We start from the raw sequence: 57,671 nt of genomic DNA on the forward strand, positions 1-57,671 counted from the left end.
GAAAACGTGCGCGTGTTCTTTAAATGTAGAAGATGTGCCGGTAAAGCTATCGTTAAAGAAATTCCAGAGAATGATGCCGGCCAGGTAAAATAATATTGGTGGAATAGAACCGGTGGAAATGCCAACCAGTTTATTGAAAACGAGCAGGTACGTTACTAACGTTAACGTTGGCTGAAACAGGATCCAGAGGGGCCCCAGAACTGTTTGCTGATAGTTAAGCAGAAAATGCCGCCGTACCAATCCCGCCAGTAAATGCCGGTATGCCCATAATTCTTTCAGGCTGTGGTTCCAGAAACTGGTTTTATTACCAATTTCCCAATCCCAGCTGTTTACAGCCTTTGCCATATTTCGGAAGTTAGAAGTTTTTTAGAGTAGCTTGATACTGCATGTACCTTGCTACAGATTTATGGTTTGCCCAAAAGGCGCATTACTGATTGAACAGTGCTAAATAAATAGTAAAGGGCATATCCGGGAGGATGAAGCATTAAGCATTGCTTTTATTGCGCCCTTTATTTGCTGGTAGATATATAATAAAACCAATATTTAGACTTTACTCCTGGTTTAGCTTCGGGTTTGGAGCCGGGTGATTTGCGCTGGCAGCTAAGGGCAGGTTTTGTTTGTGTAAAATTGTATAATTGATTCATAAACACAATCTTATAATTTGGTTTTTTACGGATTTGCGGAAAATGTTACTGATTTGTGGCCTTGTTTTTGCGTGTTGGGGAAACTATGATTTTCAGCAACATGGTCAAATTCGTAACTTCATCTGTGAACCGCCTGTTTTTCAGGGTATTGGTTTCGATTTTTCTAGGGAAGGAGGTGTCCTTCGAGCGCAAATAATCCGGGATTTTTCAAGTTTACGTAGTGTTTTCACTCATTTTATTGGTATGTTGCCTTATTTTTCATCGAATATTACAAAACTATTCCCGAGCGGGAGGATGTTAATAAGGTGTAATTGATTTTTTAATTATTTTAATTTTTATGAAGAACAAATTTTTGCCATTATTGTCTCTGGCTTTTGTAGGCGCCCTGGCGGTTTCCTGCGAAAAGAAGGAAGTTGAAGAGACGGCACCAACCACCACTTCAGCCCTTAACTCTGCAAGATCAGCTAACTTATTATATGAAGAAGACATGGAAGGCTCCAAGATTTTTTCAACGGCGCATGCTATTGAAAATAACGGCACCAGCTGGACTTTGTCTGCAGTAACCAATCCGGTTTACCAGGGTGCCAAATCGGCTCGTTTCGAGATCCAGAAAGGTCAGACCCTGGTAGGATCTTCCAAGCGTGTACGTTCGGAGGTTACCATTATTAAAGGTACCGAGTACCCGAATTTCCCGAAAGATGTATGGTATTCATATTCTATTCTTTTCCCGGCTAAGGGTTTTGAATACGATGACACCCGCGATTGCATTAACCAATGGTACGAAGACGGTAGCGACGAAACCACCATTCGTGCCCAGAAAGACAAAGCGTTCTTAGAAGTAACGCCGGCCGATGGTTCATCTACTTTGATGAAATATGACTTGTTCGGTACCAGCTCAAGCACGAAATCCGTGGATGGCTTTAACAACATCCCGAAAGATAAATGGTCGCAGTTCGTGTTCCACTTCATTCACTCGAAAGGTTCCGATGGCCTGATCGAGGTTTGGAGAGATGGTGTGAAGATCCACACGATCAAAGGCCGGAACATGCACCTGGAATTACCAAAATGGAAAATTGGTTTATATAAGTCTTCGTTCCTGGATGAAAGTTCGTCAAGAAGCTCACGCGTGGTTTACTTCGATAACGTACGAGTGGGTAACTCAAGCGCTACCTTAGCTGAAATGATCGGTTCCGGTGCACCAGCTCCGACCCCGACACCGACTCCAGATCCAACGCCGACTCCTACGCCAGATCCGACTCCTACGCCAGATCCAACGCCGACACCAACTCCAGATCCGACGCCAACGCCGACTCCTGGTTCAGGTGTAGTAAGCTATACGCTGGTGAACTCGTCTACTGATAAAGATATTATGACGATCACTAACGGTGCGGTAATTAATCGTAAGACATTGGGTGTTAAGAAGTTCAATATTCGTGCGAATACTGCTACTACATCCAGCACGGTCGTTAAATTTACCCTGACAGGTGCGGAGAGCGATTCTCGTATTGATGATGCATTGCCATATGCTTTAGCTGGTGATGATAGAAAAGGTGACTATTATTCATGGGAACCAAAAGCTGGTAGCTACCGCTTAGAGGCCAACACTTATTCTGGCACTAAAAAGAAAATGGGTTCAGCAACAGCAACTCCTTACGTGATCAACTTCACTATTCAGTAATTAAAACTGAAGTGATCTAAATAAATAGAATAACTGGAAAAGGCAGCTAATTTTTAGCTGCCTTTTTTTGTGCCCGGAATTTTAAGTAACAGCGAAGTGAAGCTAAGCACTTTTTCGGCCGAAAACCATACCGTTTTATTTTACTCTGTCTGTTTTGATTAAACGTTATGGTTTCGACAGGGAAAAGTGAGATGGTAAATCATTACAATAAGTTATCGCAGCTAACTGAAATCGGAGATTTGACTTTTAGGTTTGAAATCAAAAATGTACTGATTGCAATAGGGAGAGCTATCGGGTTAAGCTTTCAATTCTGCTTTGAGGAATAGCGTGGAAAATGAACACTGGTTATTTGCTGCGAAAATTGATGTTGATCCAGATTTTGCATTTGGATGCATGCAGTGCTTTTTAATAATTGGCTATGTGGTTTTCGGCTATCTTAATTTGTTAAAGAAATTTACCAATGGGTTGTTTTCCAGCCCGGTGCCGGTTACCGGCGGTGTTATTATAGTATCGCCTTTCATTTCAGCTAAAGTTGCATTAGTGTTACCAACTCTTACGTTATCAAAGTAAACCACGCGTGAATCCCGGGTTGAACTCTTATCCAGGAACGAAGACTTATACAGACCAATTTTCCATTTCGGTAATTCCAGGTGCATGTTCCGGCCTTTGATCGTGTGGATCTTCACGCCATCTCTCCAAACCTCGATCAGACCATCGGAACCTTTCGAGTGGATGAAGTGGAACACGAACTGCGACCATTTATCTTTCGGGATATTATTAAAGCCGTCAATCGATTTGGTGCTGGAAGTAGTACCGAACAAATCGTATTTCATCAGAATGGCGGTGCTGTCTTCTGGCGTAACTTCCAGAAATGCTTTGTCTTTCTGAGCACGAATGGTGGTTTCGTCGCTCCCGTCTTCATACCATTGGTTAATGCAATCGCGGGTGTCATCGTACTCAAAACCTGTTGCTGGAAATAAGATCGCGTACGAATACCAAATGTCGCGGGGAAAGTTCGGGTATTTGGTGCCTTTGATAATGGTTACTTCGGAGCGTATCCGTTTGGAGTTAGGCGTTATTGGTTGGTCTTTCCGGATCTCGAAACGAGCTGCTTTGGTGCCCTGGAAAACCGGGTTGCTCACCGCAGACAAGGTCCAGCTGGTTTCGCAGTTCTCAATACTATGGGCCGTTGAAAAAAGGTCGGAGCCTTCCATGTCTTCTTCATATAATAAATTTGCTGACCTTGCATTGCTGGCTGTTGCAGTGATCGGGCCGGTGTTTTCCACTTCCTTCTTTTCGCAGGAAACCATAAAGAGGCCAAAGAAAATTAAAAGGGCACCTAAAATGGTGAGAGACAATAAAAACGTTAATCTGTTCGCCTTCATAAAAATGATCAGCTAAGTATTGGTTGGCGGTAGAAACAGTAATTCATATTTCTAATCAGCCTTATCTGGCAACTGTTGTTTGAAAGCAATTCCTGGATCCGGTACTACGGTTTGAATCTGTTCGCTAACAGTTACTCCATAAATTATTGATCTCACGCTTCGGTAATAAAACTGAAAGGTGAAAATAAGAACTCTAAAATGCAGCTTTAGTCAGGCTGCTTTTTTTTACCCGGAATTTTAAGGATTGCAGGTGTGGAGGTGGCACTTTTTCAGACGAAAACCATAGCGTTTTGTTGGCTGCAACCTGATATAGTTGAGTTAAAAAATAGTAAAGGGCATATCCTAGAGGACGAAGCGTTTAACGCTGCTTTTTTGCGACTTGAATACTCAGTCAGATATATAATAAAACCAATATTTAGGCTTTGACTTTTGGCTTAGCTCCGGGTTAGCGACAAGCTGGTTTACGCAGGCTGCTAAGGACAGGCGTTGTTTGTGTAAAATTGTATAATTGATTCATAAACACAATCTTATAATTTGGTTTTTTACGGATTTGCGGAAAATGTTACTGATTTGTGGCCTTGTTTTTGCGTGTTGGGGAAACTATGATTTTCAGCAACATGGTCAAATTCGTAACTTCATCTGTGAACCGCCTGTTTTTCAGGGTATTGGTTTCGATTTTTCTAGGGAAGGAGGTGTCCTTCGAGCGCAAATAATCCGGGATTTTTCAAGTCTACGTAGTGTTTTCACTCATTTTATTGGTATGTTGCCTTATTTTTCATCGAATATTACAAAACTATTCCCGATCGGGAGGATGTTAATAGGGTGTAATTGATTTTTTAATTATTTTAATTTTTATGAAGAACAGATTTCTGCCGTTATTGTCACTAGCCTTCGTAGGCGCACTAGCAGTATCCTGCGAAAAGAAAGAAGTAGAAGAGACGGCACCAACCACCACTTCAGCCCTTAATTCTGCAAGATCAGCTAACTTATTATATGAAGAAGACATGGAAGGCTCCAAGATTTTTTCAACGGCTCACGCCATTGAAAACAATGCTACCAGCTGGACCTTGTCTGCAGTAACCAATCCGGTTTACCAGGGTGCCAAATCGGCTCGTTTCGAGATCCAGAAAGGTCAGACTCTGGTAGGAAGTGGTAAAAAAGTTCGCTCGGAGGTTACCATTATTAAAGGTACCGAGTATCCGAACTTCCCGAAAGATATCTGGTATTCTTACTCGATTCTCTTCCCGGCTAAGGGTTTTGAATACGATGACACCCGCGATTGTATCAACCAGTGGTACGAAGACGGTAGCGATGAAACCACCATTCGTGCCCAGAAAGATAAAGCGTTCTTAGAAGTAACGCCAGCCGATGGTTCATCTACTTTGATGAAATATGACTTGTTCGGTACTACTTCCAGCACCAAATCGATTGACGGCTTTAATAATATCCCGAAAGATAAATGGTCACAGTTCGTGTTCCACTTCATCCACTCGAAAGGTTCGGATGGTCTGATCGAGGTTTGGAGAGATGGCGTGAAGATCCACACGATCAAAGGCCGGAACATGCACCTGGAATTACCGAAATGGAAAATTGGTCTGTATAAAGCTTCGTTCCTGGATGGAAGTTCGTCAAGAAGCTCACGCGTGGTTTACTTCGATAACGTACGAGTAGGTAACACAAGCGCTACCTTAGCTGAAATGATCGGTTCTGGTGTAACAGCTCCGACACCAACACCAACTCCTGAGCCAACGCCAACCCCGGAACCAACTCCGACTCCGACTCCGACACCAACTCCTGAGCCGACTCCAACGCCAACGCCTACTCCAACTACCGGAGTAATTAGCTATACGCTGGTGAACTCGTCTACTGATAAAGATATTATGACGCTTACCAACGGTGCGGTAATTAACCGTAAAACATTGGGTGTTTCTAAATTCAATATCCGGGCGAATGCCGTTTCAGGTAGCAAAGTTGTGAAGTTTGTGTTAACTGGTGCTGATTCTAAAACAAGAATCGATGACGTTGTTCCTTATGCCTTGTTTGGTGATGACAGAAATGGCGACTATAATAACTGGTCAGCTCCAGCAGGTAGCTACCGTCTGGAAGCCAATACATATTCTGGTACAAAGGATAAAATTGGTTCTGCAACCGGAACTCCTTACGTGATCAACTTCACTATTCAGTAACTAAAACTGAAGTGATCTAAATAAATAAATAGAATAATCTTGAAAAGGTAGCTGATTTTTAGCTGCCTTTTTTTTGTGCCCGGAATTTTAGGATCGGCAAAATGAAGCTCGGCACTTTTTCGGCCGAAAACCATACCGTTTTGTTTTTATTCTAACTGAAGTTAGGCCGTTGTAAATTAAAGTTGACTTTTCAGGCCTAAGACCATAGCGTTTTTCAGAAATTTGAAAACATTTCTGCGCGCTTTTAATTATTGGTTATGTATGTGTGTATTCGTAGCTTTCAGCTTGAATACGCTGGTAATTCAACTATAAAGAAGCAGAAAAATGGTTTCCTTCCGGTCTTTAGGTTTTATAGCGTTGCTGGGTTCGCTTGCGGTATCTACCAAACCTGGTACTTCAGCCCATAAAAATGTTCCGACATTAAAATGTGCCGGAACCAGCCAACTGGGGAAAAATGCCCTTTTGTTTACTGAAGATGTAGAAAGTCCGAAACCTTTTGCAACTGTGCATAACCTGGAAACCGGAACGGAATATGGTTTGACCTTTGTGGATTCGCCCGTATTTCAGGGTAAAAAAGCTGCTCGTTTTGAATTGCGGAAAACCGATCCGTTGGTAAAAGGCGGTAAGCGCGCTGAAGCGGTAATTATGCCGGCGGCAGAAAATAAAGACCGTTGGTACGCCTTTGCCGTTTACTTTCCAGCAGACGATTATCCGTACGATTCGCAGCAGGAAGTTATCAGCCAATGGCGGCAGCGGCCCGATTACCATTTAGGTGAAGATGCCGGAAGCCCTGCTACAGCTTTACGGGTTAAAAGAGATCGTTTTCTGCTGGATGTTGGTTTTACCGCAAAGCAGGTAGCCGACGAAGTAGATGATGAAACCCGTAAAAAAATGGATCTGGGTCCGGTTACCAAAAACGCCTGGCACGAATTCGTTTTTCATTTTATCCACTCTTACCAGGAAGACGGTTTGATAGAAGTGTGGCACAATGGCGAAAAAGTGCTGACCCACAAAGGCGGTAACATTTACAACAATGTGTCTTATCCGAAATGGAAGATCGGACTTTATAAGGCTTCTTTTAAAAACGGCAAATCTCAGGTAGATAAACGCGTGATATATTTCGATAATATCAGGGTAGGAAACGAACATGCAACCTTTGCAGATATGTCGCCGGCTACCGGTTTTGGTAAAGATGAGCGTTAAAGTGAGGTAATGCTTTCAAAAATTACTGCCAGTTAACAGCTTTTTAGTGGGTGTTTTTTAGGACGGCCGATTTTACAGTCAGGCATCTTGTTTAGCGGAAAAACGCTATGGTTCTGGCTGAAAAAAGTAGCAGGTTTTTATTCTGAAAGCATTACCAATTTTTTATTTAGTTTACTAGAAGGCACTGCTGTGCACTTTCTTGCTAAAAATGGTCAGGAAAATAATTTTAAGATCGAGCCGAAGCGTCCAGTTTTCCTGGTACCACAGGTCATGCGCCGTACGTTGGGTTCTTTGTTCTTCAGTATCGGTTGGGCCGCGCCAGCCGTTTACCTGCGCCCAGCCTGTAATACCCGGTTTAAAATAGTGGCGCAGCATATAGTTGTTTACACTTTCCTGTAATTGCTGGTTCAGGAAGCTGCGGTGCGGCCGCGGCCCAACCACGCTCATTTCTCCATAAAGCACGTTAATAAATTGCGGTAATTCATCGAGGCTGTATTTGCGCAGGAATTTGCCGATCTTCGTAATGCGGGCATCGTCTTTCTGCGTAGATAAACTACCGCCGGTGGCAGCATCGTTTTCACGCATACTTCTGAATTTATACACCTTGAACGGGCGTCCGCCGCGGCCTATGCGGGTTGGGCAATAGAAAACCGGGCCTGTTGAATCAAGTTTTATCAGGAGCGCGATCAGTAAAAATACCGGAGAAAGGAACAACAGTACGCCAGCCGAAAAGATCTTGTCGAAGGTGTTTTTCAGGAAGAAAGCAGAGCGTTCGTCGAGTGGCAACTGCCGTACATTTATGGCATCTATGTGAGCATACTGGGTGGCTTTGTAATTTTTGCCGAACAGGTTTCCGTAATCCGGAATATAGGTTACGCGTACGCCGTGGTAATCTGCAGCGCCAATAATGCTCCGGATCTTTTTAGAGGTTTTTACCGGTAAAGCGATCACAATTTCATCTACCGGATTGTCTTTCAGATACTGATGAATGTTCTTCAGATCGCCAACTACCTTATTTTGCGGAACATGGCAAGGCTCTTTTTTACAGTTTATAAAACCTTTGATCTGATAACCTTCGTTTTCGCGCTCAGAGAAATGTTTTTCTACATTTTCAGCCACATCCCCTACGCCTGCAATAAGCGTGTATTTAACGTTCGCTTCTTTATTTTTTAAAGTATTCAGCACGGTTATGATCAGAAAATTGATGGTAATGCTTAGCAATGGAAAACCGATCACGAAAGCTGCTATTTCATTTTTGTCGGGCGATGGAATTCGGAACAAGATGAAGATCATGAACACCAGGGTCAGCAAAATGAAATATGCTTTAAGGTAATTGAAAACCCGGAGCCCGAAATCGTGATCTAAATGCAAGTTATATAGCTTGCGCCAGTGCCCGATCAGGAACCACAGAATGAAGAAACCAGGCAAAATGGTCCACTCAGTTTGCGAGTTTACATTATCGCTGAAGAAGTAAATTGAAATAAAAGAAGAAAGGATGAACGTAAATACATCTCCGCCAATATAAAGGGTTGGAAGATTACGGTGTATTGTTTTGAACATAGTTTTAAGAGCTTAAGTGCGAAAGTTTTATTTTGTTAGTGATGCCGGCTTACAAGTGCCAGCTTTGGTGTAGTAGAGAGTTATAGAAAAGCGCTTGATTAGATTTTACCGGTTTTATTTGAAATATTTTGCTATTGATATTCTTTTATATAGAATATATATAATTATTTAAGGCGAATTTGAGGCTTGAAATGTGCAGTTTTTAAAAAGTAATAAATGCCAAAACGCAGCTTCGCCACCTGAAAACCACCTCTGTATGATTTAAAGTTTAAGTATTATTAAATTGTTAAGATTTAATAGAAATATTATGGAATTGTTAATTCATTATATGGTTAAAATTATAAATAGTTACATTTTATTTAGCCTTTCGTGCTAAAATTGTAATAAATATGGTTTGGGTGTGAAAAATACGGGTGAGTGTTTTTGTTTAATCAGGTCAGTGGATTTATTATAGAAGTTAACGCCTGGTAAAGCTGCGTTGTTGGAAGGGGAAAAGGACAAAAAATCTGTGTTTAATTTGCAGGAAACCGCATATTGAAATCATTTTCTTAAACAAAAATTGCCGTAAGCGGTTGAGTACCTCCGGCAATTTTTGTTTAAGAAAACGGTATTAAAACTTAAGCTAAAAGTCAACCGAAATGCATTGGCAAACATGCATTGGCCTTTTCATTATCGTGCACCGCTTAATATTGATACATTCGTTCAACACTTTACGACAGGTTTGCTGCTTTTGAACACTCATAGCTTCCGAAGATTGTAAAAACCTTTCTCTGGTCTTCCTGTTTCCGGTTACTTTGAAAATACCGCATCGTTATTTTCTGTTTTGTCAGTAAAACTGCGGCCATGATGAAAATATATACTTTCATCATGGCCGTTTCAGTTACCAGCAAAGGCCTTCATAATTTGGAAGTTCTTCCAGTTTATTTACCCGTACCAGATCTATGATAGCATGCTTTTCTTTAAGAACATCGGAATAGGCCGTAGAATCGAAGTTCCTGTGGTTAATAATTACCACCTCGGCTTCTTTTATAGCAGCTTCCAGGTCGTTAACAATAAGATCTGATAAATGCGGCAGGCGTTCATTTATAAAAGCCTTATTCGCGCCGATCAATTTTGATAAACGAACATTTTCATCAAATATCTTAATGTTATAGCCTTTCCCGATCAGCACTTCCGCAAGATCTACGGAAGGGCTGTAACGCAGGTCATCGGTGCCTTCTTTAAAGCTTAAGCCCACAAAACATACTTTCTTTTTACCTGTTTCTGCCACCAGTTCAAAAGCAGTTTTTTTCTGGTGTTCGTTCGAGGCCTCGATACAGGCTAACACCGGCGTCTGCACATAATGGTCGTGGCCAAGCGTAACCAATCCTTTCAGATCTTTGGGCAGGCAGGAGCCACCGTAAGCAAAACCAGGTTTAAAATATGCCGGCGAAATATTCAGATTTGTGTCTTTGCAGAACAGCTCCATTACTTTGTGCGAATCTATATCCATGGATTTGCATATATTTCCTATTTCGTTCGCAAAGGTAATTTTGAGCGCGTGGTAAGAGTTGTTGATATACTTGATGATCTCAGCGATCTTGATATCGGTGATCTCTATCGGCGCGTCCAGGTTTCTGTATAAAGAGGCTACCTTTTCCAGGGCTTCAGGGTGGTCGCCGCCAATTACGGTTACCGATGGATGGTAGTAGTCTTTTACTGCTGAACCTTCCCGTAAGAATTCCGGGTTAGACACCACCGAAAAGTCTTGGCCGCGTTTTTTACCGGAAAATTCTTCCACGATCTCACCGTATTTTTGGTTGGTGCCCGGTAATACAGTGCTTCTGATAACGATTGTGTGAAAGCTGTCTTTCGTTTTTAAGGCTTCGCCAATCTGTTCAGCCGTTTTGTAAATGAAAGACAAATTAAGATGGCCATACGGGGAAGAAGGAGTACCCACGCAGATTATACTGAGGTCAGTTTCCCGCACAGCTTCTTCAGCATTTAAAGTCGCTTTTATTTTCCCTGCTTCAAAACCAGATTTTATGATGTTGTCTATATCCTTTTCAAGTATAGTTGGCTTGCCGCGGTTAATAAGATCTACTTTAAATTCACTTACATCAACACCAATTACCTCATGTCCATTCTTAGTAAGGCATCCTAAACTAACGCATCCTACGTAGCCCAGGCCAAAAATTGATATTTTCATTGTCTTAGCGTTTATATTTGTTTATCTGTTCTTTCATAAATACAACCATATCGTCCCAGTTTTCCAGCAGACGATTTCTGACTGTTAATTGCGCCTGTTCCTGAAATGCCGCATCTATAGTGGTATTGATAAAAGGAACAGCAGTTTTGCCGGGCAGGTGTGATAGTATGCCCTGTTTCATAAGTAGCTCGTTGGCTTTCATTTGCCTGATTCCGCAGTAAACGCTTGGCACACCGAGCATGGCACCTTCTCTTGCCATGCTATCGCCGGAAGAAATTACAAGTTTGGAGTAGTAGATAAGCGAGTGGATGTCTCCAACGGGCTCTTCCAGAATGGTCCAGTGTTGGGGGAACTTTGCGGTTAGGCTTTTATCTTCTAAGCTAAGTACAACTTTCGTGTTTGTATTTATTTCTTTTGAAAAACCGCAGATAATGGCATCTTCCTGGTTGTAATAATTGAAGGATTTATTACTCACCTCTCTGATGAACACATAGTTGTATGGCGTCAGATTATATTTCTCGAGTATGGCTTTGTCTGGTTTAAACCTTCTGGGGCTCAGATAACTCCACTCTTTCAGGCAATTAAAGGTCGATACCTTGGAAGTTTCCTTCACAATAGGCGGAAAAAACAGCTGGCTGGAAAGCTTCGCGTTTATTTTGTTAATGCTTCCGCGTTCCGGATCATCGTAAAACTGAATGATGGGCAGCTTTGAGATTCTGCTGGCTAAAGCCAATGGAATACTGCTTGCTGTTACACAAATATTGTACTTATGCTCTCTGATCATTTTAAGGAACACCAGCGTTCTTTTTATGTTGCCGTTCCAAAGAATAGACCATTTGGTGCCTTTGCTGCTGCCTACCGGTATGGTTTTAAAACCGGCATATTCCGAAGCAATAATTTTAGGCAGTTTTCCCCGGTCCAGGTAGCAAATGGTTACGTCCCAGTTTTCATCCTGTAGTTCCTTCGATAATCCTTTAAACAGATTTAACTGTGCCGGATGCTTGATATCGATCAGGATCTTTTTATCAGTTATACTTTTCATGTCCGTTAAACTTTTCATATCCGTTAAACTTGTGGTACAGTAACCAGGCTTTAGCTGGCAAATGGCGTAGGAGAAGCAATTATATTGTTAGAGGCATGTTGTTTTAAAGCAGTATTGTAAACCTCTATTACCCGGTTGGCAATGGTATCGGCGTCAAGCCCCAGTTCCCTTATTCTTAATTCGCCGCTTGTTCTTGCGGTTTTTTCTGAGAATTCCAGGGCTTGTCTTAGTTTATCTGCGAAATCGTCTGCATTGAAAGAAGATAAATAACAACCCGGCGTATTGCCCATAACCCATTTTACATCTCCCATATCTGTGGAAACGATGGGGCAGTTGCAGGCCATAGCTTCTTTAACCACATTAGGTGAGCCTTCCATCAGCGAGGTAAGCGCAAGTACATCAGCAGTATTCAGGTATTTAGGGATCTCTGTGTGCGAAACCGGATACGGGTTGATCAGTTCTACATTCGGTAACCCTAATTTGGAAACGGCCTGTTCTGCAAGTTTAAAGTTTTTCCGGACGTTGGTTTTGCTGCCCAGAAACAAAACGTGTTTTTTGCTTGGATCCAGGCCCAGATCTACTTTGGTATATGTAGAGTCTGGCTTGAATTTATCTTTGTTTATGCCATTCGGAATGATGTACGATTTTTGCTTCAGGTACACGTAATCTTCTATGTTCTGCGATTTGGAAATAATGGCTTTTGTGAAAGGCTGGATCAGGTAGGTGAGCAGGGTATTGGCGCGGCTTTTTAATTGCACTTTGTTTATCCCGATGTATTCGCCATATGCATCGCTGCCCATCAGGGAAAGGATAACCGGTGTGCGGCCTGCAGCCATTACCGCGGTCCAGCCGGAATGCGTAAAATGCGCGTGAATCAGGTCATAAGGGTTGTTTTTCAGGTGCTGGCGGAGTTGCTGACTCGCTTTGAAATAACCCCGCAGACCTTTGCCTACGATAGGAAAATAATCTACTTCAATGCCCGCTTTTTTCAGCGATTCGCCCTGCGCTTTTATAAACGGAACGACTTCGAAACCTTTGGTATTACCGCTGCATACAAACAGCACTTTTATGTTTTTCTGAAGCGCATTACCAGGCAGATTCTGGTAGCCGGATACTGCACTTTTTGAGGTCTGGAACATAGCGTTTTATAGTTTAGGAGTTAGAACTTAGTTCAGGGAAACCGGAATTGTTCTGAGGGTTGTTTCGGGTTCTGGTTCGGCCAGGCTGGTAGCTTTGCCGAACTTAATAGTGCTGAGTAAAAGCATGAGCAACGGGGCAAACGTGAGCGTGCCTATAAAGCGCCCCGGTATGAGCACAATAACGAACATGAACAGGAGCGGATAGAACAATTTCCGGTTTGGGCTGGGGATCTGCAGGTTATTCCGCAGGAAATAATGGACGAAGAACAACGCGAAAAACAAAACCCCGATCAGGCCGGTGCTGAAAAATATCATGTTGATATCGGAGTGAATCGGGCGTTCGCGGCCGAAGTATTTGGCGCCAAAACTATAGGTATCGAAGAATTTCACACCGAAAAACATTTCGAAAACATTGGCCTTCCGCTCATGATAATCCATGATGTAAAGGGTTTCGAGGTAGCGGCCTTCTTCCTGGTAAGTATCCAGGTGCTGAATGCGGTCACGTTTTTCGAGTTGGGCGCTCAGGCGTTCTTCATAAAGCGGATAACTTAAAATCAGGCCGCCTACCACAATGAACATGAATGTTACCATTTTAAAAATCAGTTTCGGGTTCAGCAGCGTGTAAATAAAGATGGCACCCAGCAACATACCGATTGCCGTGCGGCGGGTATTCAGAATCAGGATGCTCATGTTGATCAAGATCAAAGCCAGATCGCTGAGTTTTACCACCAATGAGGAATTCGGATTGGAAAGCAGGTAATGTACGCTCAGAAAAACTACGATCGGCACCACATACATGCGCGAGGTAATGAGAAAACCGGTGGAAAAAGATTCGGTGTAGTAGCCGCCTATGCCCATGATGTTCACTATAACGATGTAAATCGGGATGGTGTAAAGCAGGAGCCGGTTATAAGGTTCGAGTTCTTTTAAAAAATCGATGGAACTGCTAAGATGTTTTCCGATCGGGATCATGATCAGGGTTATCATTACAGATAAGAAAGATCGGGTAGAAACCAGCATGTCGCCGGAATTGATTACCCAGAGCAGCATTAAATAAAGCACCAACGCCACAAAAATGGCATCCGATTTTTTCAGGGCCTGGTATTTGAAAACGTAAATGAGGGTAAGGCTGAGAGGCACGATGTAGCGGATCGCGGCGTAGATCTTATTGTCTTCATAAAAACCATCGAACATATCGAAGAAGACGAAATAAGGGATCAAGGCGAAAACAAACGTTCTGGAATCGTAGAGGAACAGAACGATAAGCAGAATTACGAGGCCAAGTAATATCATATCGGTAAAGTTTAATTGTTAGAAGGAAGTACAGGAGCCAGGAGTTTTAAGAACAATTCGCCGTTCTGGTAAGGGCTTTGTTCGGTAGAGAGCGTATGTTTTTCGAGGCAATCTGCGTGCTGGAACAATCCGTGCAGATATGCATTGTATTTCTTCATTTCGGCCAGCCTTTTTTCAGGTGTCATCCGGTCGAAGCGGCTGCGGTTGGTGCTGCGGTTCTCAATTCGGCCGGCGGCTGTTTCTACATCTAGGTCGAAGTAAAAAAGATAGTCGGTTTTAAAATAGAATTCCTTTAGTTCGGTTTGAAGTTGCTGCATGGCATCGGTTTTAAAGATCGTAGCTGACCAGAGTTCCTGGATCATCCATTGGTCGAGCAGCACCAGGTCTACTTTTCTGGTTTTTATCATCTGATCAAGCGCTGCCTGAAACACTGACAGCCGCAGAAAACGATAAACCGAATTGAGGCTGTATATTTTATAGCGGGCTAGAATGGTAGTGTATTTTATCAGGGTGAAAGCCTTCATAAACAGGGTGTTGCAGAAAAGCTGAAGTTTTTGCCGGCGCCCCAGGTTTCTGAAATACGTTTTCAGATCTTCTGACTGGCAAACATGCAGTCCTTTAGCTTGCAGCATTTCCGTGAAACAGTTACAACTGGTAGTTTTACCCACGCCCGGTGATCCTACAAATTCCACGATGGTGGTTTTTCGTTGGCTGCGGGTTGGTTGAGAAGTAGTTGTTTCTGTAAATGTTTTCACCATTATTGCTGGGTTTAAGCTTCAGAGTTTCGTTTTAGTAAGCCATGTTTTATCTGTTATTCAGGTGTTTATGAGTGGCCCCGGGGAAAAAGGTTTGTGTGAAACAGGTTCCCGGGAAGGCAACTGTTGCCTGGTAACTGGCATTCTTTTAGCAACTAAATCCTGGTAAAAATTGCGGAGTAATCTTTTTAGAAAAATTAACCGGATCACGAGTTTTATGCCCGCATTGGGCAGACGGTTCAGCAGAAATAAGATGCGCCATTTTCTTACAGAAAGCCGGGTGTAACAGAAATCGGTTTCTATTTTCAGGCTTTTGAGCCGGTTAAAACCCAGCGCGTAACGAATACCGGCTTTTAAAGCTTTACCGGCTATTAGTTCGTTCCGGTAAAAATCGCCGTCGGCATAGAGTTCCAGCCAGTATTCCCGGCAACTGTCTGTTTTATCGAAGCGTTGGGATAAACCGCTAAATTTTTTATTATAAGTTACCAGCGGTTTTGGAGTATAAGCTACCGGGAATTCGCGGGCGATGCTGGCGCAGAAAAAGTTGTCTTCGCCGCTTATCATGCCTTCCGGAAAGCCTTTCGTTTTTTCGAAAACGACCGGGTTTACCACCGTGGCCGATAACCGGGTAATGTGGTGAGTCCACTCGCTACGGAAATAATCTTCTACAATTCCTTCCTTCATAGAGCCGCCTTCTACAAAAGACCGGTGATTTTCTAAAACGGTATGGGCAGCGCCGTAAAAACCGCAACCCGGATAGTTGCCGATCAGCCTGCACATTTCGGCCAGGTAATTGGGCTCCCACAGATCATCCGCATCCAGAAAAGCAAAGTATTGGCCTTTGGCACGTTTTATTCCGTGGTTACGCGCGGCCGAAACACCGGCATTTTTCTGGCGGAAAACCTGCAGCCGGTAATCGTTAAAGATCCCAACAATGGTGGCACTTTCGTCGGTAGAGCCATCGTCTATTACCAGCAATTCATAATCCGGAAAAGTCTGGTGCAGTACCGAGTGCAGGGTATTGGCAATATGCTCCTGCTTGTTGTATAGCGGTATCACGATGCTGAAGAAGGGTCTGGCGGCGCTCACGGAAGTAGGGTTTAAGTCAGAAAGTTTAGTATAATGATTGCGTATTCGGGTAGATCAGATTAGGAGTGCTGACTTTTTAAGCTCAAAAGCATAGCGTTTTTTAAGGGTAATTTTCCCAGATATTCTGTTTCACGGTGGTTAGCACCTGTTGCAGTGGCTGAGTGGCATCTATGGTTATGGTTTTGCAGGTTTTTCCGAACTGAAGTTTTTTAATGCCTGCTATTTTGGTTTCAAGTTTTTCCAGCGAAGTTTCGCCGGGTTTGCGCGCTTCTACCACTTCGGCAGCGGCAATCAGCTTAATAATGGCATCGGGCGGTGTGTTTTCGGCGCGGGCGTAAATACTGGCTTCGTATTTGGCAAGGGCTTTAAAAAGAGCGTTTCCCGATTTGATCAGGTGGTGAAGCAGCGGTCCGTCGTTGTAACCCATTAGCTGGTTTTGCGGGAAACGGTCGCAGATCACGAGCATGCCTTTAGCGCGAGCTTTTTGCATGCGTTTCAGGTTGTTGCTTTTTTCGGTGGCTACCAGCAACGCCTCCAGGCACTTATAGATATTTGCCATTAAGCCACTTTTTTTGCCCGAAACCATAGCGTTTTCAGCCTTTTTTTCTGCTGCGGAAGGCTTTGCTTTTTTGAAAGCCTGCAATACTTTTCTGGGAAGGGAAATTCTGCCATCGCCACGGCCGTAATAAATGCGGTACACATCCAGTTTCTGCCGGAAGGTTGCTTGTAAATTAGCCGTAACCGTAGATTTTCCGGAACCGTCGGCGCCAATTACGGCCACAACCATGCCGCCGCGCGGATTGATGCGTTGCGCCAGAATAGGCTGGTTTAAAAGCCGGGCCAGTTTGCGGGAAACTTTTACGGTTACTTCGCGGTACCAGCGCAAGGCTAAAGCTTTGAGAGGCGAATGCAAACGGTTATTCCGGAATTCTTCCCTGATCAGGGCGGCCAGTTTCAGTAATTCACGGCGGTTAAATGGGCCGGTAATAAATTGATATATCGGTTCGTAATTGCGGAAAATGCTTTTCAGAATTATTTCGATGTCTTTGTTTTTTGCCTGTTTGCGGAGCCATTCGTATTCTACCTGCGTGTTGCCGGTATATTTTACTTTATTGAAAAAGTACATCATTCCCTGGTCGCGGTGGCGGAGTTTCAGAGCTTCGCGGATGTAGAGTAAGATGAGTTCAAAGGCCGGGCTGCTGCAATAAATACCGAATGCTTCGTTGAAATAGCGGGTTTCGAGGATCTTATTTTCAAAATTCAACTGGTAGCCTTTCAGGTACATTTCGCCCATGGTAAGCCGGAAATGCGCATGCACGTGAATTACTTTGCCCGATTCAAGATCTAGGCCCAGGAAATCTTCGATGTCTTTATATTCTTTCTGGCTGATGGAATGAAAGCGTTTGAAACCGAGCGCGTGCAGCGTTTCAATGGTCTTTTCTTTCTGATCTGCATCGAAGAGCACATCAAGATCGGTGTCGCCGGTCATGGAAGCCGCTAGATGTTCGTTACTTTTCCAGTGGCAGTAGTTTATGTCGTTTTCGTGCCAGGCAGCCAGCAGGTTTTTTATTAGCGTGAGGGTGGCTACCGGGGTGATTGTCAATTGGTCCATGCGCTTGGGGTCGGAAGTTTTTTGAATCGTTTCAGGAGCAGTTTGTTCAATAATTCTCTCTGGTCATCGCGGATGAAAAGTGCCGGGAATTGCCAGATGGTAAGTGCTGAAAGCAGGCCGAGGCCCAGAACGGTAAGCAAAAGCGTAAGAAAACCCGAACCAAAATACATCCGGTTCAAAGTTGATAAGGCGTAGGTTATGGTGCCGGTAAGTAAACCCAGGCTCAGGCCCGGAAAATGGGCTTTCAGAATATCGAACCAGGTAGTGGTGGTGAGCTGAATGCTTAAATGAGCCATCATCAGGAAGTTTAAGACCAATGCGCCGGCCACACCCACCGCTACACCCGGTAAACCCCAGAACTGGCCAATGTAAGAGCCTGTAACTACAAACAGCGCGTATAAAAACTGCCGCCAGGCCCGGCGGTAAACTGCACCCGTAGCGCGTGCCAGCGAATCGCTCATTTTATAACTCATCCGGAAAAGCAGGCTGCAGGCCAGGATCTGGAAAGGGATAATTACTGCATTCCATTTCGGGCCGAGCAAAAGCTGCACAATTTCCGGCGCTAAGATCATGAATATCATGCTTACCGGAATGGCTACCAATGCAATGCTGCTTACGCCGGTTAAATACGCTTTGCCAAGCCGGGCTTTATCGTCCTGCACTTTGGCCATAGCCGGGAATAAAGATTTATCTAAGGCGTTGCCGAAAAGGCTGGCCGGCATAACCATGAACTGGTAAGCGCGACCGTAAAGACCCAACGCACCGGCGCCCAGCATCCGCCCGATCACGAGATTATCGCCTTGCACAGCCAGAAAATTGCCTAAACGGGCTAAAGTCATGCCGCCGCCAAAACTGATGAGTTCTTTAAAAGCTGCTTTTTCAAAGCCTGGTTTCTTCGGGAATGGCTGAATAATAACTACTAGCAGCGCGTGCAATACGGCCTGGGAAATTAAAGCGGCAGCCAATGCCCACATGCCCCAGCCTTGATAAGCCAGCGTAATACCTACCGCACCGTAGCCAAAAGCATAAGAAGCAACTTCTACGGCGGCAATGGTTTTAAAATTCATGTTGCGTTGCATTAAAGCCTGGCCAACCAACGTAAGAGAATCTACCAGGAAAATGAGCGAAACCAGGCGCAGCACGGGAGCCAAGCCCTGCATCCGGAAAAATTCTGACAGAAGCGGGGAAGTTAACGTGAGCAGACCGGCAAAGAAAAGCCCCATGCAAATAGATAAGGTAAGGCCGGTAGTAAGGTGGCGGTTTTCTAATTCTTTGCGTTGCACAATGGCAGGGCCAACGCCCATTTGCGAAAACATTTTCGAAAAGTCTACTGCAATAACGGCCATGCCCACGATCCCGAAATCTTTAGGCGAGATCAGGCGGGCCAGAATTGCCAGCACACCAATCTTTAAACCCATCTGAATGCCGCTGCCCGTAATCATCCAGAGAAAACCGGAGAGGGTGCGTTCAGTTAGTTTTTTTTCAGGATTCATGGGAAGGGGCTAGGTGAGGTTGAAGATCGGTTAATGACTTTTTCAGCTCAAAAGCATAGCGTTTTTGCTGCTGCTTTTAAATTTTTAAGCGGCCGTTTCCGGCGTTGCTTCAGATTGGCTTTGGATCTGGGCGGCGTTGGCAGGAAGGCTGGTCAGGGTTACCTGCATGTTGGGAATGAGCTGCGCGGCCCCGTCTATCTGGTAAGGAATTTCTGCGGTAGAAGTGGTTTGCGCCGGTGAGTAATAAGCCTTGAACCAATCGGTGAATTTTTTAAGACCGTCCTGAATGGTGGTGTCGGGTTTGTAGTTGAAATGCTGGAGCAGATCGTCTACGTTGGCCCAGGTTGCTACCACATCGCCGGCCTGAATTCCCTGCATTTCCAGCAAGGCTTTTTTGCCCAGGTTCTTCTCAATTTCAGAAATAAAACTCATGAGCTCTACCGGGTTGTTGTTGCCTATGTTGTAAATGCAATAAGGGGCGGTGGAACGGGAAGGATCGGGTTCCTGGGCATTCCAGTCGGCGCAGGGCTCGGCGGGTTTGTCCATTACGTTTACAATGCCGTTCACAATATCGTCTATGTAAGTAAAGTCGCGCTGCATTTTGCCTTCGTTAAAAACCTTGATCGGCTTGTTGTTCGAAATGTCTTCGGCAAAGCTGTAATAGGCCATGTCGGGGCGGCCCCACGGACCGTAAACCGTGAAAAAACGGAGCCCGGAAGTTGGAATGCGGTATAAATGGCTGTAAGTATGCGCCATTAATTCGTTGGCTTTTTTGCTGGCAGCGTAAAGCGAAACCGGGTGTTCGGTATTGTGTTTTACAGAGAAAGGCATTTTTTCATTCAGGCCATAAACGCTGGAAGAACTGGCGTAAACCAAATGCTTAATCTGGTGGTGACGGCTGGCTTCCAGAATGTTCAGAAAGCTTACCAGGTTACTCTGCGCGTAGCAATCAGGGTTGGTGATGGAATAACGTACGCCGGCCTGCGCGGCCAAATGCACAATTACGTCGAAGTTTTCGCGGTCGCAGAGCTCCATGAGTTCTTTTTTATCTTCCAGATTCATCCGGATGAAGCGGTAAGCGGCGTGTTTCTGGCTTTGTACTTCGCGGTTCCAGGCTATTTCTGCTTCCGGAATTCCGCTTTCAGTAAGGCGCGCAAACTTCAGTTTTATGTCGTAATAATCGTTTATGTTGTCTACACCAACTACTTCGTCGCCGCGGGAAAGAAGTTTTTCTGCAAAATGAAAACCAACAAAGCCAGCAGTTCCTGTAACTAATATTTTCATCGTTTCGGGTTTTTAGAGGTTTACTTTTTATGCCGCCAGCCATAGCGTTTTGGCAGTAAGTTGGTAGTTCAGGTTTTCGACTTTTTCAGGCCTAAACCCTAGCGTTTTTACTTTGGAGCAAGGGCCTTAAGCGGCAACTGGCTCCAGGCAGGTTTTATTCAGTTCTACATAAAGCATGCAGCCCAAAGATGGAAGCGCAACTCTAACGGTCTGGTTTTTAACGGCAACCACCGTTCCCTGCTTTTCCATAAGTGGCCCGCTGGTTACCCGCACCGGATCGTTAATATTGAGGTCGGCGGCTTTGAGTTTTACATCGGAATATTCTCTTAGAAAATGGCGGATAATGGTAATTTCGCTTTCGCGGATGATGGCCGGTTTGTCTTGCCAGGTTACATAGTGCAGAATACCATCGAGGCGTTTTAAAGCCGGAAGCTGCTTTTCGGTAACTTTTACAAACACATAAGAGTTGAATAGCGGCTCATACACTACTTTTTTGCGGTCGCTCCACTGGCGTACTACCCGGTTAAGCGGACAGTAATTCTGAATGCTGTGCAGCGATAGCAGGTCGGCTACTTTTTTTTCCCACCGGGGTTTGGTGTAAACGGCGTACCAATTCTCTTTCATAGTCTGGAAGTTTAGAGGGTTTAAATAGCAAAAGGGCAGGGCTTCGCCTTCCTGGGTTACAAACAATAAAAAAGGTATTTGCTGAAGGCTTTATCTGATCTGACGGGGTTGCTAAAAGAAACTAAAGCGAATTCAAAAATCTGATTTTCAGAAGATTGGCTTGCGCTTTAGTCTCAGTTTGTCAGGCGATAAGTATGAGTGAAGGAATATGGCAAGGGCCGGTTTTTTATGCCGGAACCCTACCGTTTTTAATTTGTGCTTTTTAAAATGCCATTGGCAGAAAGCCCTGGCGCTATACCTGCGGATCCAGATCTGGCGCGGTATTGCTGGTGTTGTAATTTATGAGCTTTTTCAGGTTCACGTTCAGGGTTTCGTTATTAGCAACCTCTTTGCGCTGGAATTTAGCGGTGTTTTTGTAGCCGTAAATGTTGCCGTAACCGTAGCCGTAGTCGCCTTTAATAAAGCCCCGGGCTTTTACTCCGGTAAACACAATGCCCAGATTGCTTACAGCTTTTAATTTGTGGTTCTGGTTCAGGTGTTTGATCTTGCTTTTCGGGGTGAACGCGTGGCGCATTACAAACAAGGTAGCATCGCAGTATTCGGCAAGCAGATAAGCGTCTGAAATCAGTTCTACCGGTGGCGTGTCGATAATGATATAATCGAAGGTTTTTTCGAGATAGGCGAAGAAGATCTCCAGTTTACCGTTCAGCAGCAACTCGGTATGGTCTCCAACAGAAGTTCCGGCCGGAATAATGCTCAGGTTGCTGAATTCGGTTTCGTACACAATGGCTTGCGGATCAATGTCTTCGGTCAGGAATTCGGTGATGCCGGTTTGTTTGTAGCAGTTGAACAATTGGGAGGCGTTCGGGCTTCTTAAGTCGAAATCGATGAGGGCCACTTTTTTGCCGGAAGAAGCCAGGCTGTAGGCCAGGTTGCTGCTTACAAAGCTTTTTCCTTCGCCGGCAATGCTGGAGGTTACCATTATTTTCTTCCGGTTAAAGGAGCGGCCGAACAAGCCCATGGTAGCGCGCATCTGGCGGAATTGCTCGATCACGTAAACTTCGGTTGGCTCGGTAAATAATGCGTTCTTCTTGCGTTTTACATCCGATAATTCAGAAATGATCGGAATGGTGGTGTTGTCTTCAATATCGGAGCGGAAAAGCACTTTGCTGGTAAGTTGCTCTTTGGCCGTTACAAAACCAATACCTAAAGCCAGCGAAAGAAAGATTGCTACTGCATAAACCTGAATGGGCTTTGGATTAACCGGCAACACCGATGACTGCGCCATATCTACCACGCGGCTGGAATTAGCAGTTGGAGCATGCGCCAGGGCCGTTTCTTCTCTTTTCTGCAGCAGGAAGCTGTATGCGTTATTCTTGATCGTCATTTCGCGGCCGATCTCCAGCAAAGCCCGCTCTTTTTGCGGAATGGTCTGCAAGGCACTGCGGTATTTAATGTTGGTTGCTAGCAGGTCGGCACGGCTGGCAAGCAGGTTTTCGCGCTGATTACGAATGTTTTCCAGAATGCTTGGCCGGGCCTTATTAATTTCATCCAGGGTGGCAAGCAGCATCGGGTTGTTTTCGGCGGTGGTTTTGCTTAATGCCTGGTATTTCAATTCTGCTTCGTAAAGCTTCTGCAGCAATTGCGATAATACCGGCTCGCTTACACCAAGTGTAGATGGCACCGTGCTAACTGTATTCCGTTTCGAAACTACGTAGGCTTCCACGTTTTTCAGTACCGCCAGTTTCATGTTGATGTCGGTCAGTTTCCGGTCGTTATCGCCTACGTTTTGCAGGTAAAGTTTGCCTTGTTCGTCCAGGTTTACTACGCCTTCCGACGATTTAAATTGCTCAACTTCATCTTCAACTGCAGAGAGGTCGCTTTCTACCACTTTTATGCGATCTTCTATAAAGTTCATGGTTTTGGCAGCCAGTTCGTTCCGATCGGCTATGGCTACGTCATTATACACTTGGATCAGGTAGTTCAGAACATCTTCGCCGCGCTGTGGTACCTCATCTTGCAGGGCAAGGTTTATAACGGTAGAAAGTTTGCTGGAAGGCTCTACAGTCAGGTTCGCGAGTAATTCGCTGGCTACGCGGCGCGGATTTACAATGGCAAAGTAGAGTGGTCCGCCGGGCACGCCAGATCTGGCCGGGTTTTCGGTGAAAAGCATTTCCCCGTAAGGTGTAGTAACCCATTCATTTAAGTCATAACCAGTGCTTCCTATCACAACCTGGTTTTTGTCTTTGTTGTAGCGGAAATCGATCTGCGGGTTTTCGGTAGCTTTTTCGGGGTTGCGAAGAATGATCCTTACCGGTGAAGTAGTGTAAGCTGAAGTTGCTTTGAATTGGCCTTTTTCGTAAACCGGAGCGTACAGTTTCAGGCTATCAACTACTTTTTTCATCAGGATCCGGCTCTGGATCACTTTCATTTCGTTGTCTACCAGTTTGCTGGAAGTAAAGCCGTCTATTTCTTCCATCATTTTAGGGTCGTTTATCCCTTTTTTCTCATCCTTTATAAGGAGCGTAGCGCTTATCTGGTAGCTTGGGGAAGCATAATATTTCAGGAAAGCCCAGGCAGCGCCGCCGGCAAACATGAGCAGCACTAGAAATAATGGCCAGTAAGGCAGAAAGCGGAAAGTTAATGCAGAGAATAAATTTTCCTCGGATCTCGGTTTTTCTTTATTTATGGATAGCATAACTTTAAAATTTAGCGGGTTAAACGATCTACACTTATTACAGCCAGGGAAAGCGCACTCAGGATAACCGGTAACCATTGCCGGGTTGCGCTCGCATTCGCGATTTTGGTTTTGTTAGGCTCGACATAGATAATGTCGTTGGATTTGAGGTAGTAGTAGGGCGAAGTAAAGATCTGGTTGGAGGTAAGATCGATGCGGTTGAGTTTCTTTTTACCGTCTTCTTCCCGGATGAGCAGAATGTTGTCGCGGCTGCCGTAAATGGTCAGGTCGCCGGCCAGGCCAAGTGCTTCGAGCAGCGTTATCTTTTCGTTTGGCACGGTAAGCACGGCTGGGTTAGCAACTTCGCCCAGAACCGAAACTTTGTAGTTCATGTACCGGATATCGACGATCGGATCTTTGAGCAATTTCCGTTTCACAATTTCGGTTCTGATAACCTCCTGCAAAGCTTTTTTACTCATACCGGCTGCCTGAATACTGCCAAGGTAGGGGAATTTGATGTTGCCTTCTGTATCTACGAGGTAACCGGCAGCGTTGGAAATGTTGTTGGTTGCGCTCGTAGGGCGAACAGAATTACTGTTGAGAGAATTAAATACTTCAGATGCTTCCGGGTTTAAACTCGTGACGGAAATACTTAACAGGTCATTGCTTTGAATTACGGGCTCCAGGCTTTCAAGCTGGGCCGTAAACTCGGCTTTGTTGATGTCGTTGAAATAGATTGCCTTTTTAGAACTGGTACAGGCAGAAATGAGGAGAAAGGTAAGGCCCACAGCTAGGGAGCCTAGTTTTTTTAAGCTTTTCATACGTATCGGAGGTTTAGAGTGGTGGCTTGGTAGTCTGTTTATGCTTTATGGGTATTAAATTATAATGCATAAACAAAGTGCAATTATTTATTAATTTACTTCAATACGTTTGCGTAGGTTGCTGAGTTGTTGAAATGCAGCTCTAAGTTGAGAACGGGGTATGTTTCGTGGTAAATGGATACTTTTCGTAAGGCAGAATTCTAAAATAACTTAAAATCATCCTGTAAAATGTGGTGATATTTTGGTTTATGAAGTTGGATTTTTTGAGATGTTTGTGGTTTTACTTTTTTAGTGTTAAAGCATAGCGTTTTTTTTTCGCCATCTCGACGCAAGGAGAGATCTCATCAAGTTTGTAGAAGCGTTTGTTATTGACTTTTTTACTTGAAAAGGATACCGTTTTCATAGCCAACTTTTAATCCTTAACTCATAACTTTTAACTTTTATAGTTAGCTTTCGCCCTCTTCTGCCGGGCGGGCAGCGTTTCTGCGTTCGCGTCTCACCCTTTCCTAGCCGCAGGCGGCTTTTCTGACGAAACCGGAAAGTGCGGAGGCCGCTCTCACAGAAACTGGTATGGCTTTCCTCCGTAGTCAGCTTTCTTTTTAGTTTAGTTGTTTTGATAGCGTGGTTTTCGGACGACGCTGCGCTGGCGAAATGTGTGAAATGTGGTTTGTGAAAACGCAGTTCTGAGGAATACTTCTGTGAATCCTGTTTAGGTTAGTAGGGCCCGATAAATAAGTAGAATTACTGATATGGGGATACAGTTGGCTGGGAATAATAGAAATCCTGGAAATCGTAAAAGCGGCGGGAGTTTTCGTAGAATTTGATGTTGTTGAAACTGTCGCCTTCGGGAATGCGCGGGTACCAGGCTAGCAGTAATTGAATGGTATTAAAGCCCATATATTCGTTGCGGAAACGGATGCCTACGCCGTAAGCCTGGTATGGTTTGTCTTTGAAAGGGGAAATATCGTCGGTGCGGGATAGCCAGGCGAGGTCGGCAAAAACAACGCCGGCAAGCCGGAAACCTACAAAAGAAATGGGCGTGAAAAGATTGCTTTCCATATTTAAAGTAAACCGGTTCTGGCCTACCAGCGTGCCCGAACGGAAACCGCGCAAACCTTCGTAATTATTCACGCGCAGCACTTCACCGGGTTCGCGGTTTAAGCCATAGGTCATGCGGTTCCAGACAAAATTGCGGATCAGCCAGCCATTCAGATTATAGAGTTTAGTGAAATATAGAATGTTGGTATTTATAACGCCCTGCGTTCTTTTGCCTTCCTGCAGAAACGTGCCGAATTCGCCGCTGGCATATAAGTAACCGAAATTCAGGTTGTATTTTCCGAAATCGTTCCTGATGCCAATATATTGCCGGATGCGGGTGGTGGCATATTCGTAACCCAGCGTGAGCGTCATTAAATTTCCGGCCGGAATATCTTCGGTGCGGCCAAAACCAAACAGATATTTGTCTTTGTAATACTTCCGGTAGCTGTAACCAATACTAGCTAAATAAAGCGTGGTGTTTAAGTAAGCATCTTCAATGGGCGTTTTCGTGAAATTAATATTGCTGATGCGCGCGCCCACAATTAACCGGCCCGGATTTTCATAGCCTAAATTATAGGTTTTCAATTTGAAAGAACGGGCCAGCCAGGCATCTTTCGCGTTGAAGCGCAGATCCTGGGTACTGTCGCGGGTAAAGGTGCGGTTCTTGAACCAATTTACTGTAAGGCCGCCGGCATATTTGGTGGTAGGCGTATAAAAATAGCGGTTGAAAGTAATGCCGCGCTGATCGTTACGGTAATCGTTTAAATAATTAAGCTGGGCAGAAATATAAGAGCGGTAAATGTTTTCTACCAGATAACTACCCTGGTATTGCCACGACTGCGGCAGATCGTCTATTCCGAGCCAGATCTTATTGCGGAACTGGTGGCCGAGCCCTAAAATATTAACATCGCGGAGGCCAATTACAGCCATGGTTTTAGAAGCATTGTAACCAAACGAACCACCAATACTAAAAACGTCGCGGGTGGAAACAATAATATCTACGCTGTCGGCGGTTGTGGTTGCTTCGTTCACGCGAATGCGGGCATCCAGAATGTGGTCGGTTTGGCGCAGTAAACGTTCCGATTCTATAATGGCCTGCGGTTCCAATGGTTTGCCTTTCCGGAACAATAATTTATTGCGTACGCGGCCGCGGTGGGTTTTTATGTGCAGATAATTGCCGCTTTTTTCCAGAATATTATCGGGTACAGCGGTAGTATCGGTAAGCGAATAACCGAAAGGATCGAGGGTTTGTATATCGATGCGGCGCACAATTTTATAATCGTGCTGCGAAAACTGGTAGTTGATCAGTTCCGGGTCAAGGCCGTTATCGGTTGGTTTTTTCCGGTTGAAATTAAAAAGCTTACTCACCGCCCGGGCAGGTAAACTCTTGCGCTTCGAATATTCCTGCAAACCTTTCACGATCCGGTCTGAAGTGGTGCCTTTTCTAGTTGTATCGGCGGGAATAGTATCGGTTTTGGCCGGCGCTTGCGCGCGCGCGCTTACAGGTTGCAGCAAAACTACAACCGGCAAAACAAGAACAAGAACCCAACGAAGAATAAAAGGCATTTCAGGAAATTGAACCAACCGGTAAATTACAAACGTACGCCGCAAATCAAAAATGCCAATTTAATTCAGATATATATCAGTTTTTCTTAACGCCATTTTCAAGGTTCGGGTTTTTCGCCCAAAATTCCTACCGTTTTTTTAGCAAACCAAATTTTGTTAAGGCCAATTTTAAGAATAAACTAAAATAATTAGCTTTAAATGCTTGTATAATTAGTAAAACGTTCGTAAAATTACATCATGAACGAACGGATTCAGGAAAAGCTAAAAATATTAGCCGATGCGGCCAAGTACGATGTTTCCTGCTCGAGCAGCGGAGGCAAACGTAAGAACAGCAACAAAGGCTTAGGTAATGCCGAAGGAATGGGTATTTGCCACAGCTATACTGAAGATGGCCGTTGCGTTTCTTTATTGAAAATTCTGCTTACCAACTTCTGCATTTACGATTGTGCCTACTGCGTGACCCGCAAAAGCAACGATATTAAACGCGCCGCCTTTACCGTGGAAGAAGTGGTAGACCTGACCATTAATTTCTACCGCCGCAATTATATAGAAGGCTTATTCCTGAGTTCGGGTATTTTCAAGAATGCCGATTATACCATGGAACGCTTGGTTAGAATTGCCAAAAAACTCCGCACCGAGCATAAATTCAACGGCTACATTCACCTGAAAACCATTCCCGGTGCTTCGGAAGAACTAATAAAAGAAGCTGGTTTGTATGCCGATCGCCTGAGCGTGAACATTGAGCTGCCTTCGGAAATGAGCTTGCAAACGTTGGCTCCGGAAAAGAATTACGCCGAAATTTTAACGCCGATGGGCCATATTTCGGGGCAGTTGCAGCAAAGCAAAGAAGAGAAAAAGTTGTTTAAAAGTGCGCCTGCGTTTGCGCCGGCCGGCCAGAGCACGCAGCTCATTATAGGTGCTTCTAAAGAAAATGACCAGCAAATTCTTACACTTTCCAGCAATTTATATAGGAGCTATAACTTAAAACGGGTTTATTATTCCGGCTACGTGCCGGTGAGCGAAGGCAGCCGCTTGCCTTCGCTCGTAAACCCGCCTATTATCCGCGAAAACCGCGTTTACCAAGCCGATTGGCTTATGCGTTTTTACGGCTTCCAGGTAAACGAAATTGTAGACGATCAGCACCCCGACCTCGACTTGGAAATTGATCCGAAACTAGCCTGGGGCCTGCGCAACCTCGGCGTTTTCCCGATAGAAATAAATACCGCCGATTACGAACTGATCTTACGCGTGCCGGGCATCGGGGTGAAATCGGCGAAGAAAATTGTGGCTGCCCGCCGCTTTGCCCCTTTACGCCTGGAACATCTGCAGAAGTTCGGGGTGGTTTTAAAACGGGCGCGCTACTTCATTACCTGCAAAGGTCAAAGTCCAGAAAGCAAAGATTTAACTGCCGAAACCATCCGCCGCCGCATTCTTTTCGGTGAAGGCTCGGTTCGGAATTCCCTGGTAAAACAGCAGCTTTCTTTGTTCGCTATGGCTAGTTAAAACGATATGCTTTTAGCCTGAAAAAATCGAAAGCAAGCCGCAAAACGATATCAGATTTAATAAAAAAACTTAAAGAATAATTTTTTCAGAAACATAGTTAAACCTTTAAAACTGAAAACGCTATGAAAAATTCCGCAAAAGTTAACCCGGTTTCCTGCCGTTGCAAACTAAGCAAACTGGTACTGCACTTAAAACAAATGAACGGTTTAATCTCGGTGCCGGCGCCCAAAGGTAACGGCCGCATCAACCTGCGCGCCGCCGAAGCCGTGTTCGTGCAATATATTTAACCCGGAATGCATTTCTATACCTACGACGGCAGTTTTGAAGGCTTGCTTTCGGTTATTTTTGAGGTGTATGAGCACAAAGCCTGGCCCGATAAAATTGAAAAACAGGGCCAGGAGCAACCAGGCATTTTCGCACTTACCCATCACGTTTTAACCGACGAAACCAAAGCCAGCCGCGTGTGGAAAGGTCTCCAGAATAAACTTTCCGAAAGCGCCTGCAACGATCTGTACAAAGCTTATTTGTGGGAACAGCCAGGCTTTGAAATGCTTATTTTCCGGTACGTAGAGTTGGTTTTTGCAAGCAAGGTAAACATCGAAGAGAATTTTGCCGAAGATTGCGTGCGCCAGATCAGTCATATCAGCCGACAGATCTTTCGTGAAAAGCACCGCATGGAAGCCTTTATCCGCTTTCAGAAAACTGCCGACGGCCTTTTTTACGCCACCATTTCGCCCGATTTTAACGTGCTGCCGCTTTTAAAAGAGCATTTCCAGAAACGCTACGCCGATCAGCCTTGGCTTATTTACGACGTGAAACGCCGCTACGGCCTGCATTACGATCTTGAAAATGCTGATTTCATCTACCTGGAAGAAGCGAACATTCATGCCAAAACCGGTGCCTTGCCGGCCAATATTTTGTCAGAAAAAGAACCGCTTTACGAAACACTCTGGCAAACTTATTTTCACCACGTGAATATTCCGGAGCGCAACAACAAAAAACTGCACCTGCGCCACATGCCCGTACGCTACTGGAAATACCTCACCGAAAAGCAACCCAGAACCCGATAATTTTGTTGTTCAAAGAGAAGATTGCTTCCAAAAATGGTAGGCTTTTAACCCTAAAAACCCGCAGCGCTGCAACAGGAATTTAAAATTTAAGAAGGATATATAATGGATGAAGTGAAATTAGCCAGGCTCTGCTTTTACCTAAGTTTAATTTTAGAAGAAGCTGAAAACGAACAAAACACCAGATAAAAGGAAACCCCAAAAGCCGTATAAAGCAGCATTTGGGGTTTTATTATTTATGATCAGCAATTAGCAATGCAAGGTAGGTAGAAGCTGGTCCAAAAGTTTGAAAAGTTCCTGGTTGCCGTTCTGATGGTAGTTTTGCAGGTTCACCTTGAAACTATTAACGTCGTAAAGAAAAGCCCGCAAATTATCTGGGGTAATTTCTTCGAAATGGCGGCCATAACCCAGTTTTTCTACATAAGCCGCATTCATAAACTGCTCAAACTGGTTTTCCAGCGGAACAGAACAAATGGGTTTATGCAGATAAATGGCCTCGCTGATCAAAGAAAAACCGCCGTTGGTAATTACCGCTTTTGCGCTACTCAGATCATCTATAAATCCCTGCTCGCTGAATGCTTTTAGTTGTACATTGCCGTGCGTTTCCGTTTTATTGAACCCATACACCCGGAATGTTTCCAGTGGTAATTCCTGCAACGTGCTTACAAGGTTCTTCTGCGAAGTGGAAGATTGATAAACCAATACGTGCGGGCCATTTGTTGCGGTAGCTTTCAGAATTGCATCGCGCATAATGGGGGCAACCAGCGTAGTTTGTTCCTTTTCTAAAAGCGCCGGGAAGAAAGAGGTGATGAGGTAATGCTGGCAGCGCGGTACTTTTGCCTGCACAATCCGCTTCCCGATCTGAAAGTTCTGTTTTTGCTTTTCCGGAATTTTAATATCGAGCTTTCCGCGGCTCATGATCTGCATATTATCGATGCTGATTATAGGCAGGTTGTGGTGTTTGGCAAAGAAATAACTAAACGATTCGAAATCGGAAATGACCAGCTCCGGTTCAAAGCCTTCCGCAATTTTCCGGTATTTGGCGAAATTGGTTTTTAGATTTTCCGGCGCGGTTTTCAGCGTATTGGTAAATGTTTTCAGTTTCGAAACCGCCGCATTTCTATACGCCAGGTGGAAGCCTTTTATTTCGTGTACCCGCTCCGGGAAACTCTGGTTCAGCAACGCAAATGCCCGCGAACTGGAAACTACCTGCACATCGTGGCCTTTCTGTAAAAGATAGCGGATAATTACCTGGCTGCGGGTTGCGTGGCCCAAGCCTTCGCCGGGAACGCCGTAAAGTATTTTCATAGTGGCGGATTCTTTATTTCTGAGCAGGAATTTACGAAAAAATGGTAGGTTTTCAGCCTTTAAAACTTGTAGTCTTTATACGTTTTGGTAAATTCAGAAACCTGAATTGCCGGATTTACCTGCAGGTTGTGGTACTCGTATTGTTCGAATAAACCTTTCTCGTCGTAAACTTTAATTACCACCGGCAAACCGTTCTTTTTATCTAAAAGCATCCAGATCTTCTTCGCATAATCCGTCGGGATCTTTATTTTCTGCCCGGCTTTTATATCGGTATAATCATCCAGACCCGGGTTTTTTTCCAGGATCATATATTCACTTATTCTGAATTTCGCCGCAATATTGAGCACATTTTCGTTCGGGCCAACGGTATGTTCAACGTAACTGAAATTCGGGTTTTCGAGCGTAAGCTGGTAGCAATTTAAACCGTTCCAGTTTATGGGTTCGCCTGTTTTAAGCATGTTTCCGGATTGCTTACCATATTTTTTCAGCATGTAATCTGTAATAGCCAGTATCTGGCTGAAGCCCATTTCATGAATGGTATGGTGCTGCCCGCTACGCATGGTATTACTGTTCGGGTTCAGATTGATCGTGGTCCAGGGGAAGCTGCTGGGCCGGATAAAAGCTTCGTTATTATTTTGGCCCGAAACGAATAGCACTTCCATGCCGGGGTTAGGCGATTGATATTTCAGGTAAACTTTAAACGGTTTTTGCTGCAGTTTTACACTTGCCTTTTCGCTAATTAGTTTCCCCGCAATGCGTTCCTGTTTCTGTAAGGTGAATTTTAAAGTCTGAACATCTTTGCCCGCCTGCAGCATTTCGTTTACCAACTGCCCGGCCGTTGGCGTAGCCGCTTGAAAAGAGAACGAACATACAAGTGCCAGCAAAGAACACAGGAACAGGAAGCACTTTTTCATAGGTAAACCCTAGCATTTTTAAATTATTTGCCCTTATCTATCGGATTTTTCAAGCCTTTATCGAGCTTCGCAATCGTTTCCAGTACGCGCTTTTCGCGGGTTTCTTCGCGTTTGGCTCCGGTTACCCAAGTCACATATTCTTTCTGGTTTGTAAAAGAAAGCTTCTCGAAAAATACAAAAGCCTCTTTGTTCTCCGCTAAAGCCTGCGCCAGGTCTTCCGGCAAATTTACAACCCGGTTTACCGTATCGATATAAGGCTTTTCAGGCTTTATCACCGTCTCAATGGAAGTGTCACGCAAAGCTCGCCGTACTTTCGTGGGTTTATCGCCTGCCAGCCTGAAACTGAAAGCCGACCATTTTTCATCGAGCGAGATCAGATTCAGGTATTGCCACTCTTCCGGCGAAACGCTGTCCCAACCTTTGTCGCGTGTCAGATCGGATTGGATCTTAGAAGCGCCTTTCGGGTAAGCTGCCCAAACAATGCCATTCGGCGCGAGTACGTTTTTCACCACCGGCATCAGTTTATCTAAAGTCGCTTTATCGGGTGCGAAAAACAAGACCAGATCTGCCTGCCTTTCCGGAATAATAGAAACGGTATGGTTTTGGGCAAAAAAAGTCTGCCATTCAGCGCTCGCATTCAGCAATAAAATTTGCTGACCGAGCTGCAAACGCATTTTTTTCAGAAGAGCATTATCTGGCATATCCGTTCAAATTGAAAAAAAATTGAGGCTGAAATTCAATTTTTGAAAAGGTAAGATAGTTATTTTTTCGGCACGAAAGCCCGCACCAGTTCATCTTTGTAAACTTCCCGGTAAAGCGAATCGGCAATTGTTTCCGGGAATTTCTTCTGAAGCTCGATCACCACGTAATCGTATTTTTCGGTTTTGTCCGTCACCACATTATCGATCTGGACTTTCTTGCCAAAGCGCGCATACTCGTATTCCAGGAAAAGCTGGTAAAATGGTTCTTCCACGTAAACTTTCTTTGCATTACTTTGCTGAATTTGCATTACCAGCGCCGGGAAATTATAATACGGCTGCGGATAATCTTTCAGAAAAAACTCCGCTGCCGAAACCTGAAAACCGGCAAAAATCAGCGCGCCAAAAAACATAGCAACTGCACGCAATTGAAGGTTACGAACCAGGAATTTCAGCAGAAAACCAATTACCAAAGCAGCACCTAGGTAATCGAAAAAGCTTTTAAAAAACAGTACCCGTGGTGGCGGCAAAAGTAGCTGCGCGCGCATGAAGCCATAAACCACCACACTCGCCGCCAAAGCGAAGCCGATCAGCCAGTTACTTTGTTTCGGTAAATATTTTTTCAGCCAAGGCCGGTTCCGGAAAAGGAAAAGCAAGAGCAACGCGCTCATGGAGAAATAGAAAAACAGAATACCACCGCCAAATTTCCCGCCCATTAAAAAACCTTGTCCTTCGCGCAGGTATAGCGGCAGTTGCTCCGAAAATTGTTCCGGCGTTAGCTGCCGTAGATACTTATTTCCGAAAAGAGCATCGAATCCGCTTACCAGCAACAAAGGCGCGTACAAAATTAACGTGCCAGCCAAGGCCGTAAATCCGGCCAGCACCATTTTCGGGATTTGTTGCCACTTCTTTTGCAAAAGAATATAAATACCCGCCACAAAAACGCAAACTGCAAACGGATACAAAAAAGTTGGCACGGTATAAAAACCTAAAGCCGAAAGCATGCTGAAGATCGTCCAGTAAAATGCTTTTCCGGTTTGTAGCGCCCGAATAATGCTTCCAAAAGCCAGAACCGCCAGCAAAGTGAGTAAAATGTAACCACGGCCTTGGGTAGCCAGAAACAACGTAAAACAGCCAAACCCAAACAAGCCCGCTGCCAGGTAAGCCGTGGTAAAGTCAGAAAAGCGTTTGATGAACAGGAAACCGGAAAATGTTAAAAGTAAACTTAGAAGCAACGGCGGCAAACGCAGGATCCAGAAAGGCTCCGAAAAGAGGCTGGTTAAAGTCCAGGCCAGCAGGTTTTGCAATAGGTGGTTATTCGGGATAGGATAGAAGGTGGCCGTAGCGAAGATGCCATTCTGAATAAAAAGGAAATACGTAGCCGCTTCGTCGGTGTGAATCGGGAATTGAAACAGGTAATACAGCCGCTCGGCAATAATGAGCAGGAAGGTAAGTCCGGCAATAATTTTTTCTATCGTGCTCAGGCTATTTATTTCCTGCTGAATAATAAGGAAAACCTTCTTAGATAAACGCCCTGCTTTTTGGGGTAGCGCTATTAATTCATCCTGGAAAAACGCTAGCAAAATTGCCCCGAAAAGTATGCACAGTACCGGGTATGCGATCCGGATTAGATTGAATGTGGTTTGCGAAACCACCTGAACCGGCAACGTTACCTTCTGACCAGGCTCAAAATAAGTGATCTCCCCAAGTACGGCCACATCTTCCGGGTTATGGAAAAGGAAAAGCAGCCAGACAAAACCACCGCAAAGGAGTAAAAAGATCAGGCTGAAAAAGAATTGTTGCCGTAGGGAAGAAAGCATGCAGCAAGCTACAAAAAACGGCAGGTATTATAAAACAAAAAGCCTGCTCCGGAATCGGAACAGGCTTTTTGCAAACTAAAGGAAATTTATGAAAACTATTTTCTTCTTTCTTTGATACGGGAAGCTTTACCAGACAGACCACGCAGATAGAACAGACGTGCACGACGTACAACACCTCTTCTTACTAACTCGATCTTCTCGATGTTTGGCGACAGTAAAGGGAAAATTCTTTCCAGACCGATCTGGTTAGAAACTTTACGTACAGTAAACGTTTCACCGTTGGTGTTAACGTTACGACGCTGAATCACCACGCCCTGGAACTGCTGGATTCTTTCTTTGTTACCTTCACGGATCTTCACGTGAATGTTTACAGTATCGCCTGCTGAGAAATTTGGAATAGAGGCGCGTTTTTCGTTGAATTCTTCTTTAACTAAATCTAACAGTAGGCTCATGGCTCTTTTAAAATATAAAAAATTCTTATTTCTGATTTCGGACTGCAAATATAAAACAATCTTACAAGTAAGACAAATGCAATCTATTAAAATTTATTAATATGCTTATAATCAGCAGATTAATCGGTTAAAAGGTCGGGCCGGCGGGCTTTGGTACGGGCTAATGCCTGCTCAAAACGCCATTCCTCAATTTTGGGCTGGTTTCCGGAAAGTAGAATATCTGGCACTTGCATGCCTTCGTATTCAGCGGGTCTGGTATAAACCGGCGGTGCCAGCAAGCCATCCTGAAAGGAATCAGTCAAAGCCGAAGATTCATCGTTCAGCACGCCCGGAATGATCCGGATCAAAGCATCGGCTAAAACCGCAGCCCCTAATTCACCACCCGAAAGTACGTAATCACCAATGCTGATCTCGTGGGTAATGAATTTCTCGCGCACGCGTTCGTCCACGCCTTTGTAATGCCCGCAAAGGATTATTACGTTCTCCAGCAGCGATAAACGGTTTACCAGCGGTTGTTTCAGTTGCTCGCCATCGGGTGTCATGTAAATAACCGCGTCATAATTCCGTTCGGCTTTTAATCCACTCAGGCATTTATCTATCGGTTCGATCATCATAACCATGCCTGCGCCGCCGCCAAACGCATAATCGTCTATCTGGCCGTGTTTGTTTATGGCAAACTTGCGCAGATCGTGCAAATGCACTTCGGCAATACCTTTTTCCTGCGCGCGCTTCAAGATAGAATGCGTAAAGAAACTGGTTAGCAAATCGGGCTGACAACTGATAATATCGATCCGCATAGCTTATTTTTCCTCCGAATAATCTTCGTCGCCGTCGTATTCTTCTTCGTGGCGATTGGTTGGCTGGGTGTACACTTCCATTAAACCATCCGGCATTTTCACGAAGATCTTTTTAGCAACTTTATCGGTTTTTAAAATAATATCGTCGGCAACCGGGATCAGAATTTCGTGGCCCTGGTATTCCATCGCCATTAAGTCCTGGTTCGGCATTTCGTAAAATTCCTTTACCGTGCCCAGTTCACCCAGATTTTCGTCAATCACCTGGTAACCAACCGTTTCGTGGAAGTAAAACTGATCATCATCCAGTTCCGGTAATTCCGAAAGTGGCAGGTAAAGCGTGGTCGATTTTAATTTCTCGGCCTCCGCAATGGTATTCAGATCTTCGAATTTGATAATGAATTTGGCGCCGGCCTGGGGTTCGATCCGTTCAATAAAAAAAGGAACCAGTTTGCCAGCCATAAGCAGGAAAACTGATTCCAGTTCTTCGTAATCTTCCGGGTAATCTACATCGAATAATGCAACTACCTGGCCTTTTACCCCATGCGTTTTGACGATATAGCCTAATTCAAAGCAATCATCTAACTTCATGGAAATGGGTTTATTAAGCTTCCGTTTCTTCGGTAGCTTCGCCTTCAGTTGCAGCCGGAGTTTCCTCGCCAGCTTCTTCTGTAGTAGCTTCAGCAACCGGAGCAGGAGCGTTTTTCTTAGCAATTGCAGCAGCGCGGTCAGCGTTAACTTTCGCTTCAGCAGCTAAAGCAGCTTTCTTCGCATCCGCTTTCTTCTGGCTTAAAGATTCTTTCTTGCCAGTGATCTTAGCTTCTTTGTTAGCTGTCCACTCTTCAAATTTGGCATCAGCAGCTTCTTGCGTTAAAGCGCCTTTGTTTACACCAATTTGTAAGTGTTTTTTGTAAAGGATACCACGGTAAGACAGCATCGCACGAACCGTATCGGTTGGCTCAGCGCCTTTCATCACCCAGTCAAACGCTTTGTCCAGGTTGAAATTAATCGACGCTGGGTTGGTAAGCGGGTTGTAAGTACCTAATTTCTCGATGAAACGACCATCACGTGGTGAACGAGAATCTGCAACTACGATATCGTACATTGCAGCTTTTTTGCGGCCTCTGCGGGCCAGTCTGATTTTAACAGCCATATTGGTTAACTAATTGTTATAGCGACGGAACCCGTCCGTCTTTTTGAGTCTGCAAAGGTACAGAATTATTTCCGAATAAAAAACGGTAGGGTAAATGCCCGAAAAAGTCAGAACACATGATTTTTATTTTCCAGGTTCAAATTTATTCAAATGTGTTGGTCCGCGCCCGAAAAAATCGCCGGTCAGGAAATAGCGCGGTTCCGGTTCAACAGTATCAGCTAAAGTTGGCCCGTAGTTTTTCATAATAAATTCCTGCGGAAAGCCCTGTAACCAAAGCAAAGTCGGAAAAATATAAGCGTGGCTGTACTGGTTCGGAAATTTTGGCTGAAAGTTCTTCGGAAGCAATTTTGCCGGGTCGTAGATAAAAAGCGGGACTTCTGCTTCCTGCGGACTGGCTTTAAAAACCGAAGCATGCGCAAAATTAAAACCCGCTTCCCGCAAATTCTGGCCATGATCAGAAGTGTAAACAATTAAGGTACTGTCTTTTGTAGAAATATTGCCGTGCAGTTTTTTCCAGAATTCATCTACGCTCCAGCGCAAGGCATTGTGGTACGTATTCAACGTCCGTTCCTGGTCTTTATACAAACTGCGCTTGCCCAAAGTAGGCTGAAAAAACGCCGAATCTGCGGGATAAGCCGATGCATACGGCCAGTGCGCTCCGACTTTTACCACGTAAACAAATATCTTTTCAGCAGATTCCGCCAGTTCGGTAAGTTTTTCAGCAATTAAATGATCCCGCATGTAACGCGGTTCTTCCGGAAAATCATCGCCGGGTTGCCAGAAATGATCGATGTATTTTAAATCTTCCGGCGAAACAAAATTCTGCAGCGTTTTGCCCGTAAGTTGTCCGTCTATATAATAAGTAGTGTAACCGGCCTTTTTGGCAAACTGAAAAATGTTGGGCCGTTGCAAGGTAAGCTGGTTTTTATCCGGCAAATCTTCGGGCCGCGTGCCGCACATCAGCGCAATATTGGAGCCGTCGCTTTGGTTCGTAGTAGAAGCCGCAATTCCGAAATTGATAAAATCTGTAGCATGTACCTTCAAAAATGGCGTGGTCTGAAGCTTCGGATTGTTAAGGCTAAGTTCACCGCCGGTTACGCTTTCATCTACGATTAAAAACAATTTCGGAACGCCTTGCTGCACCGGTTTTACCGTTACCGTTTGCCGCACTGGTTGCGTTAAACGGTTCGTAGCGGCCACCGCAAGATCTACTGGAACGCGGAAAATAGCCGAAAAATCATCTATCACGCCGTTGCTGTTTTTAACCTGCAGGGCAACTAAAACGGTAGCCAAAACCGGCAAAAAACTATAAAGGCCCGAAAACCGCAGCTTCATTTTCCGGCGTAAAATCCAACTGAAACCAATTGTCAACGTCGTTACCAGCAAAGCCAGCAGCATTTCCGTTCTGAAATTTCCGAAAGCCAGCGGCAACATTTCCAGGTTGTTGAGCGCTGTAGTAGCATCGGAGTACATAAAATTATAGCCCGAAATGAAACGGTAGGAAAAACTCACAAAAAGTGCTGGCGCCAGCAAAACTAGGAAAGCCCAATAAAGCCACCGGTTTTTCAACAATAGCAGCACCGCCAGACTAAAGCCCGAAAGCAGAAAAAGCGCCGCAAAAGCCAGAAAATCGGTAATACTCACCTGAAAAAGCAGATAATTTAAAATGAAATACAACCGGCCCGGTCGCATTTCAAAAGTAGCCACGTAAAGCAGCAGTAAGCCAAAGCCGATCAGAAAACGGTAGGATTTTTTCAGAAAAAGTAGCGGCATTGGCGGAAGGTTCTGCTTTTTTTGTGCAATTTCGGGAAAATAATAACGTCATTGGTTACAAAAAAATCCTTGAACACACTTTCTGAAGTAGCAGCTGTTTCAGAGCGCCGGGACTTGGGGTTGGATATCCTGCGGGGTTTTAGTCTGGTAGGCGTTGGTTTCGCTAATTTAATGGTTTTTAATACCGATGCTGGTACTATTGAAGCGTATGCGGCCCTTTTTTCAGCGGGTATCAACAAGTATCTGGTTTCCTTCTTTACGGTTTTTTTGTGGGGAAAATATTTCCCGGTTTTTGCTTTTCTGTTCGGTCTCTCGGCGGCGCTGGCGTTGTATTCAAAAGGCGTAAAACCGTTTTTTAAAAGGGCCTTGGTGCTTGGTGGTTTGGGGGTGCTTCAGCTTATTTTTATCTGGAGGGGCGACGTTCTGCACCAATATGCGCTGATGAGTTTGCTGTTGCTGCCTTTACGGAAGTTGGCTGTTTCTACGCGTTTGTGGCTTATTGCCGGGCTATATCTTTTCAGTTTTGCCGGAATATTTTTACTGCCGGTAGTAGAACCTACAACTTTAGTCTACCCGGTTTCCACGCAGGAAATTTATCAGAGCGGTAACTTTTTCCAGATATTTCAGCGGAGAATGGATTTGTATTTAAACGAAATTCTTGCCGTCGACTCCCTGCTTTACCAACTCAGAATATTTGCCTGGCTTTTATCAGGCTACATACTTGGCGAAAAGAAACGCTTCAGAAAGTACTTTCAGAAACCGGAAGCTTATAAAGCAGTGCTCTTAAGCGCGGGAATAATGGCCGCAGCTGCATTTCTATCGCAGTTTTTCGGGCTGAGAGGATCGGAAAATTTTTCTTTAGAGCAGCAAATTTTAAAAGCCTTACTTTCAGCAGTTTTTTATACCGGCGATGTGTTTTTATTGATCTCATTTCCGGTAGCGCTGTATTTCACAGGTTTCGCCAGCAATATATTAAACCGGTTAGCGCCATTCGGAAAAATGACGCTAACCCATTATTTAACCCAAAACCTGTTGTACAGCCTCATTTTTTACGGCTATGGACTTGGCTTGTACGGGAAACTTTCGCCGGTTGCGCTTTGGTTAGGATATCCGGTTTTGGTTGTCAGCCAGATTCTCTTATCGGAGTGGTGGCTCAAACGCTTTGGAAATGGCCCCATGGAAACTTTGGTGCGCTATCTTACAACTTCCGGTAAATAATTTTCGGCCTGCTTCAGCAGCGCTTTAATTTGAAGATATTAACTGCGAACGCGAACCAGTTTCGGGCGAAGCGAAGTTACATAGAGTAAACCGGCAAGGCCTGAAGTCATAAGAATACCGGTGCTCCACATGATTTTTTCAGAAACTGAAAGCTTTTCAGAAGTATTGATTTCCGAAAGCGCCTGCAAAATGAAAATAACTGAAAACGCTATGCCCGAGAAGATAAAAACCGATGCCCCGGCAAATTGCTGCACGGTAAACAAGGCGCCGGTTAAGGTAAGCAGCAGGCCTGCAAAAAAGAAAAATTTCAATCCGGAAGTAAATTTCATGGTTTTCAGATTTGTTTCGAACTCAAGATAACAAAAAAAGCCTTTCCTGCAAAAGGAAAGGCTTTGAAAACGCTAGAAAATACGGCCAAAAACTACGCGCGCACTTTTTTCAGTTTAATAATTCCTAGTTTATCCAGCGTCCAGATAACCGGGTACGTCGGGTCAACTTCCCACCATTTCACTCCGAAATTTACGCGGTTAGGCAGTTTGTGGTGGTTATTCTGGAACAATTCACCGCCGGTTACAAAATCAAAAAACAGCGAATTGCGTGATTTATCGTTGTTGTCGAAGTTCTGGTAACCGTATTTGTGGCCGCTCCAGTTTACAATTGCCCCGTGAATTGGGCCCATCAGGAAGTGAATTGGCAGCAACAAGTACAAATACCACATATCGGCCGGCACAAATGCAACGTAAAACGCCACATAAAACACGCCCCAGCCAATGCGGCTCCAGTACGTATCGCCGAAATTTTCCAGGCTGTTCCAGATCGGGTAATTGCCGTCGAAACGTTCTTCCGGTTTCACGCGCTCGTGCAGCACATCGTTATAAATATTTTTGGTTTGCCACATCATGCTGAATGCGTTGGTGTAATAATGCGGTGAATGCGGATCTTTGGGCGTGTCGGAAAAAGCGTGGTGCATACGATGCAAAATCGCATACGCGCGCGGCGATAAGAACGAAGACCCCTGGCTTACATACGTCAGGAAGAAAAAGAATTTCTCCCAGAACTTGTTCATGGTGAACATTTTATGAGCAGAGTAACGATGCAGGTAAAACGTTTGCACAAACAACGATAAGTACCAGTGCACAACAAAAAACAGGATAATAATCATTATAAGATGGTATGGTTTAAGGCAGAAAAACCCGAAGGCCCCAGCTTGAAAACACCGGCACTGCCAAATCGTTCACAAAATTACAAACTCGTAGGCATACCTAATATATTCTGCAAAATATTTTAACGGAAATTGATCAGGATCACCTTTTTAGCGTCAAATCGAAACCGGAGATTCAGTAATATTTTCTTCGCAGGAAATATGCTTAAACGCTTACTTCGACTTTTTGCAAGCAAAACGATAGCGTTTTCGAATGAAAAATTCGATAAAGGTAGAAGTTGAATTAAAAATCTTTCCGGAAAATTTTCCAGGGTTGGACATCGGGGAGGGGAGCGGTGATTTTTATAGGCGTTTTCTGTACTGGGTGCTCAAATTCCAGCTGATAAGCGTGTAAACCAATGCGTTTATCGGGTAAAAATGCCGGCGCGCCATATTTCACATCACCCATGATCGGGCTTTTCTGCGAGGCCAGCTGCACGCGGATCTGGTGCGGACGTCCGGTTACCGGGTTCACCTGGATCAGGAAAAATTGTTCGCGGTGCATGAGCAGTTTGTAGCTCAATTCGGCGCGTTGGCTACCCGGTTTTTCCGAAGTAAAAGCTTTGATAATGTTCTTTGTCGCATCTTTCACCAGAAAATGCACTAGCCGCGCTTCGGTTTGCGTCGGTTTCTGCAACGAAACCGCTAGGTACGTTTTGCGGGTTTTATTGCTCCGGAAAAGTTCGTTCATGCGGCTCAGCGCCTTGCTGGTTTTAGCCAGCACCACCACGCCGCTTACCGGACGATCCAGCCGGTGCACCACGCCCACAAAAATATTTCCCGGCTTGTTGTATTTTTCGCGCAGGTAATCTTTGGCCAGATCCGGAAGCGTTTTATCGCCGGTTTCATCGCCCTGCACCAGCAAACCGGCCGGCTTGTTCACCACCAGCAAATGATTGTCTTCGTACAGAACGTCCAGCATTTTTTAATGAGTAATGATTAATTATGAATTTTCTTCTTCGGGCGTTTCCTGCGGCAGCGTTGGTTCCGGCTCTTTGTAAGGCATCGGTTTTTCCGGAAGTTCGCCAAGGGCCGTAAAAATATCCCGCTGATCGTAAAAAAGCAGCCACTCGTATTTTTTAGCCACCACGTAAAACGAAAGCTTGGGAAGTTGGCTCAGCACTTTCTGAATGGCCTGTACCGTTCCCTGAAAAAGCCAAAGTTTCGCCTCCTTCGCCGAAGGATCGGGCAACAGCAGCCAGTAAATTTCGCCTTCCGGCAGCAGATCTTCCAGCAACTCGAACGGCTCAAAACTGCGCAGCGGAATTTGCTCCTGCCGGCCTTTAAAATATTCCGGCCACTCCAGCGGCGTCAGATCCGAACGGTTCTTCATCACAAACCGCGCCTCGATCTTTTTCTGAATTTCCGGCCAGTGCGTAAAAGGCCCCACCGTAAACTGCTCCCGCGAAATCTTCAAAGACCGGGCTAACCCAATGATCCGTTCCCGAAATGTAGCCATGTTTTAATGATTAATTTTTTAATGACTAATGATTAATTGAAGGCATTTTCAGAGCACTTTTTAACGCCAAAACGCTATCGTTTTCGGGCTGAAAAGTCATTCTGAAATTCCATATAGCCTTTAGCAGTTCTACGAAAAATTAATCATTAACAATTAATCATTATTCATTAATAAGCTTCTTTTTCGCTCGGGAAGTCGCGGCTTTTAACGTCGGCAATGTAGTTGGTAACGGCATCGGTCATTATGGTGTGCAGATCGGCGTAGCGGCGTAAAAATCTTGGTTTGAATTCTTTGTTTATGCCCAGCATGTCGTGCGCAACCAGTACCTGCCCGTCTACGTGCGGACCGGCGCCAATGCCAATAATAGGAATGGTAAGTACTTCGGCTACTTTTTTAGCCAGGTCCGAAGGAATTTTTTCCAGCACAATAGCAAAGCAACCCAGTTCCTGTAAAAGCAAAGCATCTTCTATCAGTTTATTGGCTTCTGCTTCTTCCTTGGCGCGAACGGTATAAGTACCAAATTTATAAATTGATTGCGGCGTTAAACCCAAATGGCCCATAATCGGAATGCCCGCGCTCAGAATCCGAACGATGGATTCTTTTATTTCCGAACCGCCTTCCAGTTTTATGCCGTGTCCGCCAGATTCTTTCATGATCCGGATGGCCGAACGCAAGGCTTCGGAAGAATTTCCCTGGTACGAACCAAAAGGCATATCTACTACCACAAAAGCCCGCTTAATGCCCCGCACCACGCTTTGCGCATGGTAGATCATCTGGTCGAGCGTGATCGGCAAGGTAGTTTCGTGACCGGCCATTACGTTACTGGCCGAGTCGCCGACGAGCAAAACATCTATTCCGGCCTCATCGAAAATGGTAGCCATGGAAAAATCGTAAGCCGTAAGCATGGAAATTTTTTCGCCGCGTTGCTTCATAGCCTGCAGCTGGTGCGTGGTAATGCGTTTTATTTCTTTCTGAACCGACATGCAAATAAGTTTATCGCGTTTCCCAAAGGTAGAAAAAGAAAACGGCAATTTTAAAACGAAACGGTTTATTCAGAGCAAGTGGAGGCTTACGAGCGGCACCGCCAGTTTTTATACATAAAACCCTACCGTTTTTCCGCCATAAATTTCCAGGTAATTAAGCTGGAAAAATGCTGAAAAAACGGTAGGGTTTCGGTTCCCTAAAGTCTAGCGGTTCTGGTAAGTTTGCTGACGGGTAAATTTCAGGTCGCGGAGAATAGAAGATTTCACGTTTATGTTTACATAATACCCCTGCGCATACCCGAACGGCGTCCAGCCAATACTCATTTCCCAGCAATGCAGATCGCGGTAAAGGTCTATTTTAGTAAAGGAAACATTCTTATTTACCATATCATATCCCGAGCTGAACGCCACTTTCCATTTTTCGCTCGGGTTCACAGTGCCGTGCACCATTATATTGCGGTTCTGGGAAGGTTCTTGACCTCTTTGCAAATACCGAGGGTTAAAATAGGTAGCATTAAAGCCCAAAAATAAGGACCATTTAATGTCAAAATCCACATATTCGGGCAGCGAACCCGCTACCGTTTGCGGGAAGGTGGTAGGCTGCGTTTCCGGGCCAACCGGGTAGGCATTGGTACTTTCCCGTTTTTCGCGTTTCCAGTTTTCCGGGTTCAGGTCGGTGCTCAGGTCAATGCTGGCGTCAGTAAAGCGGGCCAGACTGAAATTACCCCGTTCAAATTCATATTCGGTTATGCGTCTGCCATTATAAAATTGGTAAGGGCTGAAATTAAAGCGCATGGTAACGCTAATGCGGTCAAATAAATTGGTGTTCAGCTGAATTAAAAGATCGCTCAGGTTAAACGAATCAGCCGCAAAATTATATCCGCCGCTTGCCGTCAGGTTATCGATCAGTTTAACTTTGTCGAACCCGGTTATCGTATCTTTTTTCGATACTTTTTTCATTTCCACGGAGTTGCGCAAGCTGAAATTGAGCGAGCTTTGCGGAAACGGCGAGGGTGCACCATAAAGTAAACCACTGTAGCGGGATAGTCTCTGAGTGCCTTTCTCGTTGTTTAGCTTTGGCAACGTCTCGTAAAAATCGTAGCGCGGGTCACCAAAATCGGGGCTGAAATTGTAAGAAACGGCCGGGTTAACTACGTGGCGGATCGCTTTAATCTTTTTGCCCTTGAAATTATACATGCCGTAGATCTGGGTGCTTAAACTTGCCCCGGCAGAATAATTATAAATGCGGCTGAAGCGGGAAAGTGTATCGGTTACAATGGTGTCTTTGCCGGCCGGAGTTTGTGTAAACTGGTAATCTAGGCGTTTGAACTGCCACGATTCGCGGTAGGCTACATTCGGCGAGAAATTCAAATACTTCAGAATTTTATAACTTCCCAGGCTTATATTAAAGTTGTGTTCCGCACCGTATTGTCCGTTAGCAAGCATACGGCCAAAATCTTTGGCAAAATCAAGCGTATCGCGGCCTACCCGATTGGTAAAACGGTTCTGGGCATTCAGGCGGTAAGTAAAGTAAGCCTGGTTCGTAATGTTTTCGTACCAGGCGCCGGTTGGCACTTCCGGAGCAAGCCAGCGGAAAGGGTAAAGGCTGTTAGTTCCCAATGTGAAATCGGGCAGGTTAAACGTAACTTCCTTGGTTTGTACGTTCTGGAAATGGCTGGCCCGGATATCATAATTTATCGGCGCATTCGGCAAAGACCGGGAATAAGAAACCGATGACTGGAACGTAGAAGAAAGATATTGTCCGGGATCGGTGGCATTCACTTTATTATAGCTCGAAGAACCGGCGTTTACACTGGCAGTAAAACGGCCGCGGCCACCCAGCGATTCCGGTGAGTGATTCCAGCGTACCCAATACGTTTTAGTCTGAGGCCGGAATAATCTGGGCGGGCCAACGCTAGCATCTGTAGAAGGGATTGGGTCAGGAGCGTTAAACGTGCTGTGCTCAAAGCTGAAATTACCCCGGTACTTGTAGCGTTTATAATAATCGCCGTGCACCGAAAGGCCATAATCACCTAACGAGTAAATATCGCCCATAAAACGCATGCCCAAATAATCGTTCACAGCCCAGTAATAACCGCCGTTGCGCAGGTAAAAGCCTCGTTCCCGTGTTTCGCCAAAAGTTGGTATTATTATACCGGAAGCGCGTTTTTTAGGCGTAGGGAATAAACCAAACAAAAAGCCCAGCGGGGTAGGTACATCGCCGATCCAGAGGTTGAAAGGACCGGTAATTACTTTTTTGCCCGGCTCCACTTTCATTTTGTGCGCATTTATAAAAAAGTGCGGATGTTTCAGGTCGCAGGTTGTGTATTGCGCATTCTGCCCGAAAAGCTCGTTGTCGGCATTTTTCTTTACCACTTCGGCGTGAATGTAGCCTTCGCCTTGTTTGGTTATGGCCCCGGTAATTTTTCCGCGTTTGGTCTTATAATTGTAAGCCATTTTTTCGGCTTCGTACATTTCTTCGCCGTCTTTAAAAATGGGCGTGCCCATGAGCTTGCCGGCAGAATCGGGCACGCCGTTTGCGTAGAGGGTACTCGTTTCCCAGTTTATCTGAATTTGCTCGGCTACTAAAGAAGTGGTTCCATAATCGATCTTGGCATCGCCGAAAAGGTACATGATCTTCTGTACCACATCGAAGCGGATAGAATCGCGGGCCGAATAGTTGATGGTGGTTTCTACGCCGCCTTTGCGGGCTGCACTTACCCGTACCGTATCGGGGGTTTGGGCAATAGTATCGGGTGGGGTTACCTGAGCCAGAAGGCCTCCGGTTATCCCGAAAACAAACAGAATCAGCAGGGCGATTCTGAAAATGTAGGCTGGCGTTTTCAGTTTATGGTAAAATTTTGCTTATTTTGTACAAAGTTATAGGTTTCGCTTTAAGTAACGCAACTCGTGAAAAATATTGTAACCGTTTCCGTTTTAGCGATTTTTTTTGTTCTAGGTTCTTTTACGGGTACTTCCCGGAAGGCTTTCAGGTTACGTACAGTTGTAATTGATGCGGGCCACGGAGGCAAAGATCCTGGTTGCAACGGTCGCCATTCCAAAGAAGCGCATATTGCCCTAAAAGTTGCCCTGCAATTGGGCGGCTACATCGAAAAAGAAATGCCGGATGTAAAAGTTATTTACACCCGTAAAACCGATACGTTCGTAGAGCTTATTGACCGGGCGGGCATTGCTAATAAAAACCGCGCCGATCTCTTTATATCCATCCATTGTAACTCCGGGCCGTCAACTGCTTTTGGCACCGAAACGTATTGCATGGGGTTGCACACTTCCGATGGTAATTTAAAAGTTGCCAAACGCGAAAACGCCGTAATTCTGGAAGAAGAGAACTATCAGGAAAAATATAACGGTTTCGACCCTAATTCGGCGCAGAGCCACATTATGTTCGCTTTGTACCAGAGTGCTTATATAGAAAACAGCCTGCGCTTTGCCCAGAAAGTAGAACACCAGTTCAAGCATAAAGTAGGGCGGAGCAGCCGCGGTGTAAAGCAAGCCGGCCTTTTGGTACTCTGGAAAAGTGCTATGCCAAGCGCCCTGATAGAACTCGGGTTTTTAACCAATAATAACGAAGAAAAATACCTCAACGATAAATTGGGGCAAACGTATATGGCTTCAGGAATATATAGGGCTTTTAAAGACTATAAGTTAGAACTGGAAGCCATGAATTAAGCTAATAAAATCTCCGTGAGAATTACTAAAGAAGTTAAAGTTGCCCTGCTGGGTATTGCTGCTGCTGTTGCCTTATATTTTGGATATACTTTTTTACGGGGAAGCAATCTTTTCTCAGATACCCGTACTTATTATGCCCTTTACGATTCGGTAGATGGCCTTACCATTTCCAACCCGGTTTTACTGAACGGGGTGAAGATCGGGATTGTGCAGGACGTAAAACTGCAGCCACAGAACAAAAACCGCATTCTGGTTACCATGGATATCAACGAAGATATTGACGTGGGCGATTCTACCGTTGCAAGCCTTTCGAGCAGCTCTATTCTGGGGGGTAAAGCCATAACGCTGATGATGCGCGCCAACACCCGGCGGTATGAAGGCGGCGATACGCTGATCTCGTTCACCGAAAAAAGCCTGACCGATATGCTTACCGCCAAAGCCATGCCGCTGATGGGTAGCGTAGATTCTACCTTGATCAAGATCAATTCCTTCTTCGATAAAGACGCTAAAAAAAGCATGCAGGCTACCATGCTCAACGCGCAGGCTTCTACCGAGGCCATGAAGAATATTCTGCTCATGAACCAGCGGAACATGCACGAAATTACCACCAACCTGAGCGAGTTGACCTATAGCCTGAAAGCCACTCAACGCAAGTTCGATCACCTGGCCGGCAATCTTACTTCCATTACCGATACGCTTAAAAATTCGGAATTGAACGCCGCGATCCGGAACATGAACGCTACTGTAACCGAAGCGCAGATGGCCGTGAAGAAATTCAACGAAAACAACGGTACGCTGGGCAAACTCATGAACGACGATTCGCTATACAATAACCTGAACAGCACTGCCAAAAACATGGATGCCTTAATGGTAGACCTGAAAGCGAACCCGAAACGTTACGTACACTTCTCAGTTTTCGGCAAATCGGCGGGCAGCGGCGATACCAAAATTGAAAAAGCCAATATTGTAGCGCCAAAAGGTACCGGTCCGGTTATTATTAAAGAAACCAACACCGTAGATACTTCCGGAAAATCTGCCCCAACTACGAAATAGATATTGCTAAAATCACTTCAGAAAACGCTATACTTTTGAGCTCTAAAAGTATAGCGTTTTTTTTTGTGCGCTTAAAAACCGTATGCTTTTCTGGTTAAAAACTCAAAACGCTATACTTTTGGGCTGAAAAACTGGTTCGGGGGCTTTGGCAAATTTTAGTAACTTTGCCTGACCGGCTTTTTCAGCTGGAATTGTTTTTTCATTTCTCATCTTGCTCCTTCAATGGATATCGAATTTAATAAGAACGAAGACGCGCTGAAGCAACTCAGTTTTCAGCTGAAAACCAGACTCAAGAAAATACACCTCGGCGGCGGCGAAAAGAACATTGCCAAACAACACGCCAAAGGCAAACTTACCGCCCGCGAACGCATCGATTATTTAATAGACGACGAATCGGAATTCCTGGAAATTGGTGCTTTTGCCGGCGATGGCATGTATAAAGAATACGGCGGTTGCCCGAGCGGCGGCGTAGTTACCGGAATCGGTTACGTAAAAGGCCGTCAGGTAATGATCGTAGCCAACGATGCCACGGTGAAAGCCGGCGCCTGGTTCCCGATTACCGCCAAGAAAAATCTGCGCGCCCAGGAAATTGCCATGGAAAACAAACTTCCGGTAATTTACTTAGTAGACAGCGCCGGCGTTTTCTTACCGATGCAGGACGAAATTTTCCCCGATAAAGAACACTTTGGCCGCATGTTCCGCAACAATGCCATTATGAGTTCTATGGGAATCGTGCAGATCTCGGCCATTATGGGAAGCTGCGTAGCCGGCGGTGCTTATCTGCCTATTATGAGCGACGAAGCCATGATCGTGGACCAGACCGGTTCTATTTTCCTGGCAGGTTCTTATTTAGTAAAAGCAGCCATCGGCGAAAGCATCGATAACGAAACCTTGGGCGGCGCCACTACTCATTCCGAAATTTCCGGCGTAACCGACTATAAATTCCAGACCGACCAGGAATGCCTGGATGCGATCCGCAATATTTTCGATAAAATGGGCGACTACGACAAAGCCGGTTTTAACCGCGCTACGCCTGCCAAACCAAAGCTCGACGAAAAAGAGATCTACGGTTTACTGCCAACCGACCGCGTAAAGCCTTACGATGTAATGGACATTATCAACCGTTTGGTAGACAATTCGGAATTCGAGCCTTACAAAGACCTTTACGGCCAGACTCTGGTATGCGGCTTAGCCAGAATTGACGGTTGGGCTGTAGGAATCGTGGCGAACCAGCGCAAGATCGTAAAAAGCAAAAAAGGCGAAATGCAGATGGGCGGCGTAATTTATTCCGACTCTGCCGACAAAGCTGCCCGCTTTATTATGAACTGCAACCAGAAGAAAATTCCGTTGGTTTTCCTGCAGGACGTTTCGGGTTTCATGGTGGGTTCAAAATCGGAGCACGGCGGCATTATTAAAGACGGCGCTAAAATGGTGAATGCTATGGCGAACTCCGTAGTACCAAAATTCACGATCTTAATTGGTAACTCATACGGTGCGGGCAACTATGCCATGTGCGGCAAAGCTTACGACCCACGGTTAATTTACGCCTGGCCAACCGCGCAACTTGCGGTAATGAGCGGTGCTTCCGCAGCTAAAACCTTATTGCAAATTCAGGTGTCAAGCTTACAAGCCAAAGGCGAAGAAATTACCCCGGAAGCCGAAAAAGAACTTTTAGACAAGATCACGGCCCGCTACAACGAGCAACTTTCACCGTATTACGCGGCTTCCCGTTTATGGGTAGATGGCATCATCGATCCGCTGGAAACCCGCAAGGTAATTTCCATGGGTATAGAAGCTGCGAATCATGCACCTATTGAGAAACCGTTTAACGTAGGCGTTATCCAAACGTGATTTATTAATTAAAAATTATGAATTAGAAATTAGAAATGTCGTGCTTGTAATAACGCGGCATTTTTAATTTCGTATTCTGATAAATATCTAATTTTTAATTTCTAATTTTTAATTGACGAAGTTTGACCAACAAAGAAATAAAAGCGCTGATATCGCTGCTGGAAGATGAAGACCCGGAGATCAGCCGGCATGTGGGCGAACAAATAAACAGCTTAGGCGATGCTATTATTCCTTTTCTGGAAGAAGCCTGGGAAGAAACCCTAAGTCCTGATTTTCAGAAAAAGCTCGAAGACCTCATTCATAACCTGCAGTTTTCAGCGTTAAAAAGCCGCTTAATTGCCTGGAAAGAAGAAGGCGCAACGGATCTGATTCGGGGCATCTGGCTCGTGAATACATACCAATATCCGGACGTAGAATTTGCCAGCATCACCAAAGCGATCGAACAGATCTATTACGAAGCCTGGCTGCACGTGAAACCCGAAATGCATCCTTACGACCAGGTAAAAGCCCTGAATCATGCGTTTTTCAAGATCAATAAATTTTCGGCGAATACGGTTAATTTTCATGCCCCATCCAACTCCATGTTGCATTTGGTGCTGGAATCGAAACGTGGAAATCCGTTAACGCTTTGCGTAATTTATTTGACCATTGCTCAGAAACTTGGCTTGCCGGTATATGGCGTAAACCTGCCGAATTTGTTTGTCCTTACCTATAAACACGAAATTCTGGATCAGTTTTACATTAACGTATACAATAAAGGCCTGATTTTAACCAAAACCGATATTGATAATTACCTGCTGCAACTGAACCTGAACCCCGTAGAGATATTTTATGAACCCTGCGGCAATCTGGCCATTGTGCAGCGTTCCCTCCGTAACCTAGCTTTCAGCTTCGAAAAAATGAACGACCTGGAAAAAGCCGCCGAAGTAACCATGCTCCTCGATGCTATTACTGATGATAAAGACAACCTGAATATTTCCGGCGAAGAGGACGAAGAATAAAAAACGCTATGCTTTTAGCACGAAAAACCCGCAACTGAATTTCCGGCTGCGGGTTTCTGTTTTAAAACGCTATGGTTTACAGATTAAAAACAATTAATCATTAATCATTAATCAATACTTCTTGATCAAACAACCCGTTGCCCGTTTATCGAAAGCCTGCACATTGCGGTCGTTCAGCACGGCTTCTATGGCGTTGCGGAGGTAGGTATCTTTCACGCCACTTTCCAGCTGCGGATTATCGTCAATAGCGCCTTTGTATTTCAGAATAAAATCTTTGCCGGCGCCATGTAATACAAAAACTTCCGGGGTTTTGGTGGCGCCAAATTGCTGGCTGATTTTCTGACCTTCGTCGGCTAAATACGGGAATGTGTAATTACGCTCGCTTACTTTTTTGGCCATATCAGCTACCGTTTCACCGTCTTCTGCGCCAATGGCCGGGTTTATGAAAAGGAATCTTACGCCGCGGTTCTGGTACGTATTATTCAGGCTTACCAGGCGGTTTTCGTAGAGTTTGGAGTAAGGGCAAAGGTTGTTGGTAAAAACCAGCACTACTGTTTTGGTGCCCGCAAAATCATGCAGCGAAACCTGCCGGCCGTTTGCATCTTTCAGCGTGAAATCGGCTACTTTCTGGCCCAGCTGGTAACCACTCTGCGCTAAAACGTTGAGCGAAAGCAATAAAAAAACGAATACAGAACTAAATGCTTTCATAAGTTTAATTTTCATTTTCGGGTGAAGCCAGGCAGTATGTAAGCATGAAATTATCGAAATTTTCGAAGTGAACGGTAAAATTCCGCTGAAAGTTATGAAGCAGCACTTCGCCCTGCAAAACACCTTTTTCTACTGCCGGAACCGGACCTACTGCCAAGTTTTCTTTGAACAGCAACTTTTTGCGGCTGTACATTTTATACAAAGTTTCTTTGGCGCTCCAATACAAACAGGTTTTCTTCAGATCCTGATCGGCTTGTTGCAGTTCCTTGTCGCTCAGGAATTTAGAAGCTATTTTCAGGATCTTTTCTCTGATAATTTCAATATCTATGCCAACTTCAAAAGTATCGGAAAGCAGCACGGCCACTAACCCGCCGCTTTGGGAAATAGAAGCTTCGTAAGTCGTGCCGGAAAATTCGGGTTTGCCGTTTTCGTTCGAAGAAATTTCGAAAGGTTCGGGAGTAAAATCCTGCAAAAGGAGGTATGCCAGAATGCGGCTGGCAAGCCATTCCAGCTGCCGCTGCTGGCTTTTAAACTGCGGAATTTCCTGCTGTGGGCGCAATTTTCGGAAGAGCAGCGTTAGTTCTTCTGTGGTTTCGGTAATTTGCCAGAAACCTAAAAAAGTAGCATCGTTAATTTCGCGGAGGTCGGTAAGCGGCACGGGAATTTTGATCGGGTTTTTGCAGTTTTTACAAACCAGCTTGAAGCTGTTTTTTCAGCTAGACAAATAAAACAAGGTTTTGGTTGGCCCGAAAGGAAAATAAAATCCGTACTTCGCCCGAAACTTTGTAAATTTATAAAATAAAACCAATTCTGTATTCAAAAATGGCCAGTCCGCTGGAAGTTACCAAAACCGCCACTTTAACCGGGCACCGCGACTGCGTGTATACCCTCGAACGCTCGGGCCAGGAAAATATTTTCTTCTCAGCCGCCGGCGATGGTTTTGTGGTTGCCTGGGATCTGAACAACCCCGAAAACGGTGACTTAATTGCGAACGCCAACAGTTCGGTTTACGCGTTAAAATATTTAGCCGATAAAGATCTGCTTGTGATCGGGCAGAATTTTAAAAGCCTGCAAGTGGTATCGCCGGGAACCAAAAAACTGGTTCATACCGTTGCCATGCCACCGGTTTCCATCTTCGAACTGGCTTATTCCGAAATGAACCAGAAACTCTACGCCGGCCTGGCCGATGGCAGTCTGGTGGAAATAGAAACGGATAAAACGCTATCGTTTTCGGTGAAAAAAGTGGTGAAAGGCAATGGCAAAAGTCTGCGGTGTTTAGCTTTAAACGAAGCAAGGAACGAACTGGCCGCGGGTTATTCCGACCACAGCATTAAAATTTTTGATGCCGGTACGCTTAAACTGAAGCAGGAAATTGAAGCGCATGCCAACTCGGTTTTCACGGTTGCGTACACCCCCGACGGTAAATACCTGTTAAGCGGCAGCCGCGATGCGCATTTACGGGTTTGGAACGCAGAAAAAAATTATGAAGAACACGCCAGCATCATTGCGCACATGTTCACCATAAATCATATTGCGTTCAGCCCCGATGGGAAGTATTTTGCCACCTGCAGCATGGATAAAAGCATAAAAGTGTGGGATGCAGCCAGCTTTAAGCTACTCAAAGTGATAGACAAAGCGCGGCACGCCGGGCACGGAACATCGGTCAATAAATTATTTTGGTCAGGCCACGAAAATGCATTAGTTTCGTGTAGCGATGACCGCACCATTTCGGTTTGGGATATTAAATTAAAGAGGTATGAAGATAACACCGTTAGAAATTCGGCAGAAAACGTTTGAGAAAGCATTCAGAGGGGTAGATAAAGACGAAGTTCAGGCGTTTCTGCTCACGCTCTCGCAGCAGTGGGAAAAGATGAACGATGAGAATAAAGACTTCAAAATGAAACTGGAAGTAGCTACCCGCGAAGTGCAGAAAATGCGTGAAGTAGAAAGCAGCTTATATAAAACTCTGAAAACGGCCGAAGATACCAGCGCCAGCATCCAGGAACAAGCCAACAAAGAAGCCGATCTGAAACTCCGCGAAGCCCAGTTCAAAGCCGACCAGCTGATGAACGAAGCCCGCCAGAAAGCCCGCTCCCTGATAGAAGACGCCTACAAGCAGTCTGAAAAAGCCATTGCCGAAATGCAGGCCGAAGTAAAACACCTGGAACAGGAGCACGAGCGCGTAGAAAGCTACGTAGAAAACCTGGTGCGCGAACTGAAACACCTTGCTACCGATGCCCTCGACAAAGTGGAAAAAAGCCAGGCAAAACCTAAAGCATCTTTATCCAGTATCATGAGCCGGGCCGCCAATGTAAAGGTGAAAGAAATAGAAATGGATAAAGAACTCTTCGGCGATCTGCAGCTGAAACCAATTGCGCAGAATACGCCAAAAGCCAATACTTATAAAACGCCGGAAGCAATGCCGGTAAGCGCTTCTGTGGTTGCCAATGCAGGTGGCGGCAGCGAAGAATCCATTCCGGGTTCGCCTATTCAAAACCCTACGCCGGAAAGAACAGCTGCACCTACGCCATCTACTTCGCCGGGAACAGCACCTTCTACCATGCCGGAGCGCGAAAAGCCTACGCAGCCGCAAGAGCCGGTTCCTTTGGAACCCGTAATTCAGCCGGAAATTCTGCCAAGCACCAGACCGGAGCCAAGCACAAACCCGGCCACGCCAGAGGTAACGCCGCCAAAACCAGAAATTCCGCAACCCGAAACACCGGTGCCGAATATTCCTTCTCCAACCGTTCCAAACCCGGAAAAAGATATTCCGCATATTCCGGCGCCAGAAATTGAAAGACCAGTGCCGGAAATTCAGCCTTTAACTCCAAACACACCGGAAATTCAGCCGCCATTAACTGAGCCAGGTAAAAACCCGGTTTTTCAGAAAGAGAAACAATTGGCCGAAACGTCGTTCTTCGATGATTTGTAGAAGAGACATTAGATTTTAGACATAAGTATTAATAAACAAAAAAGCAGCTCCATTTCTAGAGCTGCTTTTTTGTTTATTGAAGTTGCTTTAACTTACTCAATAACTACTTTCCTCCTCAAAACGTGTTTAGCCGTTTGCGCTTGCAAAATATACATGCCTTTTGACAGCTCCGGCAGTTCCAGTTTCATTTCCGCGGCAGCTGTTATTTGCCGGGAAAGTACGGTTTTACCTTGCATATCGGTGAGCTGCACATGAACAATTCCCTTTGCTTCCGGCAGGTTTAGGAACAGCACAGTTTGCGCCGGGTTCGGGTAAATAGAAAGTTCCTGGCTGAAAGCTTCAGCAATACCAGTAGGGTTACTGCTGAATTTTGCCAGGAAAAACCCGCCGTCTGGCGCATTTACATAATGCGGACCAAAACCGATACCCTTACTAAAATCGCCGCTCAGGTACCCATCGCCTGTATTTTTATCTATGGCAATTTTGCTGACGTAGCTAAGCCCTTGCGTTGAAACAGCCCATAGGGGCATACCTGCATTGTTCCATTTACTTACTAAGGTCGAACCGCTCGGAGTATTGGCTATAAGTGTTTGTTGACCAATATTCACCGTTCCGTTATACCAGGCGCTTACGTAGACATTTCCGGCAGAATCCAGGGCAATATCGGTATCGCCCATAGAGCCTGAACCGGTGTTTTGAGAAGCTCAGACTACGTTGCCGCTATTGTCTATTTTAGCTACATAGGCGGTTGCTCGTTGGGGTGAACCAGTAAGCGTGAAATTGCCAATTTGCAGCGTTGAACTGCTAAAAGACCCTGTCAGATAGCATTGCTCTTGTGCATCTACGGCAATTCCACCCAGATATTCCATGTCTATACTTCCGAAGCTTTTGGCCTAAATTGGGTTGCCGTTCGGGTCGAAACGAGCATAATATCCATCATCGGAGCCGTGACTGATTAGTGGTGGCTGATTGTTAAAGGTTAAAGTATCGTACATTGCTCCAATTACAAATAAATTACCTTGTTTGCTAATAGCCATATCGAGAAAAGCCTCATCAGGCTTTTTTGTTTCTACCCGGCGCATCCACTGTATATGCCCGGCAGCATTGTATTTAGCAAGGAAACTAAATCTTCTGTAATTATTATAGGATGCGGGTAGCGAATAGGTAATGGTATCGAAGGTAACGTAGTTGTGAGCGCTGGTTTGAAAATTGGAGATGAAGAAATGGCCACCTACGTAACAGTTTCCGGCAGTATCTACGGCAATTGCCTTTCCTACATCTTCATCGGAATAGTAAAACGGCAAACTCGGAAAGCCCGGCCCTCCGGCTCTTCTAGCCCATAACGCATTGCCTGAACTGTCGAATTTCGCTACAAAAATATCTTTTACCCCATTGCAGATCAGCGTGGTAGATCCGATTGTTGTCGAATCCAGAAAATCCCCAGTAACATAACTATTGCCGGCGGCGTCTGTGCTTAGCGCATTCGGCCTGCAATTAGCAATAGCTTTCGCCCATTTCACCTGGCCATGTTTGTTGTATTTCACTAAGTACATGTATTCGGATGGCAGGTTGATGTTCCCGAATGAAACACCACCCGTGGAAAGTCCCAAAATAGCAGCATAAATATTGCCGGCGGCATCAATACCTGTGCCCCTTGATTCCATGCCACTATTATTGCCTGCACCGGCTTGTGCCCATTGCCAGGTTGGGGTTTGAGCAAAAACGGTATGGAAAAAGCACAGAAAACTCAAAAAGAGCAGCAGTAGTATTTTCTTCATAGAAATATTTGCTTTTTAACAGGTCGGAATAATTCAAACAAAGGTTGCTTTGCATCAAATAAACTTCTGAGCTATTCCTAAAGGTTTATTTTACTAAGCCCATTTATGTAAACAAATAAACCCTAACGCCGCAATTCCAAACCATGCACAAAAATGCTATGCTTTGGATACAAAAAAGTCCGGCCTGCATTCGCAAACCGGACTTTATAGCTTTCAGTTAGAAATCTAATCAAGCATTACTTTCTTTCTAAGAATCTGCTTGCCTGTCTGCGCTGATAAAATATACATGTCTTGAGCCAGTTCCGGAAGTTCGAGTTTCATTTCACTGTTAGCTTGCATTTGCCGGGAAAGTACGGTTCTGCCCTGCATATCGGTAAGCTGCATCTGAACAATTCCTTTTGCTTCCGGCAGGTTCAGAAACAGCACGTTTTGCGCCGGATTCGGGTAAAGGGAAAAGTTCCTGGCTGAAGGCTTCAGAAATACTAGTTGGGTTGCTGTTGAGTTTAGCTGCAAAAACACCAAAATTTTGGGAATATAAGGAGTGAATACCTAAACCAAGGCTACCTTCAAAATCACCGGATATGTAACATACATCTGGGGCGCCGCCCGCAGCAATATGAAAGGAGCCGCTGCGGCCTTGCGCCGTAACGGCCCATAAAGGTACACCCGAACTGCTCCATTTACTCACGGCCAATGAACCTGTACCGCTGCTGGCAGTTATGGTTTGCTGCCCGATCGTTACCGTACCCGTAAACGAAGAGGCTAAATAAGCATTTCCAGCGGTGTCTATTGCCATGTCCGAGTCTCCGATGGAGCCGGAACCGGTAGTTTGCGTTGCCCAGATAATGTTGCCGCTGCTGTCGCATTTCGCTATATACACGGTCCCTCTATTTGTCGATCCGGAAAGAGAGGTATTTCCGATCGGCAGGTTTGGACTATTGAAAGTGCCGCTCAAAAAACATTCGTCTTGTTTATTTACAGATATTCTTTGGTTGAATTCGTCATCTGCACCGCCGAAGCTTTTGGCCCATATCAGAT

At 45.0% G+C, this 57,671-nt stretch carries 50 protein-coding genes (2 of these 50 running past the window's edge); 13 read left to right on the forward strand and 37 right to left on the reverse strand.

Features of this window, described 5'->3' with window-relative positions:
* Window positions 1–345 carry the 5' portion of an ABC transporter permease gene (locus tag ACFPIB_RS02565; RefSeq protein ID WP_378015853.1) on the reverse strand. The gene continues 510 nt to the left of window position 1, outside the view, so only the first 345 of its 855 coding nucleotides appear in the window; its start codon is at window positions 343–345; its stop codon lies off the left edge, out of view.
* Window positions 346–981: 636 nt separating this feature from the next.
* On the opposite strand from ACFPIB_RS02565, the gene ACFPIB_RS02570 reads away from it, so the two are divergent.
* Window positions 982–2,322 carry a heparin lyase I family protein gene (locus ACFPIB_RS02570; protein WP_378015854.1) on the forward strand — a complete coding sequence of 447 codons (1,341 nt, stop codon included), beginning with the start codon at window positions 982–984 and terminating at the stop codon, window positions 2,320–2,322.
* A 431-nt stretch (window positions 2,323–2,753) separates the two neighbouring features.
* Here the strand turns inward: ACFPIB_RS02570 and ACFPIB_RS02575 are convergent, their stop codons facing one another.
* Window positions 2,754–3,707, reverse strand: a complete 954-nt coding sequence (locus tag ACFPIB_RS02575; RefSeq protein WP_378015855.1) for a polysaccharide lyase — start codon at window positions 3,705–3,707, stop codon at window positions 2,754–2,756.
* Between the two features lie 854 nt (window positions 3,708–4,561).
* On the opposite strand from ACFPIB_RS02575, the gene ACFPIB_RS02580 reads away from it, so the two are divergent.
* Together ACFPIB_RS02580 and ACFPIB_RS02585 are read left to right on the forward strand one after the other, a co-directional pair.
* A complete protein-coding gene (locus ACFPIB_RS02580; RefSeq protein ID WP_378015856.1) occupies window positions 4,562–5,893 on the forward strand; it encodes a heparin lyase I family protein in 1,332 nt (443 codons plus the stop codon).
* Window positions 5,894–6,217: 324 nt separating this feature from the next.
* Window positions 6,218–7,096 (forward strand): polysaccharide lyase, encoded by an 879-nt coding sequence (locus tag ACFPIB_RS02585; RefSeq protein ID WP_378015857.1) that lies wholly within the window; start codon window positions 6,218–6,220, stop codon window positions 7,094–7,096.
* Window positions 7,097–7,270: 174 nt separating this feature from the next.
* Here the strand turns inward: ACFPIB_RS02585 and ACFPIB_RS02590 are convergent, their stop codons facing one another.
* The 14 genes from ACFPIB_RS02590 to ACFPIB_RS02655 form a co-directional block, all read right to left on the reverse strand.
* Window positions 7,271–8,656: an undecaprenyl-phosphate glucose phosphotransferase gene (locus tag ACFPIB_RS02590; protein ID WP_378015858.1), complete on the reverse strand. Its 1,386-nt coding sequence runs from the start codon at window positions 8,654–8,656 to the stop codon at window positions 7,271–7,273.
* Between the two features lie 880 nt (window positions 8,657–9,536).
* Window positions 9,537–10,844 (reverse strand): nucleotide sugar dehydrogenase, encoded by a 1,308-nt coding sequence (locus ACFPIB_RS02595; protein WP_378015859.1) that lies wholly within the window; start codon window positions 10,842–10,844, stop codon window positions 9,537–9,539.
* A gap of 4 nt (window positions 10,845–10,848) precedes the next feature.
* Window positions 10,849–11,886 carry a DUF354 domain-containing protein gene (locus ACFPIB_RS02600; protein WP_378015860.1) on the reverse strand — a complete coding sequence of 346 codons (1,038 nt, stop codon included), beginning with the start codon at window positions 11,884–11,886 and terminating at the stop codon, window positions 10,849–10,851.
* A 50-nt stretch (window positions 11,887–11,936) separates the two neighbouring features.
* Window positions 11,937–13,025 (reverse strand): glycosyltransferase family 4 protein, encoded by a 1,089-nt coding sequence (locus ACFPIB_RS02605; RefSeq protein WP_378015861.1) that lies wholly within the window; start codon window positions 13,023–13,025, stop codon window positions 11,937–11,939.
* A gap of 27 nt (window positions 13,026–13,052) precedes the next feature.
* A complete protein-coding gene (locus ACFPIB_RS02610; RefSeq protein ID WP_378015862.1) occupies window positions 13,053–14,318 on the reverse strand; it encodes a hypothetical protein in 1,266 nt (421 codons plus the stop codon).
* An 11-nt stretch (window positions 14,319–14,329) separates the two neighbouring features.
* Window positions 14,330–15,076, reverse strand: a complete 747-nt coding sequence (locus tag ACFPIB_RS02615) for a hypothetical protein (RefSeq protein WP_378015863.1) — start codon at window positions 15,074–15,076, stop codon at window positions 14,330–14,332.
* 57 nt (window positions 15,077–15,133) lie between these two features.
* Window positions 15,134–16,162: a glycosyltransferase family 2 protein gene (locus tag ACFPIB_RS02620; protein WP_378015864.1), complete on the reverse strand. Its 1,029-nt coding sequence runs from the start codon at window positions 16,160–16,162 to the stop codon at window positions 15,134–15,136.
* A 100-nt stretch (window positions 16,163–16,262) separates the two neighbouring features.
* Window positions 16,263–17,774 (reverse strand): nucleoside/nucleotide kinase family protein, encoded by a 1,512-nt coding sequence (locus ACFPIB_RS02625; protein WP_378015865.1) that lies wholly within the window; start codon window positions 17,772–17,774, stop codon window positions 16,263–16,265.
* Window positions 17,762–19,267 (reverse strand): lipopolysaccharide biosynthesis protein, encoded by a 1,506-nt coding sequence (locus tag ACFPIB_RS02630; RefSeq protein ID WP_378015866.1) that lies wholly within the window; start codon window positions 19,265–19,267, stop codon window positions 17,762–17,764. Before ACFPIB_RS02630 ends, ACFPIB_RS02625 begins: the two co-directional genes overlap by 13 nt.
* 84 nt (window positions 19,268–19,351) lie before the next feature.
* Window positions 19,352–20,551: an NAD-dependent epimerase gene (locus ACFPIB_RS02635; RefSeq protein WP_378015867.1), complete on the reverse strand. Its 1,200-nt coding sequence runs from the start codon at window positions 20,549–20,551 to the stop codon at window positions 19,352–19,354.
* 126 nt (window positions 20,552–20,677) lie between these two features.
* Window positions 20,678–21,175, reverse strand: coding sequence for a UpxY family transcription antiterminator (locus tag ACFPIB_RS02640; RefSeq protein ID WP_378015868.1), 498 nt, complete (start codon window positions 21,173–21,175; stop codon window positions 20,678–20,680).
* Between the two features lie 292 nt (window positions 21,176–21,467).
* Window positions 21,468–23,873 (reverse strand): GumC family protein, encoded by a 2,406-nt coding sequence (locus tag ACFPIB_RS02645; RefSeq protein WP_378015869.1) that lies wholly within the window; start codon window positions 23,871–23,873, stop codon window positions 21,468–21,470.
* 11 nt (window positions 23,874–23,884) lie between these two features.
* Window positions 23,885–24,673 carry a polysaccharide biosynthesis/export family protein gene (locus ACFPIB_RS02650; protein WP_378015870.1) on the reverse strand — a complete coding sequence of 263 codons (789 nt, stop codon included), beginning with the start codon at window positions 24,671–24,673 and terminating at the stop codon, window positions 23,885–23,887.
* Window positions 24,674–25,414: 741 nt separating this feature from the next.
* The gene (locus ACFPIB_RS02655; RefSeq protein ID WP_378015871.1) at window positions 25,415–27,277 is read right to left on the reverse strand and encodes a BamA/TamA family outer membrane protein; all 1,863 of its coding nucleotides are present in this window, start codon (window positions 27,275–27,277) and stop codon (window positions 25,415–25,417) included.
* Window positions 27,278–27,514: 237 nt separating this feature from the next.
* Between ACFPIB_RS02655 and ACFPIB_RS02660 the strand changes: the two genes are divergently transcribed.
* The 3 genes from ACFPIB_RS02660 (at window position 27,515) to ACFPIB_RS02670 (ending at window position 29,850) form a co-directional block, all read left to right on the forward strand.
* On the forward strand, window positions 27,515–28,780 hold the full coding sequence (locus ACFPIB_RS02660; RefSeq protein WP_378015872.1) for a putative DNA modification/repair radical SAM protein: 1,266 nt from the start codon (window positions 27,515–27,517) through the stop codon (window positions 28,778–28,780).
* A gap of 122 nt (window positions 28,781–28,902) precedes the next feature.
* The gene (locus tag ACFPIB_RS02665; RefSeq protein WP_200504529.1) at window positions 28,903–29,067 is read left to right on the forward strand and encodes a hypothetical protein; all 165 of its coding nucleotides are present in this window, start codon (window positions 28,903–28,905) and stop codon (window positions 29,065–29,067) included.
* 6 nt (window positions 29,068–29,073) lie between these two features.
* Complete coding sequence (locus ACFPIB_RS02670) at window positions 29,074–29,850, forward strand: TIGR03915 family putative DNA repair protein (RefSeq protein ID WP_378015873.1); 777 nt, start codon at window positions 29,074–29,076, stop codon at window positions 29,848–29,850.
* A gap of 246 nt (window positions 29,851–30,096) precedes the next feature.
* On the opposite strand, the gene ACFPIB_RS02675 is transcribed toward ACFPIB_RS02670, so the two are convergent.
* The 9 genes from ACFPIB_RS02675 to ACFPIB_RS02715 form a co-directional block, all read right to left on the reverse strand.
* A complete protein-coding gene (locus ACFPIB_RS02675) occupies window positions 30,097–31,155 on the reverse strand; it encodes an MJ1255/VC2487 family glycosyltransferase (RefSeq protein WP_378015874.1) in 1,059 nt (352 codons plus the stop codon).
* A gap of 59 nt (window positions 31,156–31,214) precedes the next feature.
* Window positions 31,215–32,069 carry a DUF1571 domain-containing protein gene (locus tag ACFPIB_RS02680; RefSeq protein ID WP_378015875.1) on the reverse strand — a complete coding sequence of 285 codons (855 nt, stop codon included), beginning with the start codon at window positions 32,067–32,069 and terminating at the stop codon, window positions 31,215–31,217.
* A gap of 23 nt (window positions 32,070–32,092) precedes the next feature.
* On the reverse strand, window positions 32,093–32,743 hold the full coding sequence (locus tag ACFPIB_RS02685; RefSeq protein ID WP_378015876.1) for a YdeI/OmpD-associated family protein: 651 nt from the start codon (window positions 32,741–32,743) through the stop codon (window positions 32,093–32,095).
* Between the two features lie 86 nt (window positions 32,744–32,829).
* On the reverse strand, window positions 32,830–34,587 hold the full coding sequence (locus tag ACFPIB_RS02690; RefSeq protein WP_378015877.1) for a hypothetical protein: 1,758 nt from the start codon (window positions 34,585–34,587) through the stop codon (window positions 32,830–32,832).
* Between the two features lie 95 nt (window positions 34,588–34,682).
* Window positions 34,683–35,039: a 50S ribosomal protein L19 gene (gene rplS / locus ACFPIB_RS02695; protein WP_378015878.1), complete on the reverse strand. Its 357-nt coding sequence runs from the start codon at window positions 35,037–35,039 to the stop codon at window positions 34,683–34,685.
* 119 nt (window positions 35,040–35,158) lie between these two features.
* Entirely contained in the window at window positions 35,159–35,836 is a 678-nt protein-coding gene (gene trmD / locus ACFPIB_RS02700) for a tRNA (guanosine(37)-N1)-methyltransferase TrmD (protein WP_378015879.1), read from the reverse strand.
* Window positions 35,837–35,839: 3 nt separating this feature from the next.
* Window positions 35,840–36,424: a ribosome maturation factor RimM gene (gene rimM / locus ACFPIB_RS02705; RefSeq protein ID WP_378015880.1), complete on the reverse strand. Its 585-nt coding sequence runs from the start codon at window positions 36,422–36,424 to the stop codon at window positions 35,840–35,842.
* A gap of 13 nt (window positions 36,425–36,437) precedes the next feature.
* Window positions 36,438–36,986 (reverse strand): 30S ribosomal protein S16, encoded by a 549-nt coding sequence (locus ACFPIB_RS02710; protein ID WP_378015881.1) that lies wholly within the window; start codon window positions 36,984–36,986, stop codon window positions 36,438–36,440.
* 123 nt (window positions 36,987–37,109) lie between these two features.
* Window positions 37,110–38,759 carry a sulfatase-like hydrolase/transferase gene (locus tag ACFPIB_RS02715; RefSeq protein WP_378015882.1) on the reverse strand — a complete coding sequence of 550 codons (1,650 nt, stop codon included), beginning with the start codon at window positions 38,757–38,759 and terminating at the stop codon, window positions 37,110–37,112.
* A 69-nt stretch (window positions 38,760–38,828) separates the two neighbouring features.
* Between ACFPIB_RS02715 and ACFPIB_RS02720 the strand changes: the two genes are divergently transcribed.
* A complete protein-coding gene (locus ACFPIB_RS02720) occupies window positions 38,829–39,977 on the forward strand; it encodes a DUF418 domain-containing protein (RefSeq protein WP_378015883.1) in 1,149 nt (382 codons plus the stop codon).
* 38 nt (window positions 39,978–40,015) lie between these two features.
* Here ACFPIB_RS02720 and ACFPIB_RS02725 read toward each other — a convergent pair whose 3' ends face one another.
* The 6 genes from ACFPIB_RS02725 to ACFPIB_RS02750 all read right to left on the reverse strand — a co-directional run bounded on the left by ACFPIB_RS02725 (window position 40,016) and on the right by ACFPIB_RS02750 (window position 46,269).
* Window positions 40,016–40,306, reverse strand: coding sequence for a hypothetical protein (locus ACFPIB_RS02725; RefSeq protein ID WP_378015884.1), 291 nt, complete (start codon window positions 40,304–40,306; stop codon window positions 40,016–40,018).
* 92 nt (window positions 40,307–40,398) lie between these two features.
* Window positions 40,399–41,139 (reverse strand): acyl-CoA desaturase, encoded by a 741-nt coding sequence (locus ACFPIB_RS02730; RefSeq protein ID WP_378015885.1) that lies wholly within the window; start codon window positions 41,137–41,139, stop codon window positions 40,399–40,401.
* A 283-nt stretch (window positions 41,140–41,422) separates the two neighbouring features.
* Window positions 41,423–42,100, reverse strand: a complete 678-nt coding sequence (locus tag ACFPIB_RS02735) for an RluA family pseudouridine synthase (RefSeq protein ID WP_378015886.1) — start codon at window positions 42,098–42,100, stop codon at window positions 41,423–41,425.
* Between the two features lie 21 nt (window positions 42,101–42,121).
* Window positions 42,122–42,637 carry a DUF6756 family protein gene (locus ACFPIB_RS02740; RefSeq protein ID WP_378015887.1) on the reverse strand — a complete coding sequence of 172 codons (516 nt, stop codon included), beginning with the start codon at window positions 42,635–42,637 and terminating at the stop codon, window positions 42,122–42,124.
* Between the two features lie 167 nt (window positions 42,638–42,804).
* A complete protein-coding gene (gene panB, locus ACFPIB_RS02745; RefSeq protein ID WP_378015888.1) occupies window positions 42,805–43,620 on the reverse strand; it encodes a 3-methyl-2-oxobutanoate hydroxymethyltransferase in 816 nt (271 codons plus the stop codon).
* 204 nt (window positions 43,621–43,824) lie between these two features.
* Window positions 43,825–46,269, reverse strand: coding sequence for a putative LPS assembly protein LptD (locus tag ACFPIB_RS02750; protein ID WP_378015889.1), 2,445 nt, complete (start codon window positions 46,267–46,269; stop codon window positions 43,825–43,827).
* A gap of 261 nt (window positions 46,270–46,530) precedes the next feature.
* Between ACFPIB_RS02750 and ACFPIB_RS02755 the strand changes: the two genes are divergently transcribed.
* The 4 genes from ACFPIB_RS02755 to ACFPIB_RS02770 all read left to right on the forward strand — a co-directional run bounded on the left by ACFPIB_RS02755 (window position 46,531) and on the right by ACFPIB_RS02770 (window position 51,215).
* Entirely contained in the window at window positions 46,531–47,310 is a 780-nt protein-coding gene (locus ACFPIB_RS02755; RefSeq protein WP_378015890.1) for an N-acetylmuramoyl-L-alanine amidase family protein, read from the forward strand.
* Window positions 47,311–47,325: 15 nt separating this feature from the next.
* Window positions 47,326–48,363: an MlaD family protein gene (locus ACFPIB_RS02760; protein WP_378015891.1), complete on the forward strand. Its 1,038-nt coding sequence runs from the start codon at window positions 47,326–47,328 to the stop codon at window positions 48,361–48,363.
* 222 nt (window positions 48,364–48,585) lie between these two features.
* The gene (locus ACFPIB_RS02765; RefSeq protein ID WP_378015892.1) at window positions 48,586–50,214 is read left to right on the forward strand and encodes an acyl-CoA carboxylase subunit beta; all 1,629 of its coding nucleotides are present in this window, start codon (window positions 48,586–48,588) and stop codon (window positions 50,212–50,214) included.
* A 122-nt stretch (window positions 50,215–50,336) separates the two neighbouring features.
* Window positions 50,337–51,215 (forward strand): transglutaminase-like domain-containing protein, encoded by an 879-nt coding sequence (locus ACFPIB_RS02770; protein WP_378015893.1) that lies wholly within the window; start codon window positions 50,337–50,339, stop codon window positions 51,213–51,215.
* 111 nt (window positions 51,216–51,326) lie between these two features.
* Here ACFPIB_RS02770 and ACFPIB_RS02775 read toward each other — a convergent pair whose 3' ends face one another.
* Both ACFPIB_RS02775 and ACFPIB_RS02780 read right to left on the reverse strand, forming a co-directional pair.
* A complete protein-coding gene (locus tag ACFPIB_RS02775) occupies window positions 51,327–51,923 on the reverse strand; it encodes a thioredoxin family protein (RefSeq protein ID WP_378015894.1) in 597 nt (198 codons plus the stop codon).
* A gap of 4 nt (window positions 51,924–51,927) precedes the next feature.
* The gene (locus ACFPIB_RS02780; protein ID WP_378015895.1) at window positions 51,928–52,581 is read right to left on the reverse strand and encodes a 4'-phosphopantetheinyl transferase family protein; all 654 of its coding nucleotides are present in this window, start codon (window positions 52,579–52,581) and stop codon (window positions 51,928–51,930) included.
* A 164-nt stretch (window positions 52,582–52,745) separates the two neighbouring features.
* Here ACFPIB_RS02780 and ACFPIB_RS02785 point away from each other — a divergent pair, with 164 nt between their 5' ends.
* Together ACFPIB_RS02785 and ACFPIB_RS02790 are read left to right on the forward strand one after the other, a co-directional pair.
* A complete protein-coding gene (locus tag ACFPIB_RS02785; RefSeq protein WP_378015896.1) occupies window positions 52,746–53,720 on the forward strand; it encodes a WD40 repeat domain-containing protein in 975 nt (324 codons plus the stop codon).
* Window positions 53,680–54,855, forward strand: a complete 1,176-nt coding sequence (locus ACFPIB_RS02790; protein WP_378015897.1) for a DivIVA domain-containing protein — start codon at window positions 53,680–53,682, stop codon at window positions 54,853–54,855. The genes ACFPIB_RS02785 and ACFPIB_RS02790 overlap by 41 nt, the downstream gene beginning before the upstream one ends.
* 92 nt (window positions 54,856–54,947) lie before the next feature.
* Here ACFPIB_RS02790 and ACFPIB_RS02795 read toward each other — a convergent pair whose 3' ends face one another.
* The 4 genes from ACFPIB_RS02795 to ACFPIB_RS02810 all read right to left on the reverse strand — a co-directional run.
* Window positions 54,948–55,532, reverse strand: coding sequence for a T9SS type A sorting domain-containing protein (locus ACFPIB_RS02795; RefSeq protein WP_378015898.1), 585 nt, complete (start codon window positions 55,530–55,532; stop codon window positions 54,948–54,950).
* Window positions 55,533–55,748: 216 nt separating this feature from the next.
* Complete coding sequence (locus tag ACFPIB_RS02800; protein WP_378015899.1) at window positions 55,749–56,633, reverse strand: NHL repeat-containing protein; 885 nt, start codon at window positions 56,631–56,633, stop codon at window positions 55,749–55,751.
* Window positions 56,634–56,858: 225 nt separating this feature from the next.
* Complete coding sequence (locus tag ACFPIB_RS02805) at window positions 56,859–57,059, reverse strand: T9SS type A sorting domain-containing protein (protein ID WP_378015900.1); 201 nt, start codon at window positions 57,057–57,059, stop codon at window positions 56,859–56,861.
* Window positions 56,962–57,671: the 3' end of a hypothetical protein gene (locus tag ACFPIB_RS02810; protein ID WP_378015901.1), read on the reverse strand. It continues 859 nt past the right edge of the window; 710 of the gene's 1,569 nt are visible here — the last part of the coding sequence; the start codon falls outside the window, past its right edge — the gene reads right to left on this strand; the stop codon is at window positions 56,962–56,964. Before ACFPIB_RS02810 ends, ACFPIB_RS02805 begins: the two co-directional genes overlap by 98 nt.

Origin of the sequence: Adhaeribacter terreus, assembly GCF_042657365.1 — a bacterium.
Taxonomy (GTDB): domain Bacteria; phylum Bacteroidota; class Bacteroidia; order Cytophagales; family Hymenobacteraceae; genus Adhaeribacter_A; species Adhaeribacter_A terreus.

Bases quoted from the DNA above. Each gene is read 5' to 3' on its own strand.
- ACFPIB_RS02570 (WP_378015854.1), top strand. From the start codon at position 982: ATGAAGAACAAATTTTTGCCATTATTGTCTCTGGCTTTTGTAGGCGCC.
- ACFPIB_RS02575 (WP_378015855.1), bottom strand. From the start codon at position 3,707: ATGAAGGCGAACAGATTAACGTTTTTATTGTCTCTCACCATTTTAGGT.
- ACFPIB_RS02580 (WP_378015856.1), top strand. From the start codon at position 4,562: ATGAAGAACAGATTTCTGCCGTTATTGTCACTAGCCTTCGTAGGCGCA.
- ACFPIB_RS02585 (WP_378015857.1), top strand. From the start codon at position 6,218: ATGGTTTCCTTCCGGTCTTTAGGTTTTATAGCGTTGCTGGGTTCGCTT.
- ACFPIB_RS02590 (WP_378015858.1), bottom strand. From the start codon at position 8,656: ATGTTCAAAACAATACACCGTAATCTTCCAACCCTTTATATTGGCGGA.
- ACFPIB_RS02595 (WP_378015859.1), bottom strand. From the start codon at position 10,844: ATGAAAATATCAATTTTTGGCCTGGGCTACGTAGGATGCGTTAGTTTA.
- ACFPIB_RS02600 (WP_378015860.1), bottom strand. From the start codon at position 11,886: ATGAAAAGTATAACTGATAAAAAGATCCTGATCGATATCAAGCATCCG.
- ACFPIB_RS02605 (WP_378015861.1), bottom strand. From the start codon at position 13,025: ATGTTCCAGACCTCAAAAAGTGCAGTATCCGGCTACCAGAATCTGCCT.
- ACFPIB_RS02610 (WP_378015862.1), bottom strand. From the start codon at position 14,318: ATGATATTACTTGGCCTCGTAATTCTGCTTATCGTTCTGTTCCTCTAC.
- ACFPIB_RS02615 (WP_378015863.1), bottom strand. From the start codon at position 15,076: ATGGTGAAAACATTTACAGAAACAACTACTTCTCAACCAACCCGCAGC.
- ACFPIB_RS02625 (WP_378015865.1), bottom strand. From the start codon at position 17,774: ATGGACCAATTGACAATCACCCCGGTAGCCACCCTCACGCTAATAAAA.
- ACFPIB_RS02630 (WP_378015866.1), bottom strand. From the start codon at position 19,267: ATGAATCCTGAAAAAAAACTAACTGAACGCACCCTCTCCGGTTTTCTC.
- ACFPIB_RS02635 (WP_378015867.1), bottom strand. From the start codon at position 20,551: ATGAAAATATTAGTTACAGGAACTGCTGGCTTTGTTGGTTTTCATTTT.
- ACFPIB_RS02640 (WP_378015868.1), bottom strand. From the start codon at position 21,175: ATGAAAGAGAATTGGTACGCCGTTTACACCAAACCCCGGTGGGAAAAA.
- ACFPIB_RS02645 (WP_378015869.1), bottom strand. From the start codon at position 23,873: ATGCTATCCATAAATAAAGAAAAACCGAGATCCGAGGAAAATTTATTC.
- ACFPIB_RS02650 (WP_378015870.1), bottom strand. From the start codon at position 24,673: ATGAAAAGCTTAAAAAAACTAGGCTCCCTAGCTGTGGGCCTTACCTTT.
- ACFPIB_RS02655 (WP_378015871.1), bottom strand. From the start codon at position 27,277: ATGCCTTTTATTCTTCGTTGGGTTCTTGTTCTTGTTTTGCCGGTTGTA.
- ACFPIB_RS02660 (WP_378015872.1), top strand. From the start codon at position 27,515: ATGAACGAACGGATTCAGGAAAAGCTAAAAATATTAGCCGATGCGGCC.
- ACFPIB_RS02665 (WP_200504529.1), top strand. From the start codon at position 28,903: ATGAAAAATTCCGCAAAAGTTAACCCGGTTTCCTGCCGTTGCAAACTA.
- ACFPIB_RS02670 (WP_378015873.1), top strand. From the start codon at position 29,074: ATGCATTTCTATACCTACGACGGCAGTTTTGAAGGCTTGCTTTCGGTT.
- ACFPIB_RS02675 (WP_378015874.1), bottom strand. From the start codon at position 31,155: ATGAAAATACTTTACGGCGTTCCCGGCGAAGGCTTGGGCCACGCAACC.
- ACFPIB_RS02680 (WP_378015875.1), bottom strand. From the start codon at position 32,069: ATGAAAAAGTGCTTCCTGTTCCTGTGTTCTTTGCTGGCACTTGTATGT.
- ACFPIB_RS02685 (WP_378015876.1), bottom strand. From the start codon at position 32,743: ATGCGTTTGCAGCTCGGTCAGCAAATTTTATTGCTGAATGCGAGCGCT.
- ACFPIB_RS02690 (WP_378015877.1), bottom strand. From the start codon at position 34,587: ATGCTTTCTTCCCTACGGCAACAATTCTTTTTCAGCCTGATCTTTTTA.
- rplS (WP_378015878.1), bottom strand. From the start codon at position 35,039: ATGAGCCTACTGTTAGATTTAGTTAAAGAAGAATTCAACGAAAAACGC.
- trmD (WP_378015879.1), bottom strand. From the start codon at position 35,836: ATGCGGATCGATATTATCAGTTGTCAGCCCGATTTGCTAACCAGTTTC.
- rimM (WP_378015880.1), bottom strand. From the start codon at position 36,424: ATGAAGTTAGATGATTGCTTTGAATTAGGCTATATCGTCAAAACGCAT.
- ACFPIB_RS02710 (WP_378015881.1), bottom strand. From the start codon at position 36,986: ATGGCTGTTAAAATCAGACTGGCCCGCAGAGGCCGCAAAAAAGCTGCA.
- ACFPIB_RS02715 (WP_378015882.1), bottom strand. From the start codon at position 38,759: ATGCCGCTACTTTTTCTGAAAAAATCCTACCGTTTTCTGATCGGCTTT.
- ACFPIB_RS02725 (WP_378015884.1), bottom strand. From the start codon at position 40,306: ATGAAATTTACTTCCGGATTGAAATTTTTCTTTTTTGCAGGCCTGCTG.
- ACFPIB_RS02730 (WP_378015885.1), bottom strand. From the start codon at position 41,139: ATGATTATTATCCTGTTTTTTGTTGTGCACTGGTACTTATCGTTGTTT.
- ACFPIB_RS02735 (WP_378015886.1), bottom strand. From the start codon at position 42,100: ATGCTGGACGTTCTGTACGAAGACAATCATTTGCTGGTGGTGAACAAG.
- ACFPIB_RS02740 (WP_378015887.1), bottom strand. From the start codon at position 42,637: ATGGCTACATTTCGGGAACGGATCATTGGGTTAGCCCGGTCTTTGAAG.
- panB (WP_378015888.1), bottom strand. From the start codon at position 43,620: ATGTCGGTTCAGAAAGAAATAAAACGCATTACCACGCACCAGCTGCAG.
- ACFPIB_RS02765 (WP_378015892.1), top strand. From the start codon at position 48,586: ATGGATATCGAATTTAATAAGAACGAAGACGCGCTGAAGCAACTCAGT.
- ACFPIB_RS02775 (WP_378015894.1), bottom strand. From the start codon at position 51,923: ATGAAAGCATTTAGTTCTGTATTCGTTTTTTTATTGCTTTCGCTCAAC.
- ACFPIB_RS02785 (WP_378015896.1), top strand. From the start codon at position 52,746: ATGGCCAGTCCGCTGGAAGTTACCAAAACCGCCACTTTAACCGGGCAC.
- ACFPIB_RS02790 (WP_378015897.1), top strand. From the start codon at position 53,680: ATGAAGATAACACCGTTAGAAATTCGGCAGAAAACGTTTGAGAAAGCA.
- ACFPIB_RS02795 (WP_378015898.1), bottom strand. From the start codon at position 55,532: ATGGGCGATACCGATATTGCCCTGGATTCTGCCGGAAATGTCTACGTA.
- ACFPIB_RS02800 (WP_378015899.1), bottom strand. From the start codon at position 56,633: ATGAAGAAAATACTACTGCTGCTCTTTTTGAGTTTTCTGTGCTTTTTC.